66 protein-coding genes, 2 other RNA genes and 1 pseudogene (1 of these 69 running past the window's edge) are annotated in these 53,807 nt (G+C 55.6%); 13 read left to right on the plus strand and 56 right to left on the minus strand.

What is annotated here, in order from left to right; translation table 11 throughout:
• The 43 genes from B347_RS0100465 to B347_RS24525 form a co-directional block, all read right to left on the minus strand.
• Positions 1 to 73, minus strand: the beginning of a protein-coding gene (locus tag B347_RS0100465) for a baseplate J/gp47 family protein (protein WP_019407759.1). It extends 998 nt beyond the left edge of the window; 73 of the gene's 1,071 nt are visible here — the first part of the coding sequence; it begins with the start codon at positions 71 to 73; its stop codon lies beyond the left edge, outside the window.
• Positions 73 to 351 carry a phage GP46 family protein gene (locus B347_RS0100470; RefSeq protein WP_019407760.1) on the minus strand — a complete coding sequence of 93 codons (279 nt, stop codon included), beginning with the start codon at positions 349 to 351 and terminating at the stop codon, positions 73 to 75. Before B347_RS0100470 ends, B347_RS0100465 begins: the two co-directional genes overlap by 1 nt.
• A 141-nt stretch (positions 352 to 492) precedes the next feature.
• Positions 493 to 1,053: a phage baseplate assembly protein domain-containing protein gene (locus tag B347_RS0100475; protein WP_019407761.1), complete on the minus strand. Its 561-nt coding sequence runs from the start codon at positions 1,051 to 1,053 to the stop codon at positions 493 to 495.
• Positions 1,050 to 2,165 (minus strand): phage baseplate assembly protein, encoded by a 1,116-nt coding sequence (locus B347_RS0100480; RefSeq protein ID WP_019407762.1) that lies wholly within the window; start codon positions 2,163 to 2,165, stop codon positions 1,050 to 1,052. Before B347_RS0100480 ends, B347_RS0100475 begins: the two co-directional genes overlap by 4 nt.
• Positions 2,155 to 3,480 carry a DNA circularization protein gene (locus B347_RS0100485; protein WP_019407763.1) on the minus strand — a complete coding sequence of 442 codons (1,326 nt, stop codon included), beginning with the start codon at positions 3,478 to 3,480 and terminating at the stop codon, positions 2,155 to 2,157. The genes B347_RS0100480 and B347_RS0100485 overlap by 11 nt, the downstream gene beginning before the upstream one ends.
• Positions 3,477 to 5,696, minus strand: coding sequence for a phage tail tape measure protein (locus tag B347_RS0100490; RefSeq protein WP_020424493.1), 2,220 nt, complete (start codon positions 5,694 to 5,696; stop codon positions 3,477 to 3,479). Before B347_RS0100490 ends, B347_RS0100485 begins: the two co-directional genes overlap by 4 nt.
• 177 nt (positions 5,697 to 5,873) lie before the next feature.
• The gene (locus tag B347_RS0100500) at positions 5,874 to 6,257 is read right to left on the minus strand and encodes a hypothetical protein (RefSeq protein ID WP_019407765.1); all 384 of its coding nucleotides are present in this window, start codon (positions 6,255 to 6,257) and stop codon (positions 5,874 to 5,876) included.
• Positions 6,258 to 6,261: 4 nt separating this feature from the next.
• Positions 6,262 to 6,633, minus strand: coding sequence for a hypothetical protein (locus tag B347_RS0100505; RefSeq protein ID WP_019407766.1), 372 nt, complete (start codon positions 6,631 to 6,633; stop codon positions 6,262 to 6,264).
• 13 nt (positions 6,634 to 6,646) lie between these two features.
• A complete protein-coding gene (locus B347_RS0100510; protein WP_019407767.1) occupies positions 6,647 to 7,744 on the minus strand; it encodes a phage tail sheath C-terminal domain-containing protein in 1,098 nt (365 codons plus the stop codon).
• Positions 7,741 to 7,932, minus strand: a complete 192-nt coding sequence (locus B347_RS0100515) for a hypothetical protein (RefSeq protein ID WP_019407768.1) — start codon at positions 7,930 to 7,932, stop codon at positions 7,741 to 7,743. Before B347_RS0100515 ends, B347_RS0100510 begins: the two co-directional genes overlap by 4 nt.
• Complete coding sequence (locus tag B347_RS0100520; protein WP_019407769.1) at positions 7,932 to 8,495, minus strand: phage protein Gp37; 564 nt, start codon at positions 8,493 to 8,495, stop codon at positions 7,932 to 7,934. Before B347_RS0100520 ends, B347_RS0100515 begins: the two co-directional genes overlap by 1 nt.
• Positions 8,495 to 8,986: a phage protein Gp36 family protein gene (locus B347_RS0100525; RefSeq protein WP_019407770.1), complete on the minus strand. Its 492-nt coding sequence runs from the start codon at positions 8,984 to 8,986 to the stop codon at positions 8,495 to 8,497. Before B347_RS0100525 ends, B347_RS0100520 begins: the two co-directional genes overlap by 1 nt.
• Positions 8,983 to 9,588: an HI1506-related protein gene (locus B347_RS24520; protein WP_019407771.1), complete on the minus strand. Its 606-nt coding sequence runs from the start codon at positions 9,586 to 9,588 to the stop codon at positions 8,983 to 8,985. The genes B347_RS0100525 and B347_RS24520 overlap by 4 nt, the downstream gene beginning before the upstream one ends.
• Before the next feature lie 10 nt (positions 9,589 to 9,598).
• A complete protein-coding gene (locus B347_RS0100535) occupies positions 9,599 to 10,492 on the minus strand; it encodes a Mu-like prophage major head subunit gpT family protein (protein WP_019407772.1) in 894 nt (297 codons plus the stop codon).
• A 26-nt stretch (positions 10,493 to 10,518) separates the two neighbouring features.
• Positions 10,519 to 11,487 (minus strand): phage protease, encoded by a 969-nt coding sequence (locus B347_RS0100540; RefSeq protein WP_019407773.1) that lies wholly within the window; start codon positions 11,485 to 11,487, stop codon positions 10,519 to 10,521.
• 217 nt (positions 11,488 to 11,704) lie between these two features.
• Entirely contained in the window at positions 11,705 to 12,268 is a 564-nt protein-coding gene (locus B347_RS0100545) for a phage virion morphogenesis protein (protein ID WP_019407774.1), read from the minus strand.
• A gap of 10 nt (positions 12,269 to 12,278) precedes the next feature.
• Positions 12,279 to 13,547, minus strand: a complete 1,269-nt coding sequence (locus B347_RS0100550) for a PBECR2 nuclease fold domain-containing protein (protein ID WP_019407775.1) — start codon at positions 13,545 to 13,547, stop codon at positions 12,279 to 12,281.
• The gene (locus tag B347_RS0100555; RefSeq protein WP_019407776.1) at positions 13,547 to 15,103 is read right to left on the minus strand and encodes a DUF935 domain-containing protein; all 1,557 of its coding nucleotides are present in this window, start codon (positions 15,101 to 15,103) and stop codon (positions 13,547 to 13,549) included. Before B347_RS0100555 ends, B347_RS0100550 begins: the two co-directional genes overlap by 1 nt.
• Positions 15,103 to 16,656: a hypothetical protein gene (locus B347_RS0100560; RefSeq protein ID WP_019407777.1), complete on the minus strand. Its 1,554-nt coding sequence runs from the start codon at positions 16,654 to 16,656 to the stop codon at positions 15,103 to 15,105. The genes B347_RS0100555 and B347_RS0100560 overlap by 1 nt, the downstream gene beginning before the upstream one ends.
• A 142-nt stretch (positions 16,657 to 16,798) precedes the next feature.
• Positions 16,799 to 17,311, minus strand: coding sequence for a DUF3486 family protein (locus tag B347_RS0100565; RefSeq protein WP_019407778.1), 513 nt, complete (start codon positions 17,309 to 17,311; stop codon positions 16,799 to 16,801).
• 6 nt (positions 17,312 to 17,317) lie between these two features.
• Complete coding sequence (locus tag B347_RS0100570; RefSeq protein WP_019407779.1) at positions 17,318 to 17,626, minus strand: hypothetical protein; 309 nt, start codon at positions 17,624 to 17,626, stop codon at positions 17,318 to 17,320.
• Positions 17,623 to 17,955, minus strand: a complete 333-nt coding sequence (locus B347_RS0100575; RefSeq protein WP_019407780.1) for a hypothetical protein — start codon at positions 17,953 to 17,955, stop codon at positions 17,623 to 17,625. Before B347_RS0100575 ends, B347_RS0100570 begins: the two co-directional genes overlap by 4 nt.
• Positions 17,946 to 18,173, minus strand: coding sequence for a TraR/DksA C4-type zinc finger protein (locus tag B347_RS25670; protein ID WP_026013911.1), 228 nt, complete (start codon positions 18,171 to 18,173; stop codon positions 17,946 to 17,948). The genes B347_RS0100575 and B347_RS25670 overlap by 10 nt, the downstream gene beginning before the upstream one ends.
• Positions 18,160 to 18,804 (minus strand): hypothetical protein, encoded by a 645-nt coding sequence (locus B347_RS0100585; protein WP_019407781.1) that lies wholly within the window; start codon positions 18,802 to 18,804, stop codon positions 18,160 to 18,162. Before B347_RS0100585 ends, B347_RS25670 begins: the two co-directional genes overlap by 14 nt.
• The gene (locus B347_RS0100590) at positions 18,801 to 19,430 is read right to left on the minus strand and encodes a transglycosylase SLT domain-containing protein (protein ID WP_026013912.1); all 630 of its coding nucleotides are present in this window, start codon (positions 19,428 to 19,430) and stop codon (positions 18,801 to 18,803) included. The genes B347_RS0100585 and B347_RS0100590 overlap by 4 nt, the downstream gene beginning before the upstream one ends.
• Positions 19,431 to 19,432: 2 nt before the next feature.
• A complete protein-coding gene (locus B347_RS0100595) occupies positions 19,433 to 19,684 on the minus strand; it encodes a putative holin (RefSeq protein ID WP_033386820.1) in 252 nt (83 codons plus the stop codon).
• Between the two features lie 38 nt (positions 19,685 to 19,722).
• Positions 19,723 to 20,064, minus strand: a complete 342-nt coding sequence (locus B347_RS26500; protein ID WP_157786870.1) for a hypothetical protein — start codon at positions 20,062 to 20,064, stop codon at positions 19,723 to 19,725.
• A 110-nt stretch (positions 20,065 to 20,174) separates the two neighbouring features.
• A complete protein-coding gene (locus B347_RS0100605; protein ID WP_019407785.1) occupies positions 20,175 to 20,708 on the minus strand; it encodes a hypothetical protein in 534 nt (177 codons plus the stop codon).
• Positions 20,709 to 21,146: a Mor transcription activator family protein gene (locus tag B347_RS0100610; RefSeq protein ID WP_019407786.1), complete on the minus strand. Its 438-nt coding sequence runs from the start codon at positions 21,144 to 21,146 to the stop codon at positions 20,709 to 20,711. It abuts the gene before it with no gap.
• Positions 21,143 to 21,559 (minus strand): gp16 family protein, encoded by a 417-nt coding sequence (locus B347_RS0100615; RefSeq protein ID WP_019407787.1) that lies wholly within the window; start codon positions 21,557 to 21,559, stop codon positions 21,143 to 21,145. The genes B347_RS0100610 and B347_RS0100615 overlap by 4 nt, the downstream gene beginning before the upstream one ends.
• Positions 21,556 to 21,834, minus strand: a complete 279-nt coding sequence (locus tag B347_RS0100620) for a hypothetical protein (protein ID WP_019407788.1) — start codon at positions 21,832 to 21,834, stop codon at positions 21,556 to 21,558. Before B347_RS0100620 ends, B347_RS0100615 begins: the two co-directional genes overlap by 4 nt.
• 1 nt (position 21,835) lies before the next feature.
• Positions 21,836 to 21,906: hammerhead ribozyme type II (locus B347_RS25675), an RNA gene on the minus strand.
• Positions 21,905 to 22,576, minus strand: coding sequence for a DUF2786 domain-containing protein (locus tag B347_RS0100625; RefSeq protein WP_019407789.1), 672 nt, complete (start codon positions 22,574 to 22,576; stop codon positions 21,905 to 21,907). Before B347_RS0100625 ends, B347_RS25675 begins: the two co-directional genes overlap by 2 nt.
• Positions 22,577 to 22,580: 4 nt before the next feature.
• Positions 22,581 to 22,997 carry a hypothetical protein gene (locus tag B347_RS0100630; RefSeq protein ID WP_019407790.1) on the minus strand — a complete coding sequence of 139 codons (417 nt, stop codon included), beginning with the start codon at positions 22,995 to 22,997 and terminating at the stop codon, positions 22,581 to 22,583.
• Between the two features lie 5 nt (positions 22,998 to 23,002).
• An RNA gene (locus B347_RS25680) (hammerhead ribozyme type II) lies at positions 23,003 to 23,073 on the minus strand.
• A 496-nt stretch (positions 23,074 to 23,569) separates the two neighbouring features.
• Positions 23,570 to 24,190, minus strand: coding sequence for a DUF3164 family protein (locus B347_RS0100640; RefSeq protein WP_019407792.1), 621 nt, complete (start codon positions 24,188 to 24,190; stop codon positions 23,570 to 23,572).
• Between the two features lie 11 nt (positions 24,191 to 24,201).
• Complete coding sequence (locus B347_RS0100645; RefSeq protein WP_019407793.1) at positions 24,202 to 24,525, minus strand: hypothetical protein; 324 nt, start codon at positions 24,523 to 24,525, stop codon at positions 24,202 to 24,204.
• Complete coding sequence (locus B347_RS0100650; protein ID WP_019407794.1) at positions 24,509 to 24,889, minus strand: hypothetical protein; 381 nt, start codon at positions 24,887 to 24,889, stop codon at positions 24,509 to 24,511. Before B347_RS0100650 ends, B347_RS0100645 begins: the two co-directional genes overlap by 17 nt.
• The gene (locus B347_RS0100655; protein ID WP_033386843.1) at positions 24,886 to 25,500 is read right to left on the minus strand and encodes a hypothetical protein; all 615 of its coding nucleotides are present in this window, start codon (positions 25,498 to 25,500) and stop codon (positions 24,886 to 24,888) included. Before B347_RS0100655 ends, B347_RS0100650 begins: the two co-directional genes overlap by 4 nt.
• A gap of 3 nt (positions 25,501 to 25,503) precedes the next feature.
• Positions 25,504 to 26,223 (minus strand): AAA family ATPase, encoded by a 720-nt coding sequence (locus B347_RS0100660; protein WP_019407796.1) that lies wholly within the window; start codon positions 26,221 to 26,223, stop codon positions 25,504 to 25,506.
• A gap of 22 nt (positions 26,224 to 26,245) precedes the next feature.
• Positions 26,246 to 28,297, minus strand: coding sequence for a Mu transposase C-terminal domain-containing protein (locus B347_RS0100665; RefSeq protein ID WP_019407797.1), 2,052 nt, complete (start codon positions 28,295 to 28,297; stop codon positions 26,246 to 26,248).
• Positions 28,290 to 28,730: a hypothetical protein gene (locus B347_RS0100670; protein WP_019407798.1), complete on the minus strand. Its 441-nt coding sequence runs from the start codon at positions 28,728 to 28,730 to the stop codon at positions 28,290 to 28,292. The genes B347_RS0100665 and B347_RS0100670 overlap by 8 nt, the downstream gene beginning before the upstream one ends.
• A gap of 2 nt (positions 28,731 to 28,732) precedes the next feature.
• Entirely contained in the window at positions 28,733 to 29,068 is a 336-nt protein-coding gene (locus tag B347_RS24525; RefSeq protein ID WP_033386827.1) for a helix-turn-helix domain-containing protein, read from the minus strand.
• A gap of 180 nt (positions 29,069 to 29,248) precedes the next feature.
• On the opposite strand from B347_RS24525, the gene B347_RS0100675 reads away from it, so the two are divergent.
• Positions 29,249 to 29,968, plus strand: a complete 720-nt coding sequence (locus B347_RS0100675; protein ID WP_019407799.1) for a LexA family transcriptional regulator — start codon at positions 29,249 to 29,251, stop codon at positions 29,966 to 29,968.
• Between the two features lie 193 nt (positions 29,969 to 30,161).
• Positions 30,162 to 31,049: a lipid A hydroxylase LpxO gene (gene lpxO / locus B347_RS0100680; protein ID WP_033386849.1), complete on the plus strand. Its 888-nt coding sequence runs from the start codon at positions 30,162 to 30,164 to the stop codon at positions 31,047 to 31,049.
• A 177-nt stretch (positions 31,050 to 31,226) separates the two neighbouring features.
• Here the strand turns inward: lpxO and copD are convergent, their stop codons facing one another.
• Positions 31,227 to 32,072 carry a copper homeostasis membrane protein CopD gene (gene copD / locus B347_RS0100685; protein ID WP_019407801.1) on the minus strand — a complete coding sequence of 282 codons (846 nt, stop codon included), beginning with the start codon at positions 32,070 to 32,072 and terminating at the stop codon, positions 31,227 to 31,229.
• A 4-nt stretch (positions 32,073 to 32,076) separates the two neighbouring features.
• Complete coding sequence (gene copC, locus B347_RS0100690; RefSeq protein WP_026013913.1) at positions 32,077 to 32,451, minus strand: copper homeostasis periplasmic binding protein CopC; 375 nt, start codon at positions 32,449 to 32,451, stop codon at positions 32,077 to 32,079.
• Positions 32,452 to 32,563: 112 nt separating this feature from the next.
• On the opposite strand from copC, the gene B347_RS0100695 reads away from it, so the two are divergent.
• Positions 32,564 to 33,109 carry a histidine phosphatase family protein gene (locus B347_RS0100695; RefSeq protein ID WP_019407803.1) on the plus strand — a complete coding sequence of 182 codons (546 nt, stop codon included), beginning with the start codon at positions 32,564 to 32,566 and terminating at the stop codon, positions 33,107 to 33,109.
• Positions 33,110 to 33,152: 43 nt separating this feature from the next.
• Here B347_RS0100695 and B347_RS0100700 read toward each other — a convergent pair whose 3' ends face one another.
• Entirely contained in the window at positions 33,153 to 33,641 is a 489-nt protein-coding gene (locus tag B347_RS0100700) for an Lrp/AsnC family transcriptional regulator (RefSeq protein WP_019407804.1), read from the minus strand.
• A 206-nt stretch (positions 33,642 to 33,847) separates the two neighbouring features.
• Between B347_RS0100700 and B347_RS0100705 the strand changes: the two genes are divergently transcribed.
• The 4 genes from B347_RS0100705 to lpdA are packed head-to-tail and all read left to right on the plus strand — an operon-like array spanning position 33,848 to position 38,812.
• The gene (locus tag B347_RS0100705; protein WP_019407805.1) at positions 33,848 to 35,080 is read left to right on the plus strand and encodes a 3-methyl-2-oxobutanoate dehydrogenase (2-methylpropanoyl-transferring) subunit alpha; all 1,233 of its coding nucleotides are present in this window, start codon (positions 33,848 to 33,850) and stop codon (positions 35,078 to 35,080) included.
• 4 nt (positions 35,081 to 35,084) lie between these two features.
• Positions 35,085 to 36,140 (plus strand): alpha-ketoacid dehydrogenase subunit beta, encoded by a 1,056-nt coding sequence (locus B347_RS0100710; protein WP_019407806.1) that lies wholly within the window; start codon positions 35,085 to 35,087, stop codon positions 36,138 to 36,140.
• A complete protein-coding gene (locus B347_RS0100715) occupies positions 36,141 to 37,421 on the plus strand; it encodes a dihydrolipoamide acetyltransferase family protein (RefSeq protein ID WP_019407807.1) in 1,281 nt (426 codons plus the stop codon).
• 2 nt (positions 37,422 to 37,423) lie between these two features.
• Positions 37,424 to 38,812: a dihydrolipoyl dehydrogenase gene (gene lpdA, locus B347_RS0100720; RefSeq protein WP_019407808.1), complete on the plus strand. Its 1,389-nt coding sequence runs from the start codon at positions 37,424 to 37,426 to the stop codon at positions 38,810 to 38,812.
• 94 nt (positions 38,813 to 38,906) lie between these two features.
• On the opposite strand, the gene B347_RS0100725 is transcribed toward lpdA, so the two are convergent.
• Positions 38,907 to 40,550 (minus strand): ABC1 kinase family protein, encoded by a 1,644-nt coding sequence (locus B347_RS0100725; RefSeq protein ID WP_019407809.1) that lies wholly within the window; start codon positions 40,548 to 40,550, stop codon positions 38,907 to 38,909.
• Between the two features lie 184 nt (positions 40,551 to 40,734).
• On the opposite strand from B347_RS0100725, the gene B347_RS0100730 reads away from it, so the two are divergent.
• Positions 40,735 to 42,120, plus strand: a complete 1,386-nt coding sequence (locus tag B347_RS0100730; protein WP_019407810.1) for a nucleobase:cation symporter-2 family protein — start codon at positions 40,735 to 40,737, stop codon at positions 42,118 to 42,120.
• A gap of 155 nt (positions 42,121 to 42,275) precedes the next feature.
• Entirely contained in the window at positions 42,276 to 42,536 is a 261-nt protein-coding gene (locus B347_RS0100735; RefSeq protein WP_019407811.1) for a helix-turn-helix domain-containing protein, read from the plus strand.
• 9 nt (positions 42,537 to 42,545) lie between these two features.
• Here B347_RS0100735 and B347_RS26805 read toward each other — a convergent pair.
• A pseudogene (locus B347_RS26805) lies at positions 42,546 to 42,766 on the minus strand (hypothetical protein); the annotation flags it as partial.
• Positions 42,767 to 42,929: 163 nt separating this feature from the next.
• Between B347_RS26805 and B347_RS0100745 the strand changes: the two are divergent.
• On the plus strand, positions 42,930 to 43,265 hold the full coding sequence (locus B347_RS0100745) for a DUF6388 family protein (RefSeq protein ID WP_026013914.1): 336 nt from the start codon (positions 42,930 to 42,932) through the stop codon (positions 43,263 to 43,265).
• Positions 43,266 to 43,280: 15 nt separating this feature from the next.
• Here B347_RS0100745 and B347_RS0100750 read toward each other — a convergent pair whose 3' ends face one another.
• From B347_RS0100750 to B347_RS0100770, 5 genes are read right to left on the minus strand one after another with little or no spacing between them, the layout of a single operon-like run.
• Positions 43,281 to 43,886, minus strand: a complete 606-nt coding sequence (locus B347_RS0100750; protein WP_019407814.1) for an ATP-binding cassette domain-containing protein — start codon at positions 43,884 to 43,886, stop codon at positions 43,281 to 43,283.
• Complete coding sequence (locus tag B347_RS0100755; protein WP_019407815.1) at positions 43,879 to 44,685, minus strand: ATP-binding cassette domain-containing protein; 807 nt, start codon at positions 44,683 to 44,685, stop codon at positions 43,879 to 43,881. Before B347_RS0100755 ends, B347_RS0100750 begins: the two co-directional genes overlap by 8 nt.
• Entirely contained in the window at positions 44,685 to 45,491 is an 807-nt protein-coding gene (locus tag B347_RS0100760) for an ABC transporter permease (protein WP_019407816.1), read from the minus strand. The genes B347_RS0100755 and B347_RS0100760 overlap by 1 nt, the downstream gene beginning before the upstream one ends.
• Complete coding sequence (locus tag B347_RS0100765) at positions 45,488 to 46,456, minus strand: ABC transporter permease (RefSeq protein WP_019407817.1); 969 nt, start codon at positions 46,454 to 46,456, stop codon at positions 45,488 to 45,490. The genes B347_RS0100760 and B347_RS0100765 overlap by 4 nt, the downstream gene beginning before the upstream one ends.
• On the minus strand, positions 46,456 to 48,036 hold the full coding sequence (locus B347_RS0100770; RefSeq protein ID WP_019407818.1) for an ABC transporter substrate-binding protein: 1,581 nt from the start codon (positions 48,034 to 48,036) through the stop codon (positions 46,456 to 46,458). The genes B347_RS0100765 and B347_RS0100770 overlap by 1 nt, the downstream gene beginning before the upstream one ends.
• Before the next feature lie 273 nt (positions 48,037 to 48,309).
• On the opposite strand from B347_RS0100770, the gene B347_RS0100775 reads away from it, so the two are divergent.
• Entirely contained in the window at positions 48,310 to 48,801 is a 492-nt protein-coding gene (locus tag B347_RS0100775; protein ID WP_019407819.1) for a hypothetical protein, read from the plus strand.
• Here the strand turns inward: B347_RS0100775 and B347_RS0100780 are convergent.
• Together B347_RS0100780 and B347_RS0100785 are read right to left on the minus strand one after the other, a co-directional pair.
• Entirely contained in the window at positions 48,773 to 49,555 is a 783-nt protein-coding gene (locus tag B347_RS0100780; protein ID WP_019407820.1) for an HNH endonuclease, read from the minus strand. The genes B347_RS0100775 and B347_RS0100780 overlap by 29 nt on opposite strands.
• Positions 49,556 to 49,656: 101 nt before the next feature.
• Complete coding sequence (locus tag B347_RS0100785) at positions 49,657 to 50,547, minus strand: DMT family transporter (protein WP_019407821.1); 891 nt, start codon at positions 50,545 to 50,547, stop codon at positions 49,657 to 49,659.
• 131 nt (positions 50,548 to 50,678) lie between these two features.
• On the opposite strand from B347_RS0100785, the gene B347_RS0100790 reads away from it, so the two are divergent.
• On the plus strand, positions 50,679 to 51,116 hold the full coding sequence (locus B347_RS0100790; protein WP_019407822.1) for an Lrp/AsnC family transcriptional regulator: 438 nt from the start codon (positions 50,679 to 50,681) through the stop codon (positions 51,114 to 51,116).
• Between the two features lie 22 nt (positions 51,117 to 51,138).
• Here the strand turns inward: B347_RS0100790 and B347_RS0100795 are convergent, their stop codons facing one another.
• Complete coding sequence (locus tag B347_RS0100795; protein ID WP_019407823.1) at positions 51,139 to 52,470, minus strand: PLP-dependent aminotransferase family protein; 1,332 nt, start codon at positions 52,468 to 52,470, stop codon at positions 51,139 to 51,141.
• A gap of 98 nt (positions 52,471 to 52,568) precedes the next feature.
• Here B347_RS0100795 and B347_RS0100800 point away from each other — a divergent pair, with 98 nt between their 5' ends.
• On the plus strand, positions 52,569 to 53,465 hold the full coding sequence (locus tag B347_RS0100800) for a DMT family transporter (protein WP_019407824.1): 897 nt from the start codon (positions 52,569 to 52,571) through the stop codon (positions 53,463 to 53,465).
• Positions 53,466 to 53,807 lie beyond the last annotated feature (342 nt).

Below are 53,807 nucleotides of genomic sequence, written 5' to 3' on the forward strand. Positions count from 1 at the left end.
CAGGTACTAACGCACGAATTTCGCGCAGGGCGCGGGTTCTAATAGTTTCGAATGGGGGAGCGATGTAGGGCATCAGATCACTCTCACTGATTGTTCAAAGGTCTGGCGACCGGTCGGTGCTTCGACTTCGATGAGCAGCCGTAGCCAGCCGTCATGCTTCTGCTCTGCCGACACATCGACAGAGGTTGCTCGGCCATCATCAATAAGTCCTTGCAGCGCCTGCTGGGCGTACTGAACGGCCAGCGTGCCGACACGGGCTTTATCTTTTTCCCGACGCAGTTCATGAAGTAGGGAACCCAACAAGGGATCGGCCCAGTAGCTACCGAATGGAGTCATAAGGCGCAGGTACACGGCGTTTGCCAGCGTTGAAATCCGCTGACCTGTCAAATCGCCTGTAGTTGGGTTTATGCCTGCATCCATGGGAAAACAGAGTGCCCCGCGTGCGTGCGGGGCGGAGTTTCGTCGGGGCGTAAGAATTTCGCCCCGGAAGGGTTACTGCTGCTGGGTTGGGGTAGGGCTATTGCCGTGTTGGTGGCCGTTGTAAATGTCACGGTCGGCTTGCATGCTACGGAGTTGGTCGATCACCTCGGCGTCCGATTGAATGTCGTCTTCAGCATGAATCTTTCCAGTGCTCTCAATCAGCGGTGTTTCAAAACGGACCTTTGTACCGGCTTTGATCAGTAGAGTTTCGGTCTCGACCTCGATCACACGCCCCCGCTTAAGATGAACGTGGTCGCCTTCGTCTGAATAAATGGCCACCTCGCCATCTTTGAGCGTGATCCGATACCGGGCGTCCTCACTCGCAACAACAACGGCATGATTACTGTTGCCGCCAACCGGAATGACTATGTATTCAGCTCCTGGTAAAGGCGCAGAGGTGTATCCATAGTGTTGGAACAACTCTCCCGTCACGGGCTCTCCTGCCAAGCCTTGAGCCTCGATACCAATCAGTTTGCCGTGAGCATTTCGAGCCGCCACCGCACGGAACGCCTGACGAAAATTGGCACGCTCAGCTTTGGCTTGCTCGCGAAAAGAACGCCCTAGACTTCTCATTGAATGCTCCTGATCATTTCAATAAAGGCCGCGTCCTTGTTCGACTTACCTTTGTGCTTTTTCAGTGGGTTCCCATCAAGAACCCACATCTTGTCTTCTCTGAACCGCAACTCCGTCATCGACCCTTGCCGGGTTAATCGCAACGTTCTAGACATAAGAAAGTACACGGCATCAAGGCCATGAGGCTCACTGCGGATAATGACGCGCTGACCTGGTGTCCAAACACTCCCATTGCCTGCTCGATGACCTTGAACGACAGCGCGAATCTCAAAGCCCTCCAGCTTGCTGTCAGCCAAAACCTTGCGTGCTCTCGTGGTGGCCATGCTTTGGTTTTCACTCGAACTGTCGATCACGACCTTGGGCCTGAAGATTCCGCGACGGGCCAAGGTGTCGTCCTGGACAACGGACTTCAAGTGCGAACGCGTAGTGTCCAGCCCGTCGTTGTCGTACTGCCCATGCTGCCCCAGCACAGTCACCTGACTGAATCGATTGGCGATAGATCGACGTACAGACAGTCGCTCGACGTTGTTTCCTACACCGTCCAGCCGCAGGATTAGAGTCGCAACTGGAGCCGATGTGTAGTCAGGCCCACCAACAACCAGCAAACCGTCCGGCTCGACCCAAGGCCACAATCCATTCGCCTCAGCTACCTGCAGAAGAGCCTCCCACGCTGATTGACCAGGTTCGATTTGAATACGGCGCCTGATTTTTGCATTGGCAGCGCGAATCTCAACACGTGTAATACCCAGCGGTGTTACTACTTGCTTGATGATTTCCGCCAGAGAGGCTTCTCGCATCGCCACAAATGGAGCTGAACAGTCCACCAGTACGGCAGCCTTATCCCGGCCAGTGACCCGGATCGCAATACCCCGACGTGAAATGTCGTGCTCAATCTCGTCTATCTGACCGGTCAAGACACGGTCTCGACCAAGCGTTAGTTCGCAACTCGCGCCCTCAACCAGGACTTTAGGGAGCTGTATCGTGTCACGAGTAAACAACTCCAACTCAAATGCATCAGCAGGCGTCAGCAGGTCAGACTCAACTGACCAGCCGTCCCAAGTCTCGTGAGTCAAACCACCGATAGACAGGCGAATGGTTTCGTCAGTTTGCATAAGCCCTCAGCACCGTTCCCGTCGCGACACCGTAGGGCGTGCGCAGTGTTGGATTAAGTCGCAGCAGCTCTTGGGCACGGGTGTTGTCACCGTACCAACGATGCGCCAGCAGTCGCAGGCTTGCAGTGCTTTCTACACGGCGTGTGATCAGCGGTGGGCGTTGTAGAATCACTTGACGTGCTCTTATCTGGATCAGAGCCGCAATGGTCCTAAGCCCCTCAATCACAGGCAAAGCAGTCTCAATCTCGTAAAGGCGACGGTGCAGCAAAATTGCGGACTGGATCAAACTCCGCACCAGGTTAACCAAACGCTCCAGTTCCTCTGGGCTCAGCGACAACTGATCCGTCTCGGCCTCGATCACAACACCTACCGCTTCGGCATAGCTCAAGGCAAACTCAGTGATGACCAGGACGACCAAGGCAAAAGCCACGGCTTCAATAGGATCGTCTGGCATAGCGTCAGGCAATGTGTCCTCATCAGGTTCCTCTCCCTGACGCCCTTTCGCTAATAACCCCGAACCAGTACGTGCCACTTCGGCGGGTAGAGCATCTGATCCAGGCATAGTGGACGGTATGCCTGACCTGGTTAACAGTTCAGTTGATGTACTGGGAGTACTCCCCTGAATGGCAGAGCGTATTTCGGTTGGCGTGCGTGCCAAGTCAGTCAACGGATCAAATGCGGTTGAAGTACTTTTAGCCATCGATGCAGCGCCGGAAACAACCCCGAGTATTTGTGACCGTAATTGCTGAAGGCGCAATGTATGACCTGGCAGGCCAAGCACTTTTTCCATCAACCCTGTCCAACCGCCACCGATCCATGACTGTATTTCGGAGACCAGGGAGTCAAGTCGACCGAACAAATCCAACACACCATCTTGCCACTTAGCCTCATCAGCCATGTCCAAAGTGCTGGTGTCGACAAACTCGAACTGCTGAGCAAAGAAAGGCTGGCCCGGCTTGCTCTCTAAGAACTGAACCGCGACTTCCGCATAGTCTCGGCGCTCTGCACGGTGGATCACCTGGTAAGTAGCATTGGTGACATTCACACTCCCGTAAATGGGGTGGATCAGTTCAGCTGTACCGCCGGTGTCTAATGCTCGGAGTAGGTTCTGCAACTCCAGCATGTAGTTTTCGCCAAAGATCACCACTTGCAATGCAAACTGGCGAGCACCCCGGCCCAAATCTTCTACATCATCACCATCCACATACGGCACACCATGCTGGCTAAGCGCTCGTTGTGCGGATAGGTCTTCACCGACCACATTGATAGGGACGCCACGATAAGATGCGTCCAGAAGGTTATCTGCCCAAGTCATTGGCCGCGTCTCAACTGGATGTCCAGGCGACGCTCGACCTCAGCAAAGATGTGGTCAGAGTCGGTTCGCAATTCAATTACCAGAGGCTTGCCAAGCAATTCGTTCAGCCTTTTGGCTGCCGCAATGGTGGCCATTCCAGAATCGACAGCGCGGTTGGCCACACCAGCCGCCCAACTGTTGGCTCCCTCGACTGAAGACCCGGCAGCAGTAAGGCCTGTTTCATTCTGTGCCAGACGCCGAGCCTGCTCTGAAGCCCAACTGGATGATTGGTTGGGATTTTGATCGAGCAAGGAAATACGATTGCGGTAATAAGAGGTTTGATAAGTGCGCTGGCCATCATTAAGAAGCTTGTCGCGGGCAACCATTGCCAAACGATCTTGGTCCGTTTGCTGTGCTGTCGAACCGCCGATCTGTAGAGCGCTTAAACCCAAGGCTGCGGGAGCAAACCAAGGCGCTATAAAACCACCAGGCTTACCCTTACCAGGCCCCGAAGGTAGATCAGGGGAACCAATACCGGCCATGTTGGAGGGCCAGTTGGTAACGAACACCGACGTAGTGCCCGTTGCTTCTTCTAATACCTTGCCCACGGCAATATTTTTCAAGGTATCTGCACCGCCAAGAAACTTGTTAAACAATGCCCCCGCGCCAGCTTTGGCACCGCGCCCCGCATAGTAGCCGCCAAGGCCCAGTGCCGCTCCACCAGCCAGCATCTGCTCGCCCGACAAGTTCAAGTCATCCAGGAGGTAGCTACCAATGTCAGCAAACCCTTTGTTCAAGGGTGTAGCCATGCGGTCAATCGCTTGGCCGAGCGTGGCTTTCACACGAGTGGCAACACCACTGGCACTTTCCGTGTTTTCCTTCAGGTCTCGACCAATAATTGGTCCTGAATCAAAAATTGCCGAAGATCCAGACGAGAAGTTCTCAAGCCTGTCGCCAGTTAGCATATTCCTTACACCGCGAACTGTGTCTTGGTCCATTCCCTTAAAAACAATCCCCATGAATCTAGCGCGCTCTTCATCAGTTTTCATTTTCTCGAACTTATGCTTCAAGTCACCAAATACGTTTTCAGGGTTCCTTGAACTACCGTCCTTATTAAAAAAACTGACGCCGCTAGTTTTTGTGATCTGATCACGATATTGCTTGACACTAAATATCCGAAGCGTTGATTCAGCTAGTGTCCCCAACCGATCGGGCTGTTGCTCTACGAGAGATAAAGCTTCAGTAAATGCCAGCGCCTGTGACAAGGACATCCCTGCAGCCGCTGCCGCACCACCAATTTTCGGGAATAAATCAGCAAGGTTTTCAAGCTCAGCATTACCAAGACGCCCGGCAACTGTCATTTTTTGCAGAAGATCTAAAGCAGCTCCAGATTTGTTTAAATCAATGTTGAAAGCACTGGCACCGGCAACGACAGCCTTTCCCAAAACAGCAGAGTCTGCCCCTGTAACTGCTGTTGATTGACCAATGGCATCCGCTGTCTTTTTGGAGGCGTCATAATTAACGCCGGAAGCAATCAGGGTATTGAAGCCGCTATCTACGTCTTCACGGCTTACTCCATATGTTTTGGCAATTCGCCAGCCTTCATTTCTCCATTCCTCTTTTTGCGCAGGCGTCATATCTGCAGTTTGCTTAGTACGGATTAATTGGCGATCTAGACGTGCATTGCCAGTTAACCCCGAAGCCAAGCCCAGTCCAACACCGAGTCCCGCCAATTGCCCCTGAGCTGTTGAACCAAGGCCTTTGACTCGGTCGAATTCTCGCCGGACACCTGCCGCCACAGTTTTCAGCATGCGCAGGTTACGGCCTCCGTTTTGCGCAAGACGACGAAGGCTGTCATCAGTTCTCTCAACACTTCGACGAAGAGGCTCTGTACCTTCTTTGGTCGTCCGCGCTAACTCTGCTTTTGAATCGCGTGCCGCTTTACGCCCAGCTTTAGCCATTTCCTTTAGTTCGTCATTGGTCTTACTGACCTCAAGACGGTTTTGTGAGCCTGCTTTCGTGGCCTCACGCATCGAAGTGCGAATGACCTGGTAACTGGCTGCGCCAACTTGTCCAACTTTGGTAATGGCAGCCCCGGCTTTCCAACTCTCATTGGCAAGAGACTTAGCGCCTTCTTTACCAGCCTTACGCAGATCACGCTCAAGTGCCTGAACTTCTCGTCGACTGTTGCCAGAACTGGCCTCAATGCGAAGCGCAACGCGCAGATCGGAACTCATCGAAGTTACTCCAGGTAGAATTACGGGCGGACTTAAGGCCCATGAACGGGCCTTATTTACTGCGTGCTTGGTCTTTTTTCTTTTGCCGCTTACTGACGTAACGCGGACCTTTGCGCTTGCCTATGATCAGTTCAATCCTGGCATCAACCTCGGCCTTGGGCATGCGCCTGATCTCTTCTAGGCGGTACCCATGTCGGACGAAGACGTGCTCGATGCGCCGCCAGTCAGCGAGGCCTCGCTCGGCGGCTTGAGCTTTTTTTCCAGCTCTTCATCCGCCGCAGCAATCAGCGCCAGATCTGATTCGGTCAGCGACTCGCGCAACAACTCGGTTGTCAGGACTTCTGCAGGAATATCACCGACAGCCAAAAGCTGATTGCGGTAAACCTCAAGCGTCACCAACTGAAACGGACCATTGGGATGACGCTCCTGGGCTTTGATCAGGTCGCCAGCCATACCGACACGCAAAGTGAACGACTTGTGGAATGTGCCCGCATAGAAGACACCAACACCCAAATCCTTGGTAATAGTCAGGCCTTCCCATTTTTTATCAATTTGGCTCATAGCCTTACTCCTCGTAGTAATTCAAAGCACTGACAGTCAGGTCGCGAGTGGCTTCACCCTCAACCTGGTACTTGCTACCCATCTCGATCAGAGAGCAACCCGTCCAGGTCTCACGCTTGCCACCACCTTCCTGTGGATAAATGGTGATCTTGGCGTCTACCAGGGCACGCCAGTTAGGCTCGCCGTTTTTAGGAATGGCGACTGCGATACGCAGTTCGTGCTCTTCCATCCCCTTGGCTGTTCCAAGCGGGCGACCAGTGCGGTTCATCGTTTTGACGATGGTTCGACCGGTCTTGAGCGATGGCTCAAGGCTGGTCACTTCATAGTCCGTGCCGTTCAGCTCAAGCACGATCTGGCCTACATAGTTATCGGACATCTAAACTCACCTCTTACAAGAGCAGGTCGATACGACCGGCGAATACATGCAGGCCGTTTACGACATCAATGGGAATGCTGGCATTGAGTCGATTCACGTCTTGGTCCGAACGCTCGACGACCAGGCCAGCCGCGTTAGCATCGACTTCCTCGACAATTTCCAGCTCTTGCATCTTTTTAAGGACGTCCAGCAGTTCGCCGCGTACAGCTGCAGGCGTCTTGCTGGACAGCTTGGAGCGAGGAAATCGAAGGCGGATACGAGTGCGGCATGCGTTGCGTACGTAGTACAAAGTCCGCATGGTTGTCAGATCCAGCAGGGAAACGTCTTCAGCACCTGCTGCTGACTTTGTGTACGTACTGACCGCACGGACGATCTGCACGATATCGCCGGGGCCGACCTCAAGCGGCGTTACACCGTTGGCCAACGCTGTTTCTTGCTCTGTGCGACCCAGGCGGCTGCTGATGGCTGGAGCGCTGATGCCTGCCAAAGCCAGCGTATTAAGCGGACGGGCAGGATCTTCTTCAGACGCAATCATTGCCGCGTACGCCGCTGCTACCTGACGAGCACTGGAAGTGGTGCCCGGCAAAAGAGCCACGCTGATTGCCCCAGCATTGAGTGCGGTAGCCAGTGTGGTGGACGCTGACAGTGACGACACAACCGCACCAATACCCAAGATGCCCTGCTGCTCAATGGAGTTGGTATAAGTTGCGATGTGGGTTCGCAGCGCGGTCATGGCAGTTGCACTAAACCAAGCCGGAACCAAAAGGGTGAAACCGCCCAAAGCAGTGGAGTCTAGTGCCGGGGCGATATCTGGTTCAGCCTCGCCCTGGACGACAACCCCGACCAAAGAAATGGCGACGTAACGATATGCCTTGATGGCTGCATCTACCATTTCGGCGGCAACAGCACCGGCCAGGGCCTTTGCCTCTTCAGCACTGTAAACCTGAGTGGGAACGTTGGCAGCCAGCGTTGCACCTGCTCCCAGTGGAACAATCAAGCAAATGCTTTGCGCATTGGTTGGAAGCGTACGCACGGCCAGGCTGGTGTTGAACTCAAAATATGAGCCAGGCTTACGAATAGACGGCGGGATAGTGTCAAAGGCGATGCTCATTCAGCAGGCTCCTGTGTGGTTCTTTTGGCACCGCTGCGGCCTTTCTTGACCAGTAACTCGCCTGCAGCAATACGTCGACGGTAGTAAGAGGTGTTCAGCACCTCGACAGGCTCTTGACCTGGCTCTATGTGCTGACGTGGATACCCCTCCATGGGGACCCGGTGACCAGGTGCGGCGGTGACGAGCATTACAGCCCCTCCAGTTTAATGAGGTCGCTGGCCACGGGATCTGGCTCACCGACCTGTTGGTACAGCATGTCAACACCTTCCAGATCCGGCAGTTGTTGTTCGGGTTTGGTCCAGTCCAACTCAATCGAAAAGGACTGCCCAAGAACGGACATGTAGTCCGTCTGGAACTTGCCAGTGACCAGGTTAGAAAGTTCAGTCGGCTCAATCCGGGCACGATCAGGCCAAGGTTGCCAATCCACCAACTGGTGCATGCAGGCCTGCCACAGGTCGTAACTGCCAATGTCTTTGGCCGTTGAGCCACGCCGGGTCTCCCGCTCACCGCGTGGATGGCGGGTAACAATCACCAGGCGAAACGTAATGGGCATGCTGTAGCGGTTCTGGCTGCGCTTACGAAATCCTGCCTTTGGCACCATCAGCAATACAGCCGGGCAACGTTTCAGCAGGCCCGCAATCAAATCAGAATCGCTGAGTTCACCGCCGTAACTCTCCACGACCAGGCGGTGCACCTTTGGGATCAGCTCCCTTAACCGCGCCTCAATCAGATCCTCCAGTTCGCCCAGCATCAGAGACGCCTCAATGAGCCACGATCCATCAGCCGTGGTGCTGCAATGATTTGCAGACCTGAGCGCCCGGCCTCAGCAGCGCCGCGTTCCTTGTCCTCTGCGGCTAAAGTCTCCAGCCGCTTGAGCACATCCTTGTAAAGCACTCGGACAGTGGACTCTTCCTTTCCCGCGTCGTCGTAGAGGTGATACCGGGCGATCTCGGCTAGATCGTCAGTCACCCAGGCCGGAGCATCTTCATCGACCGGACGAAAGCGCAAGTAGAACGAAACCTCACTTCGCGCCCTGGTGACGGCATCGGCGATCCGTGCCATTGCAGCCACCGCAATAGCCACATCCTCTGCGGCCCATTCATCCAGAGAGGCACCTGACGCTGCCGCCACCAACAACTCGGGTTCAATGGAGCGCTTGTTATCAGGGACAGCTACTTCAGTGATATCACGGGCGCCGAAGCGCACCATGAGCTGACTGGCTGACGGCAGCGAAAGATTCACTTGGTCGCGCTCCCAGGCTTAACAGGTTTTTTCTGAGGCTTAGGATCATCCTTTACCTGGCCGGTGGCACGCCGAGCCTCTTCGGCCAAGGCCTCTTCCCAAAGAGCATTGATCTCAGCCGCCTGCTTGTCGGCAGTGCGCTGTAGATCCTCCAGCAGTGCTGCGGCCCAAAGGGTTTCGATTTCCGTCGACAGAATGAAGGCATCACGTTGTGAGTTTTCAAGCAGGGCTTCCTCCCAAAGACCTTCAATGTCACTACGCGACAGGCCACCTGCTAGCGATGGATGATCCTGCCCAAGGATGGCAACGTCCTGGTGCTTAGACGCTGTGTCACCCATAGCCGCAATGCCTGCCTTACCCAAGACCGACACGGTAATTTCACTGGACAGGCCCGCTTTCTGAATCGGCGAAGTGCCATTGAGCAGCTCCTGTTGATCGTCCAGGTCTGCATCAACGTAAGACACAACCAGTTGCGGATCTTTGCCCAGTGCCTGGAGCTGGGCAGCCGTAAAATGATCATCCCGGTACAGGGTTGGCTCAGAGGAGTGAGCGATACCACAGCGACGAAAGCCATGCCGTTTGGCTGCAATGATGATGGCCATGTTTGTCCCCTTAACCTAACCAGGCTGGTGAAAGGATTTCAGCTGTACCGGCCCACGGGTTGCCGCTGTTCGCATCTTTAACCAAGATGGTTCGTGCGGCGCCTTCCAACTGCGATGGCACAACGAGCAGGCCAGGGTTGATGCCCAGAGGGCGACCGCCGTCAGCCTGGAAGTTCTTCATTGCAGCGCGTGCCAGACCGTAGTTTTCGGCGGTCAAAGGAGCGCGGGAGCAATACGCAAATTGCCAGAAGCCGAAGCCAACGTTCACACGAGCGTCCACACCGAAGCGGTACTCGTCACGCATGAAGACCTGTTCATCGTCCATGCTGGTCATTGCCTTGAGAGCATAGGGACGACGGTTCTGGAAGATGATCGGTTTAATTGCACGGCTGACATCGAGCAAGTACCAGGCAGGGCCTGTGCCTTCTTGGTAGTTGCTCACGGACACTGCATCACCGGTACCGTCTGTCGACGGATAAACAGGGTGATCGGTATCGAAGAAGAACTGCCCGTCGTAGCACAGCGTGGTCAGCCCTGCTTTCAGTAGGGCGAACACCAACTCGTCAGGATGTGCCGTGGATGCACGGCCCATTTCAGCGAACAACGGCTTGTATACGCCGATCTCGTCGTCTTCGATGGCATCGCGAGGGACGCCAACCGACGACTCGTACTTCTTGTTTGTGATCGAGTAACCGTGTGCCGCCATGTTCTTGAGCACACGCTCGCCAATCCACTCACGGAAAGTCGGGAATTGCCCCAGCCAACCATAGGTGTTACTGGCCGACGATGACGGTACGAGCGTTGCGATACGCGCCCAGTCGGTTGGCGTTGCGGCTTGAGCATTTTGGAACTCGGCCTTGAACGCTGTGAAGAGCGCGGACAAGGTGCCTGAAGTAATGATCATGAATCGCTTCCTTTATATAGAGGGTGTTACGCCTTGCCCTTGATGAAGTCCGCTTCGCTCATACCCATCAGCTTGGCGACCTGTTGTTCTTCAGCATTGAGTGCTGTTTTGAGGTGCTCAGATTGGCGATCCCCCAGATCCGACGGCGCTGCCACCACGGGCGCTGCAGTCACAAATTCTTTGAAGCGAGCCAGACCCGCTTCGTCTTGGCACATGGCACGGTGATAATCCACCGTTGCCGGGGTGATCTTTCCGGCCTGAGTGGCAGCAGCAATCACTGCATCAACTTCCTTGTTGTGCTCAGTCTTTTTCTGAGTGGCCAAGGCTTGCTCGGCGTTGACAGCGCGCACGCCCAGGGCGTCGTAGTCGGCACGAGGGACGAACTGCGTAAGGTTTGGCTTTTCGGCGTTTGCCGCTTGAGCCGTGGCCTTGAGCTGCGTGGTAGCCGCAATGGCTTGTTCTTCGGTGGCTGTCTCCGGCAAGCCGAGTGCAGCCAAAAGCGCAGGTGAAAGCTTCACAGGCGTGTTCTCCATGGTTTCTTGATTGAGTGCTGTCAGCAGAAAGTTGGGTTTGTTGGTCAGCCCGGCGCTGACCAGGCGCGCAATGCGGGTCGTGTCCGGATCGAAGTCGAAGACAGGGGAAAGGAAGCGGTACTCGCGGTTGATGACTTGCTCGGACGCACGGGGTGTCCAGTCAACCAACCCCCACAGCGCCCCGTCACGCAATTCCAACTGCTTGATCCAACCAGCAGCAGGAGCTGACTCGCCCTTTGTCGCGCGATGCTGGGTTGCGTGCTCCCAATCAATAGGCAAGTCGATAGCTCGGCCCATAAAGCTGGACTGAACCAACATCCCGGCTTGCTCATCGAACAGCCATTGCCGACCGTCGCGGCCAATGACGTTGGGGCCTGCCGGGATTAGTTCGACCCACTCCGGGGCCTTGCCGTCAGAGACGGTGGCGGAAAGGTCGGTGTTAAGAGCGAGTTGAGTTTTCATGCCGCCAGTGTCGGCGGTCTATCAAAGGCGGGGAGTTTCGTCAGGACGTAAGATCTTTGGGGCCCTGAGACAATAACCGTGGCGAGAGACACCACGCGGGCGCGTACAGGATACCGCTTAAAGCAAATCTAACGCGGGTCTAACGCTTGTATAACACTTGCATGGCAACGGATGTACCCAAAACCTCTGTGCGCGCCGCCTACGCGATTACAGGCAGTTAACCTGAAAACCCTTCCTTCAAGTAATCACCCACGATGGCCAGGATTTCGGTTTCGTCTTCAGATGACAGTCCGAGATAAGGCCTTGCTGGCATTTCCGTGGTGCTGGCACCACGGGTCACCCATTGGGCAAAGTTGGATTTGCTCTTCTTTACGAACCGGTTACCAACTGTTCCGTCTTTGCCTTGTCGGAAGTATGCCTGCTGAGACCGGGGGGCTTGCTCGATCTTGCCGCCGAACTGGTGGATGGCCCCATAAGGACGATCAGTGCCGAAGGCCAGTTCATTGTTGCTGACGTTGTGACGCATCGTGTCCTGGAGCGTTCCCTTTTCACGCAGGATACGAGTGCTTTTCTTGCGGGCCAGGGTTGATGCTGCCAACGGCGCCCAAGGTGATCCATCTGGGGCAATCTGCTGCCTGAACCGGTCGTCGGTCGATTGATGCAAGTACTCGGCGATATCGTTAAGAGGGGTCGTTAGATTGCCTAACCGCTCAATCAGCTCATCAAAAGCTTTGCCTACAGCACTTTCATCAATAGAGACTTCAAGCATTGCCCCGGCCATTTGTGACTCCTTACTTGGTTCGGCGGTAAAGCAGAACGCCCAGGCGCAATGCTTCCAGATACTGCTCGCTATCATCCACAAAGTCGGTGACACCAGCCCAGTCTTCAGCACCTTGATCGAAGACTGCCACAGCGGGTTCGGCTTTCCCCTTTACTTGGAAGTGCGCCAGGTAGCGACGGCGTAGCACTGCCTTGCCCTGGTCGGGAAGCCACTCCAGTCGTGCCCAAATCTCGTCAGGCGCTTTGATAGCCTCTGCCAGCAACGGTAGCTCTCGGGCATTAAACGCTTGAGCCACAGTCTTTGCACCGGTTTTGGCATCACCAAACATTCCCCGCCCAATGACAAGCGGGTCTCCCGTTACGTCACGAAATACCGCTGGAGCGGTATCCGTTGCGCCAAACTCGCCCAAGAACTGGGTGATCGCCTTCTGCTGCGTGACTCTTGCTGGGAGTAAAACCTTTGCAGGCATCTGACGCGGCTCTGGCAACGGGCCTGTCGGTTTTCGATTGGGTAAGCCAGCAGCCGCTACAGTGGCAGGGCCTACTGACGGTGCAGGCAATGGATGTTTAACGCTTAACTGGGGCACGTAGTTTGTCAGCCGTGATTGACCTGGTGCGTATTCGAAGCCTGGATCGATACCCTTTGGCACCCGGACTGTACGGGGACCATTCGGGCTATTTTTGCCAATGACTCTATCCTCCCATTCAATCGGCGGTGCATTGCCAACCGTGAGCCCCATACGGTCCAAGTCACGCTGGCTTGCCATGAACTTCTTACATTTGCAGCCCCAACCGTTCTGCGGGTTATGGGTTGACCACCATGGGTCATCGAGCGGCAACGTGACACCGTTCCAAGCCAAGTGTTGTGGCCGTGGGTGGGCACTATCGCCGTGGCGGTACACGCCATAGGGTCGGCGCTTACGCAGCTCAGGGTCAGCCATTTGCGCATCGCGGCCAGCGTTATAGGACTGACGCAGGTTGGTTTCCCAAATGACATTGGTACGCCAACCCCGCTCACCGTTGTACTGCCAGCCATGTTGGCCAACGACCTTGTCAAAGTCCTTACGAAACTGCTCCAAAGTGGTGCCGCTGGCGATGGACTTCTCGACAGCACCTCGCAGATCGGCCAGCAGGTCGCGCTTTACAGCACCGGCCACAACAAATGCATGGTCATGCTGGGCGTTATAGATGTCCGTCCAGGAACGGGTTGGTAGATCGACCTTGCCACGGAAGTAGTCGATCTGCTCCTGAAATGGAGGTGAGCCGTGAGAGACCGCCACTACAATCCCCTCAAAATATCATCACGTCCGGCCAGGCTGGCGGCAGTCAGCCCGTCAGCAATGGCGTCCGCCAACTGACTGGTGGTCATGGTCGGGTACGTTTCGATCAGTCGATCCCGGAACTCTTCAAGACTGGATACTGTGTCGAGTAGCTCTTTGATCTGATCAACCATGTCATCCAGTTGGGCGCCCACCACCGTCTCTAATGTGCGGACCTGATTGTCCACTACGTCGGGTAGCACTGCTGGTTTTTTCGGTACTTGCTCTTGGTTGATCGCCTGACCAAGCGATGGAGGTACTGCTACGACTGGAGGTCCTAGCAGATCAGCCCCCTTGGCCGGTTCAGGAATGCTGAGTTTGTCCCGGACAACCGACTGCTCAACTTTCAGTCCTAGTGGCACCAGCTTTTCCAAAGCTGTGACCAACAGCGTTGTGTCCTCTGGCTGTGGCACGTCGATGATCAGCTTGGGATATTTGCGACCTGGTGCAAAGTTCAGGTCACACCAAGGCCGCACAAAGAACCGATTCAAAGTGTTGGATTCGGCCTTGGCATCAGCCTGCAGCAGATCGAGGCGAACCTCATTATGAACTTTGGCTTGTGCTTGGCTGGAACCATCGTCGGTAGACATGGTTTGGCCGACCACGGCTTTACTGACCTGTTTGTCCCACCACTCAGCCAGTCCCTTGAAGAAGTCACCGGCGCCTGCAACGTTGGACGCATTCTGAAAATCGATGCGCATACTGTCCGGGATAACTGCAGCGGCATCGCTGCCAAGGTTCGCCACGGCAGACATCAGCGTATTGATGTCCTCTTTACTTGCACCTGGCCCATAACGACCGACACGCATAGGCATGCCAAAGATGTCGGCAAACCCCATCCAGTCTTTCCATGTCCAGGCTTTGCACATGTAACCCACGGCAGCGAGACGAGCCAATCCACCCCGAATGGGCAAGCCTGAACGGATTCGCGGGTAGTGAACGATGAATTTATAGGGCGCCAAGGCGACACCGTTAACCGGGTCAGCCTCATCAAGCAGGCGCAGTTCCCGACCGGTGTCACGGTCGAATTGGAAAAAGCGTTGGTCGCGAGGCTCGAACCGGGACGGCATCCACGTTTTACCACTGCGGTCCCACATGATTTCAGAGACTGCATAGCCCTTGCCGAGGGCGTCGGTCAGGTCTGCTTGCAATTCCCCAAACTCAGGTGAACCCACCAGTTCACTCAGGGCATCGGCCCGACGCACGTCTTCTGGATCATCGCTGGCAGCTTCGACACGGATGTTGAGTCCTGAGATAGCCAGCTTACGAGTGCCCAAAACGGAGGCGTAATGCAGATCACGCTCCTCCATTTCCTCGGCAAGGGTCAAGTAATCGTGAGCAGATCCCTCGGCAGCAGCCTGCAGGATGTTGGCAAGTCGACCAGGTGTAAGACCGCTGGCCACCGACGAGTGCCATATCTGACGTATGCCGGTGGTGCGCGCAGCGGCCAGCTCTTCAGTGAGCTGGTCGTATTGGATTGGCCGACCGTACTGGTCAACTATTTTGGATTGGGCCATTACCAAATGCCTTTCTTGGAGCGCCAACCAGCACCCGTCTGGATCTCTCGATCACTGTCGGCAGCAGGCTGGACACGGTGATATTCGAATATTTCGGTTTCTTGCCGAGAGGCGTAGTCGGCAAGCACTGCGGCAATACCGGCGTCACCGTGACGCTTGGGGCCGGACTTCTCGCCTTTTTCATTGGTGCGCTTTTCAGGGATGCGGGCCACACCCTTGACCATACGGAAGGCGCGCACGTCGCTGACCACGTCCTTGTCAGCCGGGATGTCGTAAAAGGTGTCGTCTTCAAGTGCGGCCTTGAACGGCGGCATGTTGTCGCGATACCAGCCCTCGCTGAGCATCACCCGTTCTACACGGTTGAAGCCAAACTCGATGGCAGTGTCTTCAGACAGCTGCGAGCCATTGCCCCTGGCATCGTCAGCGCCTTTAAGAAAGTTTGGCAAGCGACGGAGGATGTAGAACTTGATCTGGCTCTGCTGTTTAAAGGGAACGTTACGCAGCTCGACCACAAAGGGCGTGCGTTTGCGTAGGTTCTGCTCTTTGACCAAAGGCCATATCACAGACAAGTCGCCGCTACGCCCAAAGTCCATGCCGTAATAGCTTTGAACATCCAAGGGGATTGCAGTCAGCAACGGCTTGAGATGTTCCTCGCACCATTCAAGCGACTCGGCCAAGCGCATGTGTTCGGGCAATGTCTCGTAGCCTTGCGGGTAGGCCAGGCGCAGTACCGGCACGTCGCGGTTACTGCGCTGCTCGACCAATGCCAGGCTCAAGAAGGCACCACCGCCTTGGGACGGCACGCAGTCGAGTTCTTCCTCGGCAGCATCGCCATAGAAGTCGTAAACATCCTGAACCCAGGCCGCCTCTTCTTCAGGCTTGTACTCAATGCCCTTGCGCAGACAAACCCTGTTGTAAAGACCATCAGACACCGCCTCACGAAAGGGGCAGCGAAACAGTGCGCCCTTGCGCTTACCTGCGCGAATATCGTTGATCAGTTCGTTGAAGGCGTTTTCAGTACCGTCGTGCGTGCTGATGACATGCACTTCACCGCCCCAGATCAGCAACGCCAAGGCAGCTTTGAGCAACTCGGCCAAGTCCTGGTGGAATGCGGCCTCGTCGATCACGACCACACCTTGACGACCACGCAGGTTGGAGGGGCGACTGGTCAGCGCGACTATTCGATGCCCACTGGGGAACACTATGGTGTAGGTCTTGATGTGCTTTTCGGGATCACTGTCCGGCCAGATACCTTCTTCTATTTCCCCGGCGGCATAGTTGAAAGCCCGCGCCCACATTGCGCAGGCCTGGATGTACTCGACCGTCATGTCCTGGTTGTAGCCGAGGTAATAGACGGTCTGTCCACCGGCTGGTTTTTCAGCGGCGGCGACCAGGACATTATCCGCAGCCTCTGCCCAGGTGAGACCAATCCGGCGTGACTTCTCACCAACCTTGAGAGGGGCTCGAATACCGATCCACTCTTTCTGATAGTCGAGCAATACCGCTGGCGCTACCTGGTTGGCAGTACTGTCTAGAACAGTGGGTACGCTCATGCTTTCTTCCTTCGCCCTAGATACCAGGCGAGGGTTAAAAATATCGCAACATTGATGTCACATGAGAGAAGTTGGGCTGCATTGCTTTCATTTGCACCAAGAGCAGTCAAACCTGCACACATTGCAAAAGACATGAAGTAATTCATGAGGCCATCCCCAGAATTTCGCGACGGATCTCATCAACCGTCGCTTGGTTCAGGCCGCCTTTCTTGGCGATTTTCTCGACACGCGATGCGGCTGCTTCAGCTTTTTCACGATATTCGGTTTGCCATTTCTTTTGGGCAATAGAGGCTTTACCCAACTCTGCTACCGCTTTCGCTACTTTTGGTAGGTCGAACGATTTACCGTCGGCCATCAGGATCTTGAATAGATGTTCTTGAACCAAGCGCATCAAGGCTTCGTTGACGGCACCTTCCTCATCCGGCGCCGCAGCCACTACGGCGCGAGCCTGTTCACTCGCCATCTTGAGCGCTGACAGTTTGGACTCAAAGTCCTGGCCATAACGATGCAGTGCTGACTTGCTGATTGAAAAGCCTTGGGCTGAAAGCTCAGCCGCTAAGGTTTCATATTCACTAAAACCGTTTTCAGCTAGGGCTTTGTCAAGCCAAGCCTTAACTGGCTTAGGTAGGCCGGCAACTTTGCTACGTGGCGGCATAGTCGATCACCAGTACTTTTCAGGACGGGCAATACCTGGATTGCAATCAATGGTGTACTCGGCGATATCAACGCCATAGTGCGTTAACCCGCAAATCCAGACACCGACTGGTTGCTTCTTCAAAGTTACCAAGCTGCGATCAGCCAAGTAGTCCAGCTCACGACGCAGCTCCATTGAAGTAGCGTCCGGGAAAATGCCTTGAATGGTCGAGAGAACTACCGCTTCATGAGGATCGACCGGGCGCGAAGTATTAAGGGTCAGCAAAATGTACCAGCGCAAGGACTCCCGGCGCACTTTGGCAGGATCAATGTTCATGAGCGTGCTCCTTTAAGTTGAACGTTTTCTAACTTGAGAGCCAAAGCATCGAGCTTCGCCTCGATCACAGTTTGGTTTCGGACGTAGTCTTCGCGTCGCACATAATGCAAAGGCATATCTGCACGCAGCCGCTCGAAGCTAAGTTCCAAGTTGCGCAAGCGTTCACCGTCTTTGGCGACAGCGTTGAAGCGGTCATCCATGACTGCAAAACGCTGATCTAACCGACGTTCAGTCTGAAGCAGTAACAGCTTCACCAGCCCTGCAAAACCACTGAGCACGCCGACAGCGATACCGATTAGCTGGTACAGCGGCATTTCAATCATCGACATCGCTTACTCCGTTTCTCGCGGCGTGTTTGGCATTGAGTGCAATGCTGCACACCTGGTATTGCTAATCGCCGTTTTTCAGGTATCGGTGACTGGCAATCCTCGACCACACAAAACTCTGCCGAGGGTCCAGTCAGAACTTCCCGTTGTGCCAAATGTGTCGCTAAAGCGCTCTCGTTGTGGATGGCTTCAAGCTTGCTGGCAAAATCACTTGCTTCCATTAAGTGTCCAGTCGATCAGGCGGTTGAGTTGGGATCTGCAAGAGCCATGCAGTTCGCCATTGTGTATCTGATTGGTAAGTACAAGAGACTGGGTGACGCCTGAGTCGAGGCTGTCAGCGGCTCCGGGTTCATTGGGCGACGTAGTAGTTCTGCCGGTGGCTGAACCGTTGGATTGGGCAGGCATTGAGGTGTCGATGCCGTTGGCGGTGTTCCACACGCGGACAAAACCAACAGTGAACACACCAGAAGGCAATGGCTCAGGCAGCGAGTCGAGGGTGCGGCGATATAGAGTCGTGACACGGGTAACTTCTCGAGAGAGGGTGTCTGTGGTTTTACGCAAGGCTTCTTTTGCATCAGCCAACTGGGATGCCAACTGATTGCCTCTGGCTTGTTCATTACGCAACAGAGTATTTGCTTGAATGGCGGCAGCCGTTTGTGCATCCGCCGCATCCATTTTTTCAACGGCATGTTTTTCACGAAGCTCAGCAATGGCCTTGTCGCCCGTTTTTTTGGCAGAGGCATAGCCCGCGTCGTATCTGCTCTGACCGAAGTCATCGAGCGCTACCAGCACACCACCCAAAATTACGAGCATGACTATGGCTGGTAGGGTTTTGATTAGAAGGTCTTTCATAGGCAGATACCTTTGCCCCAGCCCGCGTTTTCATAGAGCGGCTCCCAGCGCATAAGGATCAAGCGCGGATAGTCACGGTTCTCTTTGAAATTGGCAGCCGAGCGGCCAGCGTTGAACCGCTCGACAGACTCAAACCAAGTCAGCGGATCGGCACCCTTAGCCGATGCCAACTTACGGTCACGAATCACCCAGCCCAAACCGCCGTTGTAGGCCGAAAGCATCATGGCTGCTCGGTCACAGGGTGTATGTGCCTGGACGCGGCTTGCCAGCCAACGGTCATAGCTGACCAGGGCTTGCATAGACCATGCGGGGTTAAAGGGCTCAACCTTGCCAAGGGCTTTAGGAAACAACTCGGCGAGCCAATTCGCGGTCGAGGGCATCACTTGGCCCAAGCCTTGCGCGCCAACAGGTGACTTGGCATCAAACTTCCAGCGGCTTTCCTGATGAATCTGCGCCGCAAAAGTTGCCACGGGCGCATCCAGTCCCCACTCAGCTTGAGCTATGCGGGTCAGGTCGCGGCGGTAACGATCTGCATCAGCTGGAATTTCTGCATGCGCCTGTGCTGCCACTGCAAGGCCGATAATTGAGGCCATGCTGACGGCCCCTATAAGAAGAATTCTGCGCATACTCAGAGCCCCAGGGTCAGGCCAAGAACGCACGCAAGCACGACCAAGGCGCGACGAATGCCTGCCAGTGGCTGCGCTGTACGCATCACCCGGTTCGGTCGGGCATAGGGAAACAGTGCCCGATCAATCCAGTAACCGAGGACACCACCGAGCGTGACCAGACCGGCTTTGTAGAGCACCACCGGCAATTTGGTCGGCGCAACAACCGACAAGCCAATCAGAAGAATCAGCGTGATAACGGTCCAGTTGGTCATTCGTGGCGCGTGAGGTCTGCGTTTTAAAAAGTGAGGTCTCATTGATGTGCTCGTGGCGAGTTGAGGGAACTGCGCAGTGCGCTTAGGTGTTGCGCCGCAACGACGGGATTACCTTGAATGTGTACCGGCTTGCGGTATTCACCGATGGCGGGACCAGCAGGCGCAGCGGCAGGGCGGAATCGCTCTCGCTCCCGTACGTGCTTTTCAGCAAGCGCTTCACCCTGGAGAACATAAGAGCGCACCATTTCCACCCATTCGGACGGGACCTTTTCCCACAACGTTTTACGGGATAGATCATCCCCGGCAGCGAGAATCAGGCGCGCATGCTGACGCGGCCACTTTGGCCGTGTGACTTTTTGGGGAGCGGGATCTGAGCGCATGGTGCGAACCTGCCGTTATGGGGTACGGAGGTAAGCTTCGCGTGAAGAGCTGGATGCTGGCGTTTCGTCGCCGCGCAAGAAAAACCCCGCTCGATGGCGGGGGCACGTGGTCATAGCTGGCGTATTTTTTTTACAAAGGCAATGTCTTCCTCAGACTTTCCCTCCTTTCGTAACTCAGCTTCAACATCTGCATCTGAATGATAGCCTTCATCAGATGAGAGGCTTAGATCAGGACTACTAATTTCTGATGTGCACTGGACTGAGTCTTTCTCCCAATTCATTCGTGAGTAGTCAATTTCGTGCTTTGTGGGTTGCTTGTTCAGGCATGCACCACTGATAAATGCAACATCTGAGAGCATCGACGCACATCCGGAATAGACGAATCGCGCCCTATAACTGAGGTGGTCTGTTGGCTGTGCGGTTCTTTGCGAGTTAATTGTTTTGATGATTTGGAGCAGATGAGGGGTGCTGCCAATTTTGCAGGCTTCGCTGCTCTCTTCCCACAAACGATTCGCTAGCTTCAGGTTGAATGACGCCTCAATAGCAGCCTGCTCAGGGCTGATTTTTAAAATGCCGTCAGCAAGGCATAGCCCGGATATTGACATCGACACAACCAGAATTAGAGAAGCATTTTTTCTTTTCATTCAATGCCTCGTCCCTTCATCAAAACCAAACAGGTCAGGTTCGCTCTTCCGATGAAGTACGCGTTGACGAGCAAGGATGTCATAGATGGTCTGGCTGATAAGGCGATACTTTCGAGCCAGGTCAATCGGGTGCATGTTGTTTTCTCGCCAGTCATGGAAGATCGCAGCATCACGCATGGCCCTTTTCAATGAGTCGCCTCGGGGTAGATAAACGACACTCCCACCCAACGTATCGCAGATCGCAAAGACCACATGACGAGCTAGCTCAGATGGAGTCGCTCCGTCTTTTAACTCTGTCTTCAACTTAGCCTCGGCGATCTCGACCATTTCTTTCAGCGTACCCTCCCAGCGGGTGATCACAGCAGGATCTTGCATATGCGCCAGCACCTTGGCCGGATCGAGCTTATCGCTGTCGTCAGGGAAAAGTTGCTCACTCATGACTCTGGTCTCCCGTGGCGTCGCGCATCATAAGTCAGCGCGGCAACCATTTTTCGTAATTGGTCTGGGTCCAGCCATTCGACCCGTTCTACCTTGAACATACGATACGCCATGCCATCAGCATACGCCCAGGATCGTTTTGCCTCGGCAAGAAAAGCCTCAATTTTACCCACCAGTTTTGCACGATCTGGTGCAGCCACAGGAGCTTTACGACCATGTTTTTTGGATGGCCCCGAGGTCCAGCCCAAGCGGGCGAACTCGGCCAGGACAACACCAATCTGGCGGGGATTCAGATCTTTCGCCGAACGAACACCTGCCACACGGGCCAGTAAGGAGCGATACGTTTCATCGTCCAGGCCCAAATCTTTTTTAGCTATGTGGATTTTGCTGAGTTGCAGATTTCGTGTGCTCACGGTCTTGCTCCATTCATAAGTGCCCTGAATGCAACTGGGTCGCTTCGGGACAGTCTCGCAGCGCCATGGATGACCATGGTGAGCGCGTGTTCTGTTTCGTCGAGTTCCCCGGCGATACGGATTTGTTCCAGCTCACTTTGGGTTCCACGGTAGAGTTCTATCTTGAGTTTTTTGGCACCCATAGCCACGCGCTTATCCTTCTCGCGCTTGCGCTGAGCGCGTTTTCGCTCGCGTGCCAGACGGGTCTTTCGTTGCTTAGGGGTTTCGTCTGTCATTGGTTGGCTGCTCATCAGTACCGGACAACCACGTCCGGCAGACAGCCCCGGCGTACCAGGGCGGTTTCGCTTAGTTGAGTGAGAGCTGATCCTGGCCGTTAACACCGTGATTCAGACGCACATCGCCCGCAGCGATAATTCCGTACAAGGCATCGGTCGTGGATCGCATTCCATTGCTCTTGTTAGCGTTTCGGTCTCGACAATCAAGCTTTTCCGTATCCGCGTGATTCTTCAGCATGTATGCCACCGTTGCCTGGGACGGTTCATCCTTTCCAGCAAAAGCCATGACCTGCTTACGTACAGCCGACACCCAGGCCGAGCAGAACACATCGGCGCGCTTGGTCTTGGTTGCGGGCTTGCAGCGCTTCAACTGAGTGCTAATAAAGTCTCGGCGCGACTGGCGAACCTGACGGAGCAAAAGAGTCATGGTGTAGCTGGCCAGCTCCGCCAGTTCGCCGATGAAGCGCCACTCACCAATACCTGACATGAAAAGAACTTTGCAGGCATAGGCTTGGCTCACGGCCCCCACAAGGTTGGCTTCCCACTGTGGCGGGGTGATCTTGGAGCCACTACGAGCCGCGCACTCGTACACGTCGGAAAGGTGAACATCAGATTCTTCCAAGCGGTACTTTTCCATCAGAGCACGGGCTTGGCGCATCGCGGCAGCGGCTTCGTGGGGGTTGTCGCTTGCTGCCAGGCGCAGCAGTTTCTTGATTTTTTCCAAAGCCTTGTTGTGGTTCATGTCGTCACATCTCGTTGATACGGGTGATGCTGGTGTTATTGGCCAGCAGATGTTTTTTCAGTGAGTTGAAGCTTTTCCAAGACCAGTCATAGGTGATGAATTTGACTGCCTGAGCTTCGGCGGCTTTGCGTTTTCCGTAGACCTTTTGATAGAACTCAATTTCTTTTTTGGTATGAAGGGCACGAGTCACCTTGCGGTAAAAGCGGCGAGCCTCCTCATGTTCGGGCTCCCCGGTTCTGTGGTTGCAGGCCAACCAGGCCCCCTTCAAATATCCATCCACATAGACCAGCGTTGACCAGCTTTTTTTGGTGCTGTCAGTCTGCTGTGATAGGTGGATCTCAAAGCCATCACACTTGAGCTTCATGAAGCCCCAAGGGCTTGCCATCTGCTCTTTCAATGCATCCCAATCGGATTGCTCCATCGTTTCCTCGGCTGCTCATCAGTACCAGGCAACCACGCCTGGCAGACCGCCTCGGAAGACCGGGGCGGTTTCGCATCAGTGAATGGTTGGTTTAGATGTTGCTTGTGCACGGTCTGCTTGGCATTGCTCGCAGCTACAGGCAGTAGGTTTCAGGAGGCTTGGAGCTATGGTTGCCAAACTAAGAGCAAGCCGTGCCGCAGGACCTAGCCTGTCCGTCAGCTTGGATGAGCCCGAGAGATTTATGGTGACGCCCAAATCATCGTCGTCATTAATGGTGATCGTGTACTGAGCCATGGGTACTCCTGGAGATACTTGATAGGTTCTTGGCATTTCTGCCGGGTTAGATGTCGTCAGCGTTTTTGAAGTGGTAGTGGTAAAGAGCCAACATTGCTGGACCGCCTTCCTGAGTTTCCTCTACGCACTCAACTTCTGCGTCAGGACACAGTTTCTGGATCAACCGATCAGCCGCTTTTCTGGCTGACTCCGCTGAAGAAGCTGTGGTTTTGTAACCTGGTGCTTTGGCCTGGTATGCGCCCGTGCTGTAAAAGCACCTGATGGTGATTGTTCTCATTTCAAACCCCCGCGATATCGAGGCTGATGGGTTCGTATTGATCGGTATCGCCGACACGTTGATAGACGCGGATATAGGATTTAGAACCAACTACCTGGCAGGCATCGCCGATGGCCTGCATGGCACGCTGCCAACGCTCATCACTGATCTCCATCCGACGCAGCGCCAATACACGCGCTGTTCGGATATCGCCTTTTTGGTCAGTACGAAAAGCATCGTTAACCAAGGTGACGACTTCAGGGCGAGCGCCTGTTGTCCAATCGCGCAGGCATTCGTCGATCAGGGCACGAGCCGCCTGTAAGCGCTCGTCAAAGGCAATACTTTCCTGCACAGCGCGCATGATCTTGTAACGCCCATCGAAGCTGATCAGGCTGACGTTTCCTTTCTTGCCGCCGATCTGTGCGCCGTATTGCTCCGCACTAAGCTCGACAAAGGCTTCAATGTCGCCGAAGGCACAAGCCTTGAACTTGGCCAAAACTTCACTGGCTGCACGTGCTTTTTCAACCAGACCGAGCACCAAAGCATCTCTTTCAAGGTCGATGGGCTTGATCATGCTTTCGGGGATCAACCGCTTCTGAGCATCAATGCGGTAGCCTTCTGGAATGGTCTGTTGTGTATTCATTGTTGAATTCCTTAATGCAGAGTTGGGCGCGACCATTCGGAAGGTCGGGAGGCGCTGATGGATTCACGCCATTTCAAGGTCACGCCTTGAAAAAGCACGCTGAAGTGGGTGCTGCCAGCAGTCTTATGCCGCGTATAACCCGTGGAGTGGCCCTGCTTAACCAAGCCTTGGCCTGACTCGGGACTGATGACGAGGATGTTTTCGGCTGGATAGAAACCCTGGATGCGAATGCCTTGAGCCTGCAGGGCACGGGCTGCGGTGTTGAATACGCGCAGACGGTCAGCCAAGCTTTGATTCAGCACTTTCAGTTGGATGCGACTATTGGAGGCGAGCATGGACGATCTCCTTGTTGATGCAGTCGGGGTTGATTGAACAGTGCTGACAAGCGCGCCAACGCTGCATGGCCTGCGGGTTGTGGGTTGGCGCTGGTTTTTCGCGATAGCTTTGGCACTGGTCAGAAGTGACAGTCGCTTCCAGAGCTACGCACTCGATGCGCCCCAAGGTCTCCATTACGCGGCGCTCGACACCTGATGTGCTGGGCGAGCTGTAGCGATTTGCCAAAACCAGACTGACAGCGGTTCGGCTCATGCCGATGCGTTCGCCGGTCTTGGTTTTATTGCTCGCTGCAACTTCAGCTGCGAGCAATCGCACAAATAAAGGAACCTCGTTACCCCAAGCCGAAAGGTTGACCTGACTCATTTGCGCACCACCTGGTCAGCGTGACGCCAAACCACTTGATCTAGGTTAGGGTCATAGACCTGCTTGAAGTCACGCTGATAGATCGGGTGCTTCGGACCGGTATAGCGCGAAGGAACCAGGCGAAATCGGGTCTTATCACCCGCTGTGCCACCGCTACGAGTCAGGTATCCAGCCTTGGCAAGACCGCTCAAATAAACATGCGCCCCGAACTCACTGATGGTGACGCCATTGACACTGGCAGCAGTCGCAGCCTCGGCGGCGCTGAACTCACCGAGAATGCGCAGCGCACGCCAAATGTTCTCGGCACCGGCTGCATATTTGGAAATCTTTCCATCTTTGGTGACACGGGGAGCTTCGACGCCTTCATCTTTAATAAGAGTCCACTCAGCATCAAAGCGGTCCACGTTACGGACCTTGCTTACAATTCCTGCTTTCTCCATGTCACGGAAATAGGCACGTACTGCTTGATCATCCAGCCCCGACTTACGTGCAACCGCATAGGTTGTCAGGGCTTTAGGACCTACATTAACTGAGCGAATCGCTTCCCAGATATGTTGTCGCGGGGATTTACCGCCGACCATAATCAAGTGCGCGGGTCTGTTTTTAGCCATCACTCAAGCCCTCCGCGATGGCGCTTCGCCGGTGAACCAACCACGTGCGCCCCAGCCAGCAAGATCAATACTGTCGACGCACAAGGCTTGGGTCTCGCTATAGACCTTGTACAAGTTGACGGCAACGCGGCGCAGGCAGCCGTTAACTTTCTTGCGCAGGTCATCAAGCAAGTCATCAGCAAAGTGCAGTTTCGGGTAGCTTGATTCGGCCAAAGCCCGAAGATCATCAAGAGTGGCGCGTTGGGCAGGCACCCACTCCAGAACCCGGTTGTGCAGGCGTTCAAGCTTGGCAAGACTGCTGGGGACGCGCTCTTCTCCAATCAAGACAATGGTGCCTTCGCTTGCGTTGTAGAGGTCCGTCAATACGTTGGCGACTGCCTTCTCCAGCAGGTATTGCACGTCGTCAATCAGCAGAGGACGTCCACTGCGAGACAATTGTTCGGCGACCTGGTCAACCATCAACGAAAGGGTTGCAGCAGGAGCAATACCCATCTCACGCAAAATGGCCTGCAGAAAAGCCTTCTTGCTCCAGGTATCACGGCACTCTACGTAGTAGGCGCGGTGCTGATTCGCTGCGAAGGCAGCGCCTACGCTTTTACCCAAACCGCTCGCGCCGTACATCACCACCAGCCCAGGCAAGCCCGCAGGGCGTGCATGAGTGCGCGCGATAGCGGCAGACAAAAGGCCAACGTTAGTCAGGGGCACAATCTTGGTGATACTCATAATTTGACTCCTAAAGGTCTTTTTAAGCGCTGGCTTGTTTGGCGAACTCGAACATCTGACGGATCGACATGAAGTCCGGGTGCTGCGGATAACGGGAGTGCCACTGTGTCTCTTCGGGATTCAGCGATTCGCCGCTAGTTAAGCGGGCATCGAGTTGGTTCCAAAGGCGATAGCGGGCAGTTGGGTCGGTGGGAAGCTCAAAGGTCGGTGCTTGCGGTGCTGACAGTTGGGCAAAGCGCTGAGCTTCGGCCAGTTGCTCAAGCGGCAAGTCATAGGGGGAAGATGCAGATCCAATGACATGCATTTCAACGTCCTGGCCTGTGATGGTTTTTGCCTTTTTGACCAGCCGTGACAGTTGCCCGCGCTCGCGTTTTTCGCTGGCTTTTTCCAACATTGTTTTCGGCATTGCAGGGCTAGCGTTTCCGTCAAGCAGAGCTTCTCCAAGCAGGTCTCCATCCTGGGAGTGGATCCATACACGGCTGGCATCGCGGAAGTCATAGGCGACACGGACCTGTTCACCGTGGAAGCCGTCCAGATCCTTGAGGAAATAGGTGCCGGTGTTCCATTGCACCTGACAACGGTGCACGGTGCGCTCAACCTGTGGGCGGGTCAGGCTTTCAACGATGCGGGGGTCAGCCAGCAATGGCTCCCAACCCTCAACCTCGGCGGACTTCCACGCTTCCATAGGACTCTGGTGGCGTTTGCGCATGGTTTGGAGGTCACGAAACTTGGGCAGTCCACGGTGCGGGCGGCGGTTGTACTCATCGAGTGCCTGCTGTAAGTCTGAAAAAAAGACCGCGAACTCAGGGACGACTGTTGGGGCAATACCCAAAGCAAGCTGCTTGCGTGAAAGCTTATGCGTTTTAGTGGCGGCCTCTTTATCCATATCGGCGCCAATGTAGCTGTCGAAGGATTTGGCGAGCCTGACAAGGATTGTTTTGTGGGGGCGCTCAATCACGCCTCGGGCCTGTGAGTTGTAAGGCAGCGAGTGGGTGATGGTGCCGCCTAGACGGTCATTGACTTCGTAGACGGTGGCGTTATCAAAGCCGCTACCGTTGTCGACGTAGAAGATTTTATACATGCCACAGCGGCTTACGCCGTCACGCAAGGTATCCAGCGTGGCCAGAGTTGATTCGGCCAGGTTGACCGAAAAGCCCACGATTCGGCGCGTGGCCCAGTCAATGACCATGGTTATTTCTGGCCGAAAAATCTGCCCGGTCAGCGGGTTAATAACCTCAGCATCAAAAGTATGGCCGTCAGCCACCCAGACATCATTCGGCCAAAGCACGTCGGCTTGGCGGCGGTTGTAGGCTTTTAGAGCATTCAGCTCATGTGGCCCCATACGGCCGCGCTCACGAACCGATGGACTGAGCTTTTTCAGCCAGCGGCGTACGGCGTGAATGCTTGGGCAAACACTGGCTTGGATGTCCTGGTGCAACTGCTTGAACTGCTCGTACGCCGCTTCAACGCTCGGCTTCTGCGGGCGCTGGTAGTGTTTGAGGAATTCTGCTGCCCAAGCCGGGACGCTCATGTCTTTTTGGCGGCGGGCTGGAGCCAGGCCTGTTTCGCCGTGGGCGCGGTAATCCGCAAGCCAGCGCTTAAGCGTGCGCTCGGACAGGGTTCGGTCTTCAGTCTTGCGGTCGTTGGCGCGTATGACGCGGTCATTCAAGTAGGGGCTGAGGTCGCCAGTTTTTGCCAATGCGACCAGAGTCAGGATGGCGCGGTTTTGGCTGACTACCTTGCTCATACGTTCAATTTCGCGTACGAACGCGAGTCGCGCAGTCATCACGGATGATTGAGCATCACTCAACCGTGACGCATTTTCTACGTCACGCCCTGAGATAAGTACATGAGTGTCGGCAAGGATCTCCGGGGTGCTGTTAGCTACTGCCGTAGCGATAAGTGCCGCTTGTGTTTCCTTGGGTAAAACTGCGAATGCATACTCTATGGCTTTACTTCCAAGGCGGCGCTGACCCTCCCAGCACTCGCGCTGGGCAACTTTGCGGATACCTTGGACAGTGCCCGGCATGCTGGGCAAACCAGCAAGCTCCTGGGGCGTGTACCAGCTACGCATTATGATCACCCAACATTTTCTTCAACTCGCGAGCTTGTCGAGTGGCATTAGCAGCAACCCGCTCCAGTCTGCCCAGCTCGGTATCCAGGGCTTCACGGCCATAAGCCACGCGGCCACCACGCAAATGCACTTGCCAATTTGTCAGAACATGGCTGGCACAAACTTCTTCTAATAGCGCTGCTCTATATAGAGGAAGGTTGTGATCTGTTCGGGCAGGACTCGACCAAGCGTCTAACATGTTCTTGCTAACGTCGTCGCCTGACAGGCGAGACATGCGAGCAGCAATCTCATAACGGTCCAGTTCAGATCCTTTGAGGATCTCGCTCACCAACTCGCTGACTTGCGATGCGTAGTTGCCAAGTCCAGGGACTGAAAGTACTGGTTGTGGGACTGAGAAAATGTCTAACGTTTTGTCATCTTTTGGGTGACGCATGTTCAGGCACTCCTTGCCGCTTTACAGTGTCCAACCGGATAGAGTCCGGTATCCTTGCTGTAGGGGGCGTTTACTTCCGCCCGCGTAGGGCGCTGTCGGTGAGGTGTGCCGTCAGAGTTCCAACGCTCGGGCCAGATGTCGGCGGGGGCTAGACTTAGAGCGTCAGCCAAGGAGCGTTCGATACGCGGGTAAGGAGTGCTTTTGGCATTGCGGATAGCGCGGTCGGTGACTTTCAACACGCGTGCAAGTTCGGCCATAGAGGTGCCACGAACACGGAGTTGGTATTTGATCCACTCCCATCGGTTATCTGGGTCAGTGGGCATGTCGATATCGCTCATAGTTTTGAACCATCTTCACGGGTGGCTTTTTGGACGTCAGACGTCCTTTTTTTGGGATGTCTAACGTCCTGTTGCGGATAAACATATCTCGAAAACAGGATTCAGTAAACCGTTTTCGGGAGTTTCTATTCCCTTTTTCGGGCGCGTCGCCCGTAAAGTAGATTTAGAGCATAGAAATCAATGGCTTATGGCGAAAAGAAACAAAAGAAACAGGCTGGAGAAGATGTTTCTTTTTCATATTCGGGATTAGAAACCCGAATAGCGGCTGTTGCAGACCTTTATGAGTCTCGAAAACAGGCTGCTTTAACGGCTGGTGCAGCGCTATCGTCACTCCAGCGCTGGATAGCTGGCGACGGAATGCCAGCGTTTGATTCCGTAGCCTTGCTGGCTGCGGCAAAGAAGGTTTCCCTCGACTGGATAGCCACGGGAAATGGTGAAATGTTTTTGAGCGGCGGCGCTAAGGTGCGCGAGGTAAACGTTGAAGATGTCTATTCGTATGTACCGCTATACGATGCTCACTGTAGCGCTGGCCATGGATCATGGACCGAGGGCGCACAGGTATTGACTCAGCTCGCCTTCACGACCTACTCACTACGTAAGCAAGGGCTTGACCCATCAAAGCTTTCAGCAATTCGCGTAGATGGCGATTCGATGGAAAGCATACTGAGCCATGGGGATACGGTCGTGATTGACCATGGTCGAAACTCGCTTGAGGGGGAGGCGATCTATGTCATCCGCCTCGATGACCACTTATATGCTAAGCGCTTGCAGCGACAATTCGACGGAGCCGTCAGTATCATTAGCCAGAACAAGGAGTACCAGACGATGACCGTCCCAAAGGAGCGCTTAGGTGATCTAGAGATTATCGGTCGGGTGGTCTGGGCTGGTGGTTGGATTTAGACAGTTACCGACCTATGCCAAAGAGCTCGCTAGATTCGGGCTCTTCGCTCTAACGTGACTGTTTATTGTTTTGCCGCTCTTTGGCACCGTTTCCAACTCCCAGATCAATCATCACTTCTTCCAATCCCCCCGGCCTACTCAGGCTGCCCAGCTTTGCCCCGTTAAATCTCAGTTCTTCCCACCGGCTTCCTCACTGGTGTCAAAGCTGTCACTAACTCACACATATGTCCACCTGCGGGGTAAGGTTCGCCACAAACTCGGTCGCCAACTGAGCGACCACTCCACCTTCCTGGCGCCGATCAACTGCTTCTTGTATCTATTCTCCAAAGTGCCCAGCCAGCCTTATTTGAAGCCGGCTGACTTCCCCCAATTGCAGGTTCTTCAAGACCACTGGCAAGAGATCCGCGAAGAAGCGCGAAACCTGATGCGGGCCGGTGAGATTAAACGTTCCGAACAGCCGAATGACGTGGGTTTCAACTCGTTCTTCAAAAGCGGCTGGAAGCGTTTTTACCTCAAGTGGTACGGTGACAACCACCCTTCTGCCGTAGAACTGTGCCCACGCACTATTGAACTGCTCAATAGCATCGGCACCGTCAAGGCCGCCATGTTTGCCGAATTGCCGCCCGGTTCAAAACTGGTTCGTCATCGCGACCCATACGCGGGCTCGCTGCGTTACCACTTGGGCTTAGACACACCGAATGACCCTGGCTGCTACATCAGTGTCGATGGACTGAACTACGCCTGGCGTGACGGCGAAGCAGTGATGTTTGACGAAACGTTCATTCATTACGCCGAAAACAGCACCGATAAAAACCGCCTCATCCTGTTCTGCGATATTGAGCGTCCAATGCAATACCGCTGGGCAACAGCCTTCAACCAATGGTTCAGCCGTACCGTCATGGCATCAGCCAGTTCACCCAATGGCGCCAATGATAAAACCGGCGGCCTGAATCGGGCCTTCACCCGGCTGTACAAAATTCGCTTGCGCGGCAAAGCACTTAAAAAACGCAATCGCACGCGCTACTACTTGGAGAAATGGGCGATCTTCGGTGGTTTATTAGCGGTGTTCCTACTGATCTAGCCCCATGTTGGAGCGAGCTTGCCCGCGATCTTATAAAGATCAATACATCGCGAGCAAAGTCGAGGCGATTCAGAGCCACTTGCCATCAAGGCCTCAAGCATGGCCTCCAAAGCGACTGGAAGACCCAATAAAACGCATCACAAAACCGGGCAGCATGAAGACTGAGACAGGTGCAACTCAGCGTATGAGTAACGGCGGCAAGGTCCCGAGCAATGAAACAGCGGCCACAGCCGATACCCCCAAGCACCACTCAAGCGCCACACTGTTGCGCAACACAGCAAAATGACCGGCGCGGCTCATCACGAGATTGAACAAGGCCAACAGCAACATCAGTGCGACCAGCACCACCTTGACCAGCAAGATCAGTGCGAAACCTTCAAACAAAGGTGTAGGCCACAGTGCTCCAGTCAGCACCCGCGTATTGATCAGGCCTGTGAGAATGATCCCGGCCACGAGCACAAACCCACTATTGCTGAAGCGCCGCAGCACCGCATCGACCCCAAACCCGGCAGGGCGCATGAGTACATGCCACAACACCGGCAGGCCGCCCACCCAGGCCCCGACACAGAGCAAATGGATCAACTGGTTAAGAATCAGCAACTGCCCCTGCCACCCGTCCAGCATCGCGCCATGTCCGACCGGGGCCAAGGTGGCCAGCAATAAAAAACTCAGCGCACAGACCACGCTAAAACGGGCGGAAACGTACAACGCCAGCAGTAGCAGCCCATTGAACAGCAAATGCCCTGCCCACACCTGACCAAAAAAAGTACTGCCGAACACCCGTTTTAACGTTGCCGGATTAAGAGTGTCTGCCCAGCTACCAGCCATAGAGTGGGTGGTCAGCAGCAACCAGGCGATGCCACTGACCAGTGCCATCCATGCCAGAGCGCGATAAGCACAGCGCAGTTGTTGCCCCGAATCAGACCGCACACCCAGCAATAAAGGCCTGCACACCCAGGCCCCAAACAGCAGTAACACCGCGCTGAAATGCACAAAACGACAGACAACCATGGCGCTGAACATCAACTCAGTTGCTCACCGTGAAACGGTATTGACCGGCACTTTTATGGGTGTCGACAGACACCGCGCTCCATTTCACCTCGTACTGACCCGCTGAGAAGGGCTGCTGCGGCGTCACGATCAACACTTTTCTGTCCGAAGGCTCAGTTTTCACACTGCTCAGTGCGACAGGCGCACCGTCACGGCTGATGGCTACTTTTGTGAAGGCTTGCTCAACCCCCTCGCTAAACTGTAAACGCAGCTCTCTAACCTCAGCGGTGCTGCTATCGGCAGCCGGGGTAGCCTGCTCAAGATGCGCGTGAGCAAATGCCGCGCTGGCACCCGCCATCAGTGTCACCAAAGCAGCTGTATTGAGGACTCTTTTCAAGAAAGCGGCAGACATGTGAAGTACCTTGAGATTGGAATACGCGGCAATAATACTCGCCTAATCTCAATTGAGGAGCGCTCGCACGCCGCCCAAGAGTTAACAACGCTTTCCGCGCAAGGACTTGATAATGCCCACTCGCCTCAGCTTTATTTCTCACGCCCGCACTGAAGCACAGCGTCTAGCGCGCTTTGCACTGGATGAGCCACCTGAGTCCAAAGGTTTGGAAAAAGCGGCACTTATTGCCTCAGCTCTAAAGAAGCCCGTTCGCATCCTCTGCGCGCCCGAAGCGCGGACCCTGCAAACAGCCCAAGTCCTGGGTGGACAAATTGAAATCATCCCCGAGCTCGAAGATTACGACGCCGGTGACTGGAAAGGTCACAGCCTAGCAGACCTTCAACAAAGCATTCCCCAGGCGCTGGCCGACTGGATCAGCGATCCCGGCAAGGCCCCGCATGGCGGTGAAACGGTGCAAGACCTGTGTGTGCGGGTAGGCACTTGGCTCGACTCATTTCGTGAAGAAGGCCACTTTGCAGTGGTGACTCACCCCTTCGTCATCCGCGCCGCAATCTTACATGCACTGAAGGCCAGCACCGCCTCCTTTAACCTGATCGATATAGAACCGTTGGCGATAGTCGACCTGCGCTTCAATGATCGCTGGCGCCTGCGGTTTTAAGCTACGAATGATCCGCAGGCGTTTATGTGCACGCCTTGGGAAATCACTCCTCCAACATCAACCCGCCCGGCGGCAACGGCAGTGCGGTTTTATACCGCACTTGCTTGAGGGCAAAGCTGGAACGGATGTTCGCCACGCCGGGCACTTTGGTCAAAAAGTCCATCATGAAGCGCTCCAACGCCTGAATGCTCGGCACAAGCACCCGGATCAGATAATCCGGGTCGCCTGCCATCAAATAGCACTCCATGACTTCCTGGCGATTTGAAATCGCCGCCTCAAAATGTTGCAGCGCCTCCTCGATCTGTTTCTCCAGGCTGACATGAATAAACACGTTGACGTGCAAGCCCAACATGTCGGCATCGAGCAACGTCACTTGCTCACGAATCAACCCCAGCTCTTCCATCGCTTTGACCCGGTTAAAACACGGCGTCGGCGACAGGTTGACCGAGCGCGCAAGGTCCGCATTGGTGATCCGCGCATTCTGCTGAAGGCTGTTGAGAATCCCTATATCCGTTCGATCTAGCTTGCGCATGAGACAAAAACACCTATTTTTTATGTTTATGCAGAATTCTTATCTTTATTGACCTCAAAGCACAACGAACTACAGATAAATATTCTTCACTGTCAGGAATATGATTGTTGTAGGACAAGATTTGGAGTTTCAGTCAGCCAGACCTTTGCCGTACACCCTAGCTCCCGCGCCTAATAAACACGACAAGATCGAGCGTAGAGAAAGCCATGACCGACTATGCACCGCTGCGCCTGCACGTTCCCGAACCCTCCGGCCGCCCAGGCTGCAAAACCGATTTCAGCTACCTTCGCCTGACCGATGCAGGTCAGGTGCGCAAACCCCCTATCGACGTAGAACCTGCCGACACAGCTGATTTGGCCAAAGGCCTTATTCGTGTGCTCGATGATAAAGGTCAGGCACTTGGCCCATGGGCCGAAGGCATCTCCAGCGAGGTATTGCGTACCGGCATGCGGGCCATGCTGAAAACGCGGATTTTCGACACCCGTATGGTGGTCGCCCAGCGTCAGAAAAAAATGTCGTTCTACATGCAGAGCCTTGGCGAAGAAGCCATCGGCAGCGCTCAAGCCCTGGCACTTAACATTGATGACATGTGCTTCCCAACGTACCGCCAACAAAGCATTTTGATGGCCCGTGATGTGCCGCTGGTCGACCTGATCTGCCAGTTACTCTCCAACGAACGCGACCCTCTCAAGGGTCGGCAATTACCGATCATGTATTCGGTACGCGACTACGGTTTTTTCAGTATTTCCGGCAACCTTGCCACGCAATTCGTGCAAGCCGTCGGCTGGGGCATGGCCTCGGCGATCAAGGGCGACACCAAAATCGCCTCGGCCTGGATCGGTGATGGCGCAACCGCCGAATCGGACTTCCACACCGCACTGACCTTTGCCCACGTATACCGCGCCCCAGTCATTCTTAACGTGGTGAACAATCAGTGGGCGATTTCGACCTTTCAGGCGATTGCCGGGGGCGAATCCACCACCTTCGCTGGACGCGGCGTCGGCTGCGGCATCGCCTCATTGCGGGTTGATGGTAACGACTTCATCGCCGTGTACGCGGCCTCGGTCTGGGCGGCAGAGCGCGCCCGGCGCAACCTTGGTCCAACACTTATTGAGTGGGTCACCTACCGTGCAGGTCCGCACTCCACCTCGGACGATCCGTCCAAATACCGCCCGGCTGATGACTGGAGTCACTTCCCGCTGGGTGACCCGATTGCCCGCCTTAAGCAGCACCTGATCGCCACGGGCAACTGGTCAGAAGAAGAACACGCCGCGGTTAGCGCCGAACTCGAAGCCGAAATCATTGGCGCGCAAAAAGAAGCCGAGCGTTTCGGCACCCTGGCGGGCGGACAAATGCCTAGCGCGGCGACAATTTTTGAGGACGTGTACAAGGACATGCCTGACCACTTGCGTCGGCAACGTCAGGAATTGGGGTTATAACCAGATGAACGACAACAATAAAATTCAGATGGAGAACGCCGTGAGTACCAGCACCATGACAATGATCCAGGCCCTGCGCTCGGCCATGGACGTCATGCTTGAGCGCGACGATAACGTGGTGGTGTTCGGTCAGGACGTGGGCTACTTCGGAGGCGTATTTCGCTGCACCGAAGGCCTGCAAGCCAAGTACGGCAGCTCGCGGGTTTTCGACGCCCCGATCTCCGAAAGCGGCATCGTGGGCGCTGCTGTGGGCATGGGTGCTTATGGCCTGCGCCCGGTCGCCGAAATCCAGTTTGCTGACTACTTCTACCCCGCTTCCGATCAGATCGTTTCCGAAGCAGCGCGCTTGCGCTATCGCTCGGCAGGCGAATTTATCGCGCCCATGACGCTGCGCATGCCATGCGGCGGCGGCATTTATGGTGGCCAAACCCACAGCCAAAGCCCGGAAGCAATGTTCACTCAAGTCTGCGGCCTGCGCACCGTCATGCCGTCCAACCCGTATGACGCCAAAGGCCTGTTGATTGCCGCCATCGAAAACGATGACCCGGTGATCTTCCTGGAGCCAAAACGCCTGTATAACGGCCCGTTCGATGGTCACCACGAGCGCCCGGTGACGCCATGGTCCAAGCACCCGGCCAGCGCCGTACCGGATGGCTATTACACCGTGCCGCTCGATTGCGCCGCCGTCGTGCGCCCCGGCACTGAAGTCACCATCCTGACCTACGGCACCACGGTCTACGTAGCCCAAGTGGCTGCCGAAGAAACTGGCATCGACGCTGAAGTGATCGACCTACGCAGCCTATGGCCGCTGGACCTGGATGCGATTGTTACCTCCGTGAAAAAAACCCGTCGCTGTGTCGTCGTGCACGAAGCCACCCGCACCTGTGGCTTTGGCGCCGAGCTGATTGCACTGGTTCAAGAGCACTGCTTCCACTACTTGGAAGCACCGATTGAACGCGTAACAGGCTGGGACACACCTTACCCGCATGCTCAGGAGTGGGCCTACTTCCCAGGTCCGGCACGAGTGGGTGCGGCTTTGCAACGGGTTATGGAGGTTTAAATGGGTACGCACGTTATCAAGATGCCGGACATAGGCGAAGGCATTGCACAGGTCGAGTTGGTGGAATGGTTTGTCAAAGTCGGTGACATGGTGAGCGAAGATCAGGTGGTGGCCGATGTCATGACTGACAAGGCGACTGTCGATATTCCCTCTCCCGTGGCGGGTCGGGTACTGGCGCTGGGCGGACAGCCGGGCGAAGTGATGGCCGTGGGCAGCGAGTTGATTCGCATCGAAGTCGAAGGCGCGGGCAACCTGCGTGAAAGCGTTGCACCTGTGGCGGTAGTTGCGGAGCCAGTTGCAGCCCAGAAAGCGGCGCCCCAAGCACGGGTTGAAGTGGCGATTGTGTCGGCTCCCGTGATCAAGGCTGCACCCACCCCGCGTTCAGCGCCGGTGGCCCGCGAGGCCAACGAACGCCCGCTGGCATCACCTGCTGTGCGAAAACGCGCATGGGATGCCGGAATCGAGCTGCGTTTTGTGCAGGGCAGCGGGCCTGCGGGCCGGGTGCTACATGACGACCTCGACGCCTACCTGGCCCAAGACACCAGCACCAGCGCCGCACCTGCCAGCGGTTACGCCAAACGCAACGATGAACAGCAGATCCCAGTGATCGGGCTGCGTCGTAAAATCGCCCAGCGCATGCAAGATGCCAAACGCCGCGCCGCGCACTTCAGCTATGTCGAAGAAATCGACGTCACCGCCCTCGAAGAACTGCGCGCCCAGCTCAATCAGAAATGGGGCGACAGCCGCGGCAAACTGACCTTGCTGCCTTTTTTGGTGCGGGCCATGGTCGTGGCCTTGCGCGACTTCCCACAGATCAACGTGCGCTACGACGACGAAGCGCAAATCATCACCCGCTTTGGCGCCGCCCACATCGGCGTGGCGGCACAAAGCGATGGCGGCCTGATGGTGCCAGTGGTGCGACACGCCGAAACCCTGACCTTATGGGGCGCAGCCGATGAAATCGCCCGTTTAGCGAATGCCGTGCGTACTGGCAAGGCTACCCGCGAAGAACTGACCGGCTCGACCATCACCCTGACTAGCCTGGGAGCGCTAGGCGGGATTGTCAGTACCCCGGTGGTTAACTTGCCCGAAGTCGCGATTATCGGCGTGAACCGCATCGTCGAACGGCCGATGGTGGTTAAAGGCCAGATCGTGATTCGCAAAATGATGAACCTCTCCAGTTCTTTCGACCATCGCGTGGTTGACGGCATGGACGCGGCACAATTTATCCAGGCCATGCGTGGCTTGCTCGAACAACCTGCCACCCTGTTTCTGGAGTGAACATGCAGCCAACTCAACACACCACGCTGCTGATTATCGGCGGCGGTCCTGGCGGCTACGTGGCAGCTATTCGCGCCGGTCAGCTAGGCATTCCAACTATTTTGATCGAAGGCCAATCGCTGGGCGGCACCTGCCTCAACGTCGGCTGCATCCCGTCCAAGGCGCTGATTCACGTGGCTGAGCAGTTCCACACCACGCAACGCTACAGCGGTAATTCGTCGCCACTGGGGATCAAAACCCAAGCGCCAACCCTGGACATCGGCCAGAGCGTGCAATGGAAAAACAGCATTGTTGACCGCCTGACCACCGGCGTTGGCGCCTTGCTGAAAAAGCACGGGGTTAAGGTGATTCATGGCTGGGCCAAGATTATTGATGGCAAGGCAGTCGAAGTCGACGGTCAGCGCATCGAGTGCGAGCACCTGTTGCTGGCCACCGGTTCGCAGACGGTGGACTTGCCGATACTGCCAATTGGCGGGGCCATCATCTCGTCCACTGAAGCACTCAACCCTGCCGCGATCCCCAAACGCCTGACTGTCGTGGGCGCCGGTTATATCGGTCTGGAGCTGGGCATCGCCTATCGCAAGCTCGGTGCTGAAGTGACCGTGGTTGAAGCGCGAGACCGGATCTTGCCGACTTACGACAAAGAATTGACCTTGCCGGTGGCTGAATCACTCAAAGCGCTGGGCATCACCTTGTACCTGGAACACAGCGTTGAAGGCTTCCAGGCCAGCACCAAAACCCTGTCGATGCGCAATCGCATGGGCGAGAGCCAAACCCTAGAAACCGATCAGGTGCTGGTTGCCGTCGGTCGTCGCCCACGCACCCAGGGCTTCAACCTAGAAAGCCTGGCACTGGGCATGAACGGCCCGGCGATACGCGTCGACAACCGCTGCCAAACCAGCATGCACAACGTGTGGGCCATTGGTGACCTGACCGGCGAGCCGATGCTCGCCCACCGGGCGATGGCGCAAGGCGAAATGGTGGCAGAGATCATTGCCGGTAAACACCGCGAATTCAGCCCAACCGCGATTGCGGCCGTGTGCTTCACCGACCCGGAAATTGTTGTAGTCGGTAAAACCCCGGCTGAGGCAGAGGCTGCGGGGCTGGATTTCATCAGCGCCAGCTTTCCGTTCAGTGCCAACGGTCGAGCCATGACTCTGGAATCCAAAACAGGGTTTGTGCGGGTGGTTGCGAGGCGTGACAACCACTTAATTGTGGGCTGGCAAGCCGTGGGCGCCGGGGTCTCGGAGTTGTCGGCAGCGTTTGGACATTCGCTGGAAATGGGCGCGTGCCTAGAAGACATCGCTGGCACCATCCACGCGCACCCGACCTTGGGTGAAGCGGTGCAGGAAGCGGCCCTACGGGCGTTGGGGCATGCGTTGCATCTGTAACGCCCTCTAACCCAGCCCTGTAGGAACGAGCTTGCTCGCGATCTTTTAAAGATCAAAAGATCGTAAGCAAGCTCCTACAGGCCGTACTGGGCTTTTACGATCCTTTAAACAGGCTCCACAAAAACGCCAGCAAACCTCCCAACGTGGCAATCCCGGCCAACCAACCGACTGCCGACAAGCCTTGCCACACGGGTCCGGCGGCAGCGATTTGCGGACCGAAGGCGATCAGCAGCGCGCTGATCAGCAACGCCAGCGACAATCGGGTCGATGCCAGTCGCAAGGAGCGCTCCAAACGCTCCAGCCCCGGCATGTCAACCTTAAGGTCGAGCACCCCATGCTTTAGCCTGTGCACCATCAAGCGCGTCAGTTTGGGCAAGTCTGCCAAAACCCCTTGCCCCACTTGCAGACCCTCAATGCCTAAGCGCTTGGCGGCGTTCCAGTCGAACTGCTCACGCAGCATTTTCTCGACCGCAGGCTTGGCCGTCGCCACCAGGTCAAGGTCAGGATCCAGTTGGGTCAACACGCCATCAGCGGTGATTAACGCTTTGAACAACACCAATAAATCTGCTGGCAATGACAGGCGGTAATCACGAATCAACCCCAGGAAATCGGTGATCAAGGCGCTCATTTTCAAAGGCCCGCCCGTTTGGCGCGCCATGTATTCGCGGGCGGCCTGTTCGATAAGGGACACGTCTTGCACCCGCTCGCCGCTCCAGTCGATCAATACGCCAATCAGTGTCTCAGTGCTGCCTTCGGTCAAGGCCCGCATAAAGTTCATGACCTCAAGACGACGACGTTCATCGAGGCGCCCGACCATGCCGAAGTCAATAAAGCCCACACGGTTATCGCTCATTGCCCGCAAGTTGCCGGGGTGTGGGTCACCATGAAACAGGCCATCTTCAAGCAACATTTTGATAAACGCCTGCGCCCCGCGCTTGGCCAGTAGGCTCGGGTCCAAGCCTTGAGCAATCAAGGGGTCACGTGACAGCGGCGTATAACTTGGCAAAAAAGCCTGTACCAGCAAGCGCTGACTGCTGAAAGCCCAATAAATAGTGGGGATCACGATATGCGGTGTTTGCGCGAAGTTGCGTGCGACGCTGTCGCAGTTTTGCCCTTCCTGAGTGAAGTCCAGCTCTTCGAGCATCGCTCGGGCCAACTGCCGGACCATCTGACGCGGCTGATACAGCGCCAGCGCCTCGTTCTGCTCAACCAATTGGGCCAAGCTTTCAAGCAACTGCAAGTCGGCGGTCATTTGTCGGCGCAAGCCGGGTCGCTGGACTTTGACCACCACCGCTTCGCCGCTGAGCAGGCGCGCACGATACACCTGAGCCATCGATGCGGCCGCCAAAGGCTGGGTGTCGAATTCGGCAAACGCCTGATCCAGCTCGCAGCCCAAATCGTCCAGCACCTGCGCCTCCAGTTCAGCCCACGGCAAGGTCGCGGCCTGACTGTGCAAGGCTTGCAGCTCATCCACCCACTGCGGCGATAAGATGTCACTGCGGCTCGCCAGTATTTGCCCACACTTAATAAACGTCGGTCCCAGTGTTTCCAGCGCCATCCGCACCCGCTGCGGGGTAGAGGCAGGCAGCGACTCGCCGGGCTCGACATCCACCCCGGCCAGCAAGCGCCCCAAACCCAGCCGGACTAACACGTCTTGTGCGCCAAAGCGCACCAAGGTCGCCACAATTTGCTGCAGCCGGCGGTGATGTTTCAAGGCGGTCCAAGTGGGTTCAAGCATCAATAACATCCTTTTTAAGTACTGCAGCGTGACCGTTCGAGCCTTTAACTGCGACAGCAGCGAGCCTTAATCATTCGATTGATTTAAGTTCGCGTGCGGTCACAACGAAAGCCCGTGCAAGCAAACACTGTGCGTGATGGCCTAACACCAGTAGAATCGCGCTCTTTTTTCCAGGGCGCTCGCCATGACCTCTCCCAACACACCGCATGAAGCCGAGTCCCAGACCAGCGAACTGGTCTTTGGCCTTGAAGACCGTCCCAAGCCGTGGATCGGCTTTCTGGCAGCGCTGCAACACTTGCTGGCCATCATTGTGCCAATCGTCACGCCTGGTCTGCTGATTTGCCAAGCGCTCGGCGTGTCGAGCCGCGACACCAATATGATCGTGTCCATGTCGCTGGTGATTTCCGGCATCGCCACCTTTGTTCAGTGCAAGCGTTTCGGCCCTTTCGGCGCAGGGCTGTTAATTGTGCAGGGCACAAGTTTCAACTTTGTCGGCCCGTTGATCGCAGGCGGCGCGTTGATGGTCAAACAAGGCACGCCGGTTGAAGGTGTGATGGCGGCGATTTTCGGCGTGGTGATTGCAGGCTCGTTTGTCGAGATGGGCATCTCGCGGGTCTTGCCGTTTGTAAAACGCATGATCACCCCATTAGTCACCGGGATCGTGGTGCTGATGATTGGCCTGACGCTGATTAAAGTCGGCCTAATCAGCATGGGCGGCGGTTTCAGCGCCATGGCCAACGGCACCTTTGCCAACGGCGAAAACCTTATGCTGTCTGGCCTAGTGCTGGCGATTATCGTGGTCCTCAACCGTATCCCGCTGGTTTGGATGCGCAGTTGCGCAATCGTCATCGCCTTAGCCGTCGGCTACGCGCTCGCGGGCTATCTGGGCCGCCTAGACTTCACCGGCATGCATCAAGCTGAAGTGTTCCAGGTGCCAATGCCCCTGCACTTTGGTTTGGGTTTCTCGTGGGCCTTGTTCATTCCCATGTTGGTGATTTACCTGGTGACCTCCCTGGAAGCGATTGGCGATGTGACCGCCACCAGCAAGGTGTCGCGCCAGCCAGTTGAAGGCCCGGTGTGGATGCAGCGCATTAAGGGCGGCGTATTGGTCAACGGTGCCAACTCGTTACTGGCCGGCGTATTCAATACCTTCCCAAGCTCGATCTTTGCCCAGAACAACGGCGTGATTCAGCTGACCGCAATTGCCAGCCGTCATATCGGTGTCTGGATTGCTGGCATGTTGATTCTGCTGGGCCTGTTCCCAAGTGTGGCCGGTGCGATCCAAGCGGTGCCTGAGCCAGTGCTGGGCGGTGCAGCCATGGTGATGTTCGGCGCGGTTGCTGCCTCGGGGATCAATATTCTGGCCAGCATTCACCTTGACCGCCGCGCGCTGCTGATTATTGCCGTGTCGCTGGCCTTGGGTCTCGGCGTGTCCCAAGTGCCTGAGTTCCTGGCACACATGCCCGCAGCCTTGCGTAATGTGCTGGAGTCCGGCGTGGCCACAGGCGGCATCTGCGCCCTGCTGCTGAACTGGTTCCTACCAGAAACAGAGAAAAGCCCAGCTCTATAAACGTTGCTGGCGGGCAGGATTGCGACACCGCATCCTGCCCGCCTCACAGTAAGCGTCCTACATCTTCATGGACGTTTATGAAGCCCGCCCTTCCCCTATCCCACTACTTGAATTAATCTTTTTCGTGACCCTTTTGGTTGTCTTGAGCTACAGCTATGAGCACATACGGATCACGATTAAGACAAGAACGCCTGCGCCTTAAATTGACGCAAGCGCTTTTCGCGACAGCGGGTGGCGTTGGGCGCTACGCACAAAGTTGTTATGAGCGGGACCTGAGTTTGCCCCGTGCAGATTACTTGGCAGCCATCACACAGATCGGCGTCGATGTGCTGTACATCGTCACGAAGCGCCAAACCTTGCATTTAACCGAACAATTGGAGGCATCTTCGAGTAATGGCGAGTTCTCCGAAAACTAGCCTGCACCTTTAAGCATGCACCCAACGCCGGTGCAGACTGCGCGCGCATGTGTCCAAGGCAAAGCCGAGCAGACCCATCAAAACCATGGCCGTCAACTCGAAACAGGCCAGAAGCTCGCGCGTGGCCAGAATGAAGTCGCCCAGACCTGTGCTCCCGCTGAGCATTCGTAGGTCAGGAGCACCGCGGCAAACGTCAGCAAAAAGTAGATCGGTTTAGCGCCCACGCCCATGGGTGAACCACCCGTAATGGCGGGGCGATTGGCAGATAACTATTACGTACGGGCGCATCCAGCTCGGCAGCGGCCACTGATCGCAAACAGCACGCGCGACGCTGAACCCTTTGCTGCGCAAGGTCTACGCTGTGCTTATCCCTTACTGAATATGGAGATCTATGTGACCGAACCTGGCACTCATCATCAAAAAGCCCTTGATCGTTTTCTTGGCGAACACCCGGAACTGGCTGTTGAACTTGAAAAATTAAATCCATTGGCCGCCCGCGCAGTAGGCCAGTCAATACAGGAATATCGACAAGAGTACTTGAACGAAGCCTTTGAGGCAGAAGCTGAGCGGTTGGGCTTTTTCGCGTGGGAACTCACGCTGCAATTGACCACGGAAACAGCCGAAGAATTCGAGGTAAAACGCCTTGAAGTCCACCGTGAGGTGGCACAAATGGCCGGGATGGAGTGGGCCGAGTATTGCGATTTGTACGGCCTTGAATATCACGTCTAAAAAGCCCTGAACCTCCTACAGGGCTATTTCCCGTTGTGGCGTCCAGATGTTTGAACAGACTTTGTCCAGCAACGCCGAGTTATGGCTAAACACAATCAGCCCCAGCTCACGGCGCTGGACTTCTTCCAGCAATACTTGCCACACCTGTGCCTGCAAGTGCGCGTCCAACTGGGCCGTAACTTCGTCTGCAATCAGGTAACGCGTGCGCGGATCTAGCGCTCTGAGCAACGCGATACGCGCCAATTCACCCCCCGACAGTTCGTCCGGGCGTCGCAACAGCCAGCTCGGATTCACCGCCAAGCGCTCAAGCCATACGGGGGCCGGCGACCACGCATCACGCAGGCTGTCACCTGTGGTGCGGTAAGGGTTGAAGGTGAGTTCGGGATGTTGCGGCACCAGTTGAATCGGGCAATACCCTTTCTTCGGCAGCGATCTTCCATCAACGGTGATACTGCCCGCTGTTGCCGCCTGCCATTGCGCCAGCACGCGGCCCAAGGTGGTTTTGCCAAAGCCGCTGGGCGCTGAAATACCCTGGCGCTCGCCTGCCCGGACCTGAAACGAGACAGAATCCCACAAGCGTCGGCCGTCTTGCACGATGGTTAATTGCCGAACATCAAGCATAGAGCGGACTCTCAACGCAGGGAACTCGCCGCGTAAAGAACTGCTGTTCAGGCAAGGCCGCCCACAGTGACTGTAGCCATGGGCTGCCGCCATGTTCGCGCAGTTCCTGGGCGCTTAGCGTTTCGTGCAATTGACCTTGATGCAGCACAGCGATTTTGTCGGCAAAACGCGCAGCCAGTGCCAGGTCGTGGGTCACCCACAAGATCCCCCGCCCTTGCGCGCAGAAGCCCTTGAGATGGGTCAACAGTTGGCTGGCATGTTCATCGTCCAGCCAGGAAGTCACCTCATCCGCCAAAATGTAACGCGCGTGGGTCAAAGCCGCGCAACTGGCCAGTACGCGCTTGGCCATGCCACCCGACAGTTTGAGCGGAAACTCATTCACCACTTCAGGCTGCAAGTTGTACCTTTCGAGCTGTTGTGCAACATCGCTCAATCCTAGCGTTGCCCCGCTGAGCTGCGCCGCTCGCATCAGTTGTGGCCCTACTTTAATCAGAGGGTTCAAGGCGCTGACACCTTGCGGCACATAGCACAGGCTTTTGCCGCGTTGGTCGACCTTGCCCGCCTCACCCAATAGTTGGCCGTCAAGCACAATGTCGCCATGACAACGCATGTTGTCGGGCAATAGACCCAAGGTACTTTGCAGCAGCAAGCTCTTGCCCTCGCCGCTGGAACCCACTAGAGCAACCAACTCGCCGGGATGAACCTCAAGGGAAATATTGCTTAACAACGAATGCCAGGTTTTATGGCCCAGCCAGTGGTAGTGAGCGATATCGATGGCAAATTGGTCGAACTTCAGCATCAAGTCATCCTTATCCACAGTTGCTGCAAAGCCCGGGCGAATTGGTCGAAAACCAGTACCAGACCAACCAGAATCAACCCCGGGAAAAACGCCAACCACCAGGCGCCACTGCTCAAATAACGCAGCGCGTCTGCCAGCAACAACCCGAGTGACGGATCATGCGGCGCTAATCCAAAGCCCAAAAAGCTCAGTGCCGCTGAGTGCAGCACTGCGTGCGGAAACATCAATAACGTGCCAACGATCCATTGCGGCAACAGCAGCGGCAACAAGTGATGGCGCCAGCGATAAAACGCAGAGTTGCCCAGCCGATGAGACAGCATCACAAAATCAGTCTCGCGAATGCGCTGGATTTCAGCCCGCAAAATCAGCGCCAGACGTGGCCAATGGGTCAGCGCCACCGCCAAAATCACGCCCTGCTTACCGCCGCCCAAGGTGAAACAAATCAGGACCAGCAACAACAAGTGTGGCAACGCCAGCAGGCTGTCGATTAACCCGCGAATCAGGTAGTCCAGGGTTTTGTTGACGGAGCACAGGCTGGCCGCCAGCATCGCCAGCACCCCACTGCTCAGAGCCGCCGTGAGGCCGATTTGCAAGCTGGTGGTCATGCCTTGAAAACAGCGCAGCCACAGGTCACGTCCCAGGCTGTCAGTGCCAAACCAAAACGTTTCAGAGGGCGCCTGACGCCGCGCCAGCAAGTCCATCGGAATGTCGACGCCAGACACCGAAAAGCCGTAGGCAATCAAGACCAGCAACAGCAGCAACGAGAGGCACAGCCTTAGCAAAGCGCGATTAGGGTCGTAGGTCATGATGTACGTACCGCCCCACGGTTGAGGCGCAGCAACAACGCGTTGGCAATGCTGTTGCCGGTAAACACCAACACCGCGCAAAACATCACAATGCCCATCAACAGCGGAATATCGCCCCGCAGCCCGGCATCAATCGTGGCCTGCCCCAACCCCGGATAAGCAAAGACTTTTTCAGCCAGCAATGAGCCGCCCAGCAATTCCCCCACCGATGCAAATTGCAGGCACAGCGCAGGCGTGACGGCGTGGCGCAAAATATGGAAGTTGATCAGCGGCCAGCCTTTGTCGCCTTGGGCTTTGGCGTATCGAATGAACTCGCTGTTCATCACCTCTGCGACCCGAGCGCGGGTGTGTAAGGCGATGTTGCCCACCCCCAGCATGCCCAGCGCCAGCATCGGCAAAATAAGGTGATGCAGCTTATCGCCCCACGTGGCGGTTTGAGCATCGTTGCCTGGGGTCCAGGCGCAACAAATAGGGGCCCAGTTCAGGGTGACGGCAAACAGCGAGAGCAACAGCAGGCCGATCCAGAATGTCGGTAAAGAAGACAGTACATAGGACACCACTGATATCAGCCGATCAGGCCACCGATTGAGATAACGCCCGGCGGCCAGCCCCATCGCCAACCCGACAACCCCGGAAAACAGCCACGCCGAACACAGCAGCGCAAACGAGGTGGCGAAACGTTCGCCAATCACGTCAGAAACCGGCGCGTTGTACAGCATCGAATAGCCTAAGTCGCCCTGCAACATTTGGCCAAACCAGTGAAGGAAGCGTTCCCACAACGGTAAATCCAGGCCCCAGCGTGCCGCAATTAGCGGGTACTGCTCAGGCGGTACGTGCAATAAATCGTTACCGATATAGGCCCGAATCGGGTCCACCGGAGAAAAGCTGAGCAAGGTAAAGGTGCCCGCCGCCGTAACCAGCAGCACGCACAACAAGCGCACTATAAAGAGTGCGAACCCGCGCATCACTGGCAGGTCCACTTCCAGCCATCGAGGCTATTCAATAGCGACCAGGAGCCGTGGATTTCCGGCGCCCCTGTGCCTAGGTCGATGCACGCATCGGCCAGATAGGTGTGTTGTACGTTGAGCAGCCAAGCCCAGGCGGCATCGCCTTTTACCCCAACCCCGGTTTTACCGTCCCACTCCACTTGCTGCCAGAACGGCACGGCCTGTTGCCAGGTCGGCGCATCCAGCGCTTGCTGCAAATGCTGATCAACCACAGGGTTCTGGTAATACCCAGGGTTGTAGTACTCAACACCCGCGGCCTTGCTGCTGTAGTGATGATAAAGCTCCATAGGGTCAAGGCTGCCCCAGCCGAACAGGGTTGGGTTGGCGTGCATGTTGCGCTCGACGGTTTCCCAACTGCCCGACTTGAGGTCCACGTCAATGCCAATCGGCTTGAGCATCGAACGCACCGCCTGGGCCAAATCACGGCGCGTCGCATCGCCACTGGCGTACCAAAGCGTCACTTTTGCGGGCAGACCATTTTTCTCACGCACACCACTGGCCGTTTCAACCCAGCCTGCATCATCCAAAATCTGCTTGGCCTTGGCCACATCGCCATCCTTGAAGGCCGCATCTGGGTTATCCCACGGCAACCCCTGCACCCCGGTGAAGGCCGGGATCGCATGCCCTTCAAGAATTTGATCCGCCAGCAGTTGGCGATTAATTGCGTAGTTGATTGCCTTGCGGATCGCGCCATCCGAGGTCACATCGTTACCAATCGGATTACCCTGTGCGTCTTTTTTACCTGACACGGTGGTAGGCAACACAATCCCACGGTTTTCAACGCTGGGTCGCACCCACAACTTCATCCCCGCCGCCGGTGTAACAGCCAGCGACGGCGCAATCCGCACGATGCCTAATTGCTTGCTTTGAGCGGCCGCGAAGGCGCTGTCCTCGTCAAGGAACACAAAAACCAGCGTGTCGAAATCATTTTTATGGCCCGCGTAAAAAGGATTGGCTTCAACAATCAATTGCTGGCCCGGCTGATAACTGACCAGCCGATATGGCCCGGCACCAATCGGCTTTTGCGCGTAAGTTTTGGCGTCGTACTTGTCTGCAGAAACAATACCCAGCGAACCGAGCACGTTGACGAACGTGCTTTGCGGTGCCTTGAGTTGGATACGCACGGTGAGCGGGTCAACCTCCTCGGCTTTCAGGAAATTGCCCATGTCGACCTTGCCACCACTGGCCGCCGCATTGTTATAGGTGTATGCCACGTCCTTGGCGGTCAGGGGCGAACCGTCAGAGAATTTAAGGTCGGGTTTGAGCTTCAAGGTCCAGGTTTTGCCATCGTCACTGGTCTGATAATCGCTGAGCAGAAAACCGCTCCAGGACAAGTCTTCGTTCTGCCTTAGCAACGGACTGTGTAACAGCAGATAACTGCCATGGCTCCAGCCGAGCATAGGGTCAAAACCCTCAGTGGGTTCATCACCAATGGCCAGTTTCAGCGTACGTTCCTGCGCCGAATACACAGGCGCTGCGAGCACACTCAACAAAGCCGCGGCCACTAGGGTGTTGCGCATCCATGCAGGCTTTGACATCCATCCTCCTGAAAATAACCAGCCTCTGCGAGGCGCGTGCGTCCATCTACGGGCTCATCAGTAATAGCAGCCGGGGTTTAAATATCCAATTATCCATCTGATTTTTTTAGTATTTCCCGCCCCCTCCGCATCACTCAGTAACACTTTTTTACGCCAAATCCTCTATAGATTGGCTCCTAACTCGACCGGACAAGGCTCATGTCAAGGCTTGTGCTATACCCATAGTTATAATTTCTGAGCTACAGCAAACCGCCCTTACTGACAGAGGTCCGCATGTTCAAAGGATTCGCAACTTCAGCAAAAGAAAAAACCGCGCACGACATCAACGGCCTACCGTCCAACAACATAGAACTGTTCGACAGCTATACCGGCTTAATACTGGGCCGCCTGTACCGCAACTTCCCGCTGCCTATGACCCTTAGCGGGGAACACTTCATCGACTACAAAGGCGTGGAAGCCAGCAACCGCGAGGCCCTGGAAAAAGAAGAAAATCTGTTCATGGCCACCCTCAAATGGCTGGCCGACGTCGGTTACATCCACTTCGACGGAATGTCAGGTGTTTCGTTTTTTGAAGTCGTTCTCACCAGCAACGGGCTGCTGATATTGCGCGCCTTTGCCGAAGGCAATGACGGCACTCTCACCATTGGCGAAAAGCTTTCGCACTGCGCCCAGGGTGAAAACACACAGGAGTTGAGCGCACTGGTGATACAAGCGTTGAATCTGGGAAGCCAGATAATCAGTCCGATGACGCGGTCTGGGATTTAAACCACGTGCATTGATCAGCGTGCCACTGAAGGGCTTCAACACTGGGCCTAGCGGATGCCGGTGTAGGCGTAATCAGTGGCAGGCCTTGGTACTGTGCATAGTCCGAACCGCTCAGTGCCGGCGCAAGCTGAATGAGCTGTGTGCTGGGCTCAATGGCTATCAAGTACAAATCGAACAACGTATGAAGATCGGCACGCAGCAGCAAGCCGTTCGATACCACATGCGTGTGCTGCCCTTTATAGGGATGAATATGCGCAGCCTCTAGCACCTCAGCCTGATTACATCCTGTAATCGAGCACCTCGTGTCATAAGCAGCCAATAGTTTCTTGCGAAACGCAGCCTGACCCCGTCGACGGACCAGGCTCGCGACGACTCGTTTACGAGCATCTACAACGTCTTTGGGATCAAATACATTGTGGTGTTCTGCTTCGGCTTCAGCGACTTCAAGTTCACGTGCGACCGTGTTGCCCAAAGTTTGCATTTCGATCATTTCAACAAGCTGAGCCTTAATGGCCGAACCAATATTTTTTTGGGGTTTTAGGCCTACAACCCACTCAAGGCCACTTTCCTCGTATATCGCAGAGATATTTTGCATTCTCCGCTCGAAGGCTCCCGCTTTACGGCCAAAACGTTCTGCTAGTCCACGATAAATGTGCGTCTTAACACACTTGATTCCCCTCGCCTGTTTTTCCAACATTTCGTGGTAGGCCTGTACGGAAGCCTCAAGCTCTTCATTACCCCAACCGTCTGACATGACCCCGTCCCTATGATCTGCGCCTAAGCACGAAAGTAGGGAAATTTACCCGATCAAGTAAGAGACAAGAAATCGATACGACGGAAATTTAAAAAAACACGCTAAATAACTACCCGCCTCCACCCAAACCGCCACCCCAACTGTATCCCTGCTGCTGCCAGCAATATCGCCGCAACCCCCACCCATTGCTGCATTTCAAGGCGATGCCCGAACGCAAACCAATCAACGAATATCGCAGCAATCGGGTAGATGAAAGTCAGCGCACCGAACAAAGCTGTAGGCAGTTTCTGGATTGCGCCGTAGAGAAGTACGTACATCACGCCAGTGTGAACCACTCCAAGTGTGACTAAAGAACCCCATGCCTGTACGCCACTGGGTAACTCGCTGAAGTTGGCCATAGGGGCCAGCAGCAAGACACCGGTGCTGACCTGGATCAGGGCGATCAGGTGGGGAGGCACGCCTTTGAGCCGTTTGATGATCAAGGCTGCCACGGCGTACATCAGTGCAGCTCCCAATGCTAGGGCGATGCCCTGAAGGTAGGCACTTCCACTCTCGCCTTGCTCGGTGTGGGCGCTGACGATAGCCAGCATTCCAACGAAAGAAACGGCCAGCCATGCCAGTTTTGGCACGGTGATTTTTTCACCCAGAAACAGCGCCGTCAGGCCTATCAATAGGAACGGCTGAACGTTGTAGACTGCGGTGCTGATAGCAATAGAGGCCCGCGAGAAGGACGCAAACAGCATCACCCAGTTGGCAACGATGGCGACACCGCTGAGCATAATCAGTAAAAAAGTGTGCCGGGTTAATAACCCAGGCCGCAGAAAGCCCATCAGTGCACAGATCACCAGTAAGGTCAACGCACCGAACGCACAGCGCCAAAAAACCACGTCCGGGACTGCCTGCCCGGAGACTAGAACGAACCAGCCGATCGTGCCGGAAATCAGCATGGCGGCGACCATTTCCAGCGAACCATGTTGCGTCGACTTATCCATAAATGCTCCCGGTTATGTAGGAAACAGTATGGCTATGTCGTCAGACACCGCGCCATAATCCGCAAAAGGCAAACGGGCGGGTGCGCCTTTACTGTTGAGGCATTTTGCCTATTTTGCCTAAGGAGCGAGAAATGACTGACGAGATTGATCAGCTGTTGATTGGCGCATTGATGGAAGACTCCCGTAAGTCCTTGAAGGCGCTCGCGGCCCTAAGCGGTTTATCGTCACCCAGCGTCGCGGAGCGGATACGCAAGCTTGAAGAACGTGAGGTGATCAAGGGTTATACCGTGGAAGTGGACCCCAAGGCATTTGGCTATCAATTGCAGGCCATTATTCGGATTCGTCCGCTGCCCGGACAGTTGCAGGAAGTGGAGCGTCAGATCCAGAACATTCCTCAGTTCACCGAGTGCGACAAGGTGACAGGTGAAGACTGTTTTATCGCCCGTCTGTGTGTGCGCTCGATTGAGCAATTAGACACTCTGCTTGACAACTTGAATGCGTACGCCGAAACCAATACCGCCATCATTAAGAAGAGCCCGGTGAAGCGCCGCTTGCCCCCGATGGCGTAAGCGCACACTCGCGTTCCATGCCCTACGAATACGCGTCTACCACCCACTTAACCTTCGCCAGCCCCTCACGCAGGGACTCCATGTCAACCGACCCCAGCGCCAGCCGGATGGCGCGCGGCACATGAATCGATGTGGCGAACGGCTGCGCGGACGAGACCGAAACCTGTTCGCGCATCAGTGCCATCACCACTTGCTCGGGCCTGGCATCGTCTGACAAAGGCAGCCAGACAAAGTAGGAAAATGGATGACGCACAGTCTGCAGCCCTGCCAATAACTCATCAGCGATGATCTGTCTGGCGTGTGCGTCTTTGCGCTTTTGCACCTCCAGCCGCCCCACGGTTCCATCGTCCAGCCACGCGCTGGTGATCGAGGTCATGACGCCGGGCGTATTCCAAGCGGTCACGCGAATGACGCGCTCCAAGGCAGCGATCATATGAGCGGGGGCAGCGATGTAACCGACCCGCAAGCCAGCGGCCACACTTTTAGATAATCCGGACACGTACAACGTGCGTTCTGGTGCCAGCTCCGCAATCGGAGACGGTGGATTTTCTACAAGGAAGGCGTAGGCAGCATCCTCAATAATCTGAAGGTCATGCCTGCGCGCAATCGACACCAACTGCTGACGTTGCTCAATGTCCATCACCCAACCCAGCGGGTTATGCAAGGTCGGCATGCTGTACACCGCGCGGACCGAGCGGCTGCGACAGAGGTTTTCGAGAGCATCGAGATCGGGGCCTCGGTCAGTGGTTGGTACAGGCAGCACTTCCAGGTGCAGTGTTTGCGCAAGCGCCTTGAACCCCGGGTAGCTCAACGCATCAACGGCCACAACATCGCCTGGTTTTAACAGCGCCATCAGCACTACCGTCAACCCATGCTGTGCGCCGTTAACGATCAATACTTGCTCAGCAGGAATGTTCAAGCCCCGCGTCAAAAAGTGCCGCGCCACTGAGGCTCGGTCATGCAGGCGTCCGCCATGGGGCTGATAGCGCAACAACGACTCTAAGTCGCCGGACAACGCCAGTTGGCGCAAGGCCGTTCGCAACAAATCGGCCTGCCCCGGCACAGACGGATAGTTGTAATTGAGGTCCAGCATGCCTGCCGTCACGTCTGGCTGGTCGATCCCGTGCCCCGGCGGCAGCGACGTTTCCCTGACAAAAGTACCGCGTCCGGTCTCGCCGCTGACCAGGCCCATGGCCTCAAGTTCTGAATACACCCGGCTTGCTGTCACCAATGCCAACCCTTCTGTCGCTGCCAGTTGACGATGTGTTGGCAGGCGTGTGCCCGGCAGCAATCGTCCTGAGCGGATGTCCGCGGCAAACCTATCAACCAACAACTTGTATCGGGAACGAGGCATAGAAGGATGTATCCATGACAATATTTTGATTGTCATCAATCTTCAGCCATAGCATGAGCGCAATGCAATCCTGCCATTAGCCTTGAGCGTGAGACCCGATGGAACGTACCTCCAGCCTGCACACCCAATCGACGGAGAAAAATCTTGCCGGTTGGATCAATGGTTTTATCGGGGTGGTGATATTCAGCGCGTCATTGCCCGCAACACGCGTGGCGGTGATGGCGTTTAACCCGGTTTTCCTGACCGTTGCACGGGCCTCTAGCGCTGGCCTTCTGGCGTTGTGCATTTTGTTGCTGCTGAGGGCCAAACGTCCGAATAAAAGCCAGCTTGTGCCACTGTTGATCGTGGCAGTTGGCGTGGTCGTGGGGTTCCCATTGCTAACGGCATTAGCCCTGCAACACGTGACCTCCGCACACTCCATCGTCTTCCTCGGCATGCTGCCGCTTTCGACGGCAGCCTTTGGTGTGCTACGCGGCGGGGAGCGTCCGCGTCCGGCGTTTTGGCTTTTCTCAATCTTGGGCAGCGCGCTGGTGGTAGCGTTTGCCCTGTCTCAAGGCCTGACTGCCTCGCCAAAGGGTGACATCCTGATGCTTCTGGCGATTCTGGTGTGCGGCCTGGGTTATGCCGAAGGCGCAAAACTGTCCAGAACATTGGGCGGCTGGCAGGTTATTTGTTGGGCGCTGGTACTGTCGTTACCCGTCACAGCAACACTGGCTGTGATGTTAGCGCCCCCCACCTTTGCAGGTATTAGCCTGCCTGCGTGGTTTAGCCTGGCTTATATCTCACTCTTCAGCATGCTGATCGGTTTCTTCTTCTGGTACCGCGGACTGGCCCAAGGGGGCATTGCCGCCGTGGGGCAACTGCAACTCCTACAGCCCTTTTTTGGATTGGCCTTAGCAGCGACCTTTCTCCATGAAACCGTGACTGCCGGCATGTTTGGCATCACTGGTGCGGTGATCGTATGTGTGATTGCGGCTAAGAGATTTGCACGGTAAAGAAAAAGTTAAAGAACAGCGCAGCCAAGTTAAATAACGTTATAAAAAAGTCAGCAACTATGCAGTGGCGTTCAAACGACAACACGGCGCACGTTCATTTAGCAAAACACGCTTGTTAATACATTGCCCATAAACAGCGCACCCATCAATAGCCCTTGTCTCATCAGTCATGATCTAACGCGTGTGGGCAGTTACCTCATCACATTCAAAAAGGGGGATTTATTAAGTAATGTTAAGAAAAGCCACATTTCTTAACATTTGTAAAAAGCCTAGATAAGTCTTCTGGAACAGCGAGGGCTGCCACCTATGATGTGATGCTCAGTATGTGGCACAGATGAATCC

It is taken from the genome of Pseudomonas psychrophila HA-4, assembly GCF_000282975.1.
GTDB classification, from domain to species: domain Bacteria; phylum Pseudomonadota; class Gammaproteobacteria; order Pseudomonadales; family Pseudomonadaceae; genus Aquipseudomonas; species Aquipseudomonas psychrophila_A.

Excerpts from the sequence above, each read along its gene's own strand:
- B347_RS0100605 (WP_019407785.1), bottom strand. The coding sequence starts at position 20,708 with ATGAAAAGAAAAAATGCTTCTCTAATTCTGGTTGTGTCGATGTCAATA.
- B347_RS0100735 (WP_019407811.1), top strand. The coding sequence starts at position 42,276 with ATGAGCACATACGGATCACGATTAAGACAAGAACGCCTGCGCCTTAAA.
- copC (WP_026013913.1), bottom strand. The coding sequence starts at position 32,451 with ATGTCTGCCGCTTTCTTGAAAAGAGTCCTCAATACAGCTGCTTTGGTG.
- B347_RS0100630 (WP_019407790.1), bottom strand. The coding sequence starts at position 22,997 with ATGGAGCAATCCGATTGGGATGCATTGAAAGAGCAGATGGCAAGCCCT.
- B347_RS0100795 (WP_019407823.1), bottom strand. The coding sequence starts at position 52,470 with ATGCCTCGTTCCCGATACAAGTTGTTGGTTGATAGGTTTGCCGCGGAC.
- B347_RS0100710 (WP_019407806.1), top strand. The coding sequence starts at position 35,085 with ATGAACGACAACAATAAAATTCAGATGGAGAACGCCGTGAGTACCAGC.
- B347_RS0100655 (WP_033386843.1), bottom strand. The coding sequence starts at position 25,500 with ATGGCTAAAAACAGACCCGCGCACTTGATTATGGTCGGCGGTAAATCC.
- B347_RS0100590 (WP_026013912.1), bottom strand. The coding sequence starts at position 19,430 with ATGCGCAGAATTCTTCTTATAGGGGCCGTCAGCATGGCCTCAATTATC.
- B347_RS0100650 (WP_019407794.1), bottom strand. The coding sequence starts at position 24,889 with ATGAGTCAGGTCAACCTTTCGGCTTGGGGTAACGAGGTTCCTTTATTT.
- B347_RS0100695 (WP_019407803.1), top strand. The coding sequence starts at position 32,564 with ATGCCCACTCGCCTCAGCTTTATTTCTCACGCCCGCACTGAAGCACAG.
- B347_RS0100670 (WP_019407798.1), bottom strand. The coding sequence starts at position 28,730 with ATGCGTCACCCAAAAGATGACAAAACGTTAGACATTTTCTCAGTCCCA.
- B347_RS0100505 (WP_019407766.1), bottom strand. The coding sequence starts at position 6,633 with ATGTCCGATAACTATGTAGGCCAGATCGTGCTTGAGCTGAACGGCACG.
- B347_RS0100575 (WP_019407780.1), bottom strand. The coding sequence starts at position 17,955 with ATGTCGATGATTGAAATGCCGCTGTACCAGCTAATCGGTATCGCTGTC.
- B347_RS0100770 (WP_019407818.1), bottom strand. The coding sequence starts at position 48,036 with ATGTCAAAGCCTGCATGGATGCGCAACACCCTAGTGGCCGCGGCTTTG.
- B347_RS0100665 (WP_019407797.1), bottom strand. The coding sequence starts at position 28,297 with ATGCGTAGCTGGTACACGCCCCAGGAGCTTGCTGGTTTGCCCAGCATG.
- B347_RS24525 (WP_033386827.1), bottom strand. The coding sequence starts at position 29,068 with ATGAGCGATATCGACATGCCCACTGACCCAGATAACCGATGGGAGTGG.
- B347_RS0100510 (WP_019407767.1), bottom strand. The coding sequence starts at position 7,744 with ATGAGCATCGCCTTTGACACTATCCCGCCGTCTATTCGTAAGCCTGGC.
- B347_RS0100540 (WP_019407773.1), bottom strand. The coding sequence starts at position 11,487 with ATGAAAACTCAACTCGCTCTTAACACCGACCTTTCCGCCACCGTCTCT.
- B347_RS0100660 (WP_019407796.1), bottom strand. The coding sequence starts at position 26,223 with ATGAGTATCACCAAGATTGTGCCCCTGACTAACGTTGGCCTTTTGTCT.
- B347_RS0100645 (WP_019407793.1), bottom strand. The coding sequence starts at position 24,525 with ATGCTCGCCTCCAATAGTCGCATCCAACTGAAAGTGCTGAATCAAAGC.
- B347_RS0100565 (WP_019407778.1), bottom strand. The coding sequence starts at position 17,311 with ATGCCGCCACGTAGCAAAGTTGCCGGCCTACCTAAGCCAGTTAAGGCT.
- B347_RS0100700 (WP_019407804.1), bottom strand. The coding sequence starts at position 33,641 with ATGCGCAAGCTAGATCGAACGGATATAGGGATTCTCAACAGCCTTCAG.
- B347_RS0100560 (WP_019407777.1), bottom strand. The coding sequence starts at position 16,656 with ATGAGCGTACCCACTGTTCTAGACAGTACTGCCAACCAGGTAGCGCCA.
- B347_RS0100675 (WP_019407799.1), top strand. The coding sequence starts at position 29,249 with ATGGCTTATGGCGAAAAGAAACAAAAGAAACAGGCTGGAGAAGATGTT.
- B347_RS0100715 (WP_019407807.1), top strand. The coding sequence starts at position 36,141 with ATGGGTACGCACGTTATCAAGATGCCGGACATAGGCGAAGGCATTGCA.
- B347_RS0100725 (WP_019407809.1), bottom strand. The coding sequence starts at position 40,550 with ATGCTTGAACCCACTTGGACCGCCTTGAAACATCACCGCCGGCTGCAG.
- B347_RS0100760 (WP_019407816.1), bottom strand. The coding sequence starts at position 45,491 with ATGACCTACGACCCTAATCGCGCTTTGCTAAGGCTGTGCCTCTCGTTG.
- copD (WP_019407801.1), bottom strand. The coding sequence starts at position 32,072 with ATGTTCAGCGCCATGGTTGTCTGTCGTTTTGTGCATTTCAGCGCGGTG.
- B347_RS0100595 (WP_033386820.1), bottom strand. The coding sequence starts at position 19,684 with ATGACCAACTGGACCGTTATCACGCTGATTCTTCTGATTGGCTTGTCG.
- B347_RS0100775 (WP_019407819.1), top strand. The coding sequence starts at position 48,310 with ATGTTCAAAGGATTCGCAACTTCAGCAAAAGAAAAAACCGCGCACGAC.
- B347_RS0100765 (WP_019407817.1), bottom strand. The coding sequence starts at position 46,456 with ATGCGCGGGTTCGCACTCTTTATAGTGCGCTTGTTGTGCGTGCTGCTG.
- B347_RS0100475 (WP_019407761.1), bottom strand. The coding sequence starts at position 1,053 with ATGAGAAGTCTAGGGCGTTCTTTTCGCGAGCAAGCCAAAGCTGAGCGT.
- B347_RS24520 (WP_019407771.1), bottom strand. The coding sequence starts at position 9,588 with ATGGCCATCATCATTGCAGCCAAACGGCATGGCTTTCGTCGCTGTGGT.
- B347_RS26500 (WP_157786870.1), bottom strand. The coding sequence starts at position 20,064 with ATGCGCTCAGATCCCGCTCCCCAAAAAGTCACACGGCCAAAGTGGCCG.
- B347_RS0100785 (WP_019407821.1), bottom strand. The coding sequence starts at position 50,547 with ATGGATAAGTCGACGCAACATGGTTCGCTGGAAATGGTCGCCGCCATG.
- B347_RS0100780 (WP_019407820.1), bottom strand. The coding sequence starts at position 49,555 with ATGTCAGACGGTTGGGGTAATGAAGAGCTTGAGGCTTCCGTACAGGCC.
- B347_RS0100555 (WP_019407776.1), bottom strand. The coding sequence starts at position 15,103 with ATGGCCCAATCCAAAATAGTTGACCAGTACGGTCGGCCAATCCAATAC.
- lpdA (WP_019407808.1), top strand. The coding sequence starts at position 37,424 with ATGCAGCCAACTCAACACACCACGCTGCTGATTATCGGCGGCGGTCCT.
- B347_RS0100520 (WP_019407769.1), bottom strand. The coding sequence starts at position 8,495 with ATGCTGGGCGAACTGGAGGATCTGATTGAGGCGCGGTTAAGGGAGCTG.
- B347_RS0100585 (WP_019407781.1), bottom strand. The coding sequence starts at position 18,804 with ATGAAAGACCTTCTAATCAAAACCCTACCAGCCATAGTCATGCTCGTA.
- B347_RS0100500 (WP_019407765.1), bottom strand. The coding sequence starts at position 6,257 with ATGAGCCAAATTGATAAAAAATGGGAAGGCCTGACTATTACCAAGGAT.
- B347_RS0100625 (WP_019407789.1), bottom strand. The coding sequence starts at position 22,576 with ATGAACCACAACAAGGCTTTGGAAAAAATCAAGAAACTGCTGCGCCTG.
- B347_RS0100750 (WP_019407814.1), bottom strand. The coding sequence starts at position 43,886 with ATGCTTGATGTTCGGCAATTAACCATCGTGCAAGACGGCCGACGCTTG.
- B347_RS0100515 (WP_019407768.1), bottom strand. The coding sequence starts at position 7,932 with ATGCTCGTCACCGCCGCACCTGGTCACCGGGTCCCCATGGAGGGGTAT.
- B347_RS0100620 (WP_019407788.1), bottom strand. The coding sequence starts at position 21,834 with ATGACAGACGAAACCCCTAAGCAACGAAAGACCCGTCTGGCACGCGAG.
- B347_RS0100705 (WP_019407805.1), top strand. The coding sequence starts at position 33,848 with ATGACCGACTATGCACCGCTGCGCCTGCACGTTCCCGAACCCTCCGGC.
- B347_RS0100610 (WP_019407786.1), bottom strand. The coding sequence starts at position 21,146 with ATGAGTGAGCAACTTTTCCCTGACGACAGCGATAAGCTCGATCCGGCC.
- B347_RS0100535 (WP_019407772.1), bottom strand. The coding sequence starts at position 10,492 with ATGATCATTACTTCAGGCACCTTGTCCGCGCTCTTCACAGCGTTCAAG.
- B347_RS0100570 (WP_019407779.1), bottom strand. The coding sequence starts at position 17,626 with ATGAACATTGATCCTGCCAAAGTGCGCCGGGAGTCCTTGCGCTGGTAC.
- B347_RS0100800 (WP_019407824.1), top strand. The coding sequence starts at position 52,569 with ATGGAACGTACCTCCAGCCTGCACACCCAATCGACGGAGAAAAATCTT.
- B347_RS0100480 (WP_019407762.1), bottom strand. The coding sequence starts at position 2,165 with ATGCAAACTGACGAAACCATTCGCCTGTCTATCGGTGGTTTGACTCAC.
- B347_RS0100545 (WP_019407774.1), bottom strand. The coding sequence starts at position 12,268 with ATGGCCGGGGCAATGCTTGAAGTCTCTATTGATGAAAGTGCTGTAGGC.
- B347_RS0100490 (WP_020424493.1), bottom strand. The coding sequence starts at position 5,696 with ATGAGTTCCGATCTGCGCGTTGCGCTTCGCATTGAGGCCAGTTCTGGC.
- B347_RS25670 (WP_026013911.1), bottom strand. The coding sequence starts at position 18,173 with ATGGAAGCAAGTGATTTTGCCAGCAAGCTTGAAGCCATCCACAACGAG.
- B347_RS0100790 (WP_019407822.1), top strand. The coding sequence starts at position 50,679 with ATGACTGACGAGATTGATCAGCTGTTGATTGGCGCATTGATGGAAGAC.
- B347_RS0100485 (WP_019407763.1), bottom strand. The coding sequence starts at position 3,480 with ATGACTTGGGCAGATAACCTTCTGGACGCATCTTATCGTGGCGTCCCT.
- B347_RS0100730 (WP_019407810.1), top strand. The coding sequence starts at position 40,735 with ATGACCTCTCCCAACACACCGCATGAAGCCGAGTCCCAGACCAGCGAA.
- B347_RS0100640 (WP_019407792.1), bottom strand. The coding sequence starts at position 24,190 with ATGAATACACAACAGACCATTCCAGAAGGCTACCGCATTGATGCTCAG.
- B347_RS0100755 (WP_019407815.1), bottom strand. The coding sequence starts at position 44,685 with ATGCTGAAGTTCGACCAATTTGCCATCGATATCGCTCACTACCACTGG.